Here is a 57,671-nt window from a genome sequence, read left to right as displayed (position 1 = left end):
CCGAAAGTCTGGCATAGTTCATCAACCGTTGCCGCAAGTGTATCTACAGCTAAAGCTTGCGATTTGCGCATGTCTTCTATCCCGGCGCATACCGCGGCCGGGTCCTCTTTTGAAGGTTCGGAAACGTCCGGTGCGGAGATGCGAACAGTCGCTCCGCTACCCGGTCACGTCAGGTCAAATGGGAAAGTGCCAATCGGCAGATCCGGGGCTTAAGCGCCCAGGGAGCAATATCGGCTTGGGCGAGATGCGCGATGCATCGATGCCGCCACAGCCGCTCCGCCAGAGAGGCGCATAATCACGAGAATGGATTTCATTGACGCCTCCTCTGATTTGAATTGCGAATGACGTGACGTTACACGAGACGCCGCAATCATCAAGTGCACAATTGCGAATTGCAGAAGGTCATGTGGAATTTGTTGCAGGCGGGCAACACAACAAGCGACGCTCTCTGTTTCACGGCGGGCCGGTCAAGTGACGGATTGTCCCTGCCGAGGGAGCGCGGCTGCGAAGCACGGTGCGCAAAACGCTCGACAATTGCAAGGTTAGTCCGGCCGGAACGTTTCCGCGCGCCCCAGCCGGTTAGGGTTGCGACGGTTCTTCCGACAGGTAGCGTCGTCCCTGAAAAGGTTGTGCCCCATAATCGCGATTGCGTCTATTAGTAGAATTACTGATCGCGGGGCACAACTGTGCGCATGATGCGGGGCAGCCGTCGTCGCACCACGAGGTGCGATGCACAGCGCCCAACGGCTACTACCCAAGGAAAATTTTATTAAACGCTAATGCAACCTCTCTGATTGGGGCTCCGGATGTGATACAATCGGGCCCAAGCACGGCGCCGGCGTGATGATGACAGGCCGGCCGATGTTTCGCCTTGGCGCAGAGTGGTTCTGCATGGGTGTTGAGAGAGCGTTTCCGCCATGCCGGAAGGAGTGAGCCCCTACGAGAAGGTGTTTGGATAACAGCTCGGATTGGGAGTCAAAAATGCTTCGCAAACTGTTTTTCACCTTGGCTGTCGCGACGTCGGTGCTCGCGCTCAACGGAACCGCATGGGCCGACATCACCATCCTCGTGCCGTCCGGCAGCGAGGGCGACGGGCTGAGGGCCGCGGCCGCCGATTACGCAAAGCTGAAGGGAACGAAGGTTGAGGCCGTTCAGGCGCCTTATGCCAATGTTTTCGAACAAGGCGCCAATGCGGGGTCCACCAAATCCGGTGTCTTCGATATCATACTGATGGACGACCCATGGATTCCATTCTTCGCCGAGAACGGCCACCTGGAGGACCTGACGTCCTTCTTCAAGAATGCCGGAATGGAGGGGCCAGACAGCGATTTCCTCTCGAAATCGTTGGCAATCTGCCGCAACCCCTATAATGCGGGCCCCTATGTGTGCCTGCCCTATGTGGGAAACGCACAGATGTTCTTCTATGACGCCGCCAAGTTCAAGGAAGCTGGCGTTGACGTGCCGAAGACCTGGGATGACGTGCTGAAGGCCGGCAAGGCGTTGACCGACGCTGGCGGCGGCCGCTATTTCGGCTACGTCTTCCGCGGCGGCCAGGGAAACCCTGTGGTTGCCGACTTCATGCCGATCTTCTGGTCCTATGGCGCGGATATGTTCAATGCCGACCGCACCAAGGTGACGATAGACACACCTGAAGGCGCCGCCGCCATGAAGACGTTCATGGCGCTGCGCGACATCTCTCCGAAGGGCGTGGAGAGCTACAACGCCAATGAGGTTGGCACCGCGCTCGCTGCCGGTACCGCAGCCTCGTCAATCAACTGGCCAAATTGGGTTGCGACCTTCGAGGATCCAAGCCAGTCGAAGATGGTCGGCAAGATCTCCTACAGCCCCATCCCCGCTGGAACGAAGCCGGGCAGCTCGGAAATCGGCCACTGGACAATGGGCATCATGTCGGCGTCGAAGAACAAGCAGGAAGCCTTTGATTTCATGGTCTGGGCAACCTCGCCCGAGCAGATCAAGATTTCCGCCGAGCGCGGCAATCCACCGGTCCGAGCCTCGGTCTTCACCGATCCGGAACTGACAAGCCAAGAGAAGTTCCGGCATTATCCGGTGCTGATGCAGGCGATCCAGGCCTCTACACCGCGTCCACGTCACCCGAAATGGCCGGAGATCGAGAATGCGTTCGGCATCGAACTTTCCAAGGCCGTTGCCGGCACGATCACGCCGGAAGAGGCCCTGAAAAACGCTCAGGACGCGGTCTCGCGCATTACGAATATTTACTAGGCGTTACGTTTCTAACCGGGTTTGAAACGGACGCGCCTGGCATCAAAGAGAGCGGCCTTTGCGTCCACCAGACGCGCGGTGCTCCAATAACCAACTGAAGCGGGATATCGCCCGAAGCCGCGCACGGTTCTCGCCATCCCGCTTCAGACAATGGCCACGCGAAGCGATTTTCAGGCGCATCGGAAGGGGCTTGGGGAGAGACGAATGGTGGGGTCCGCAAGCGGCATGTCGACCGCGCAGCTTCGACCGGGCGGCGCTGTGGAGCTGTGGGCGGAGCGGCATTTGCGTGTGCTCATGCTGGCACCAACGGTCCTCATCCTGCTGGGGCTGACGATTTTCCCCAGCATCTACATGTTCTACGCGGCGGTTCACAAAATCAGCCCCAATCCCAATGTGCCATGGGACTTCGTCGGTCCAGGCAACTTCGTGCGGCTGCTCTCCGACCAGCAATTCCATGTCGCGTTGCTGAACACCACGCTGTTTACCGTCGTCGCGGTGACGGTCGAGTTCCTTCTCGGCCTCGGCCTGGCCCTGTTGCTCGACAAATATCTCCGCCGGCTGACCTTTCTCAAGACGATGCTGATGATCCCGATGATGCTGCCGCCGATTGCGGTGGCGATCACCTGGAAGCTCATCTACGAGCCGCAATTCGGCGTTCTCAACGAGATCATGTACCGTCTCGGCCTTCCGCTGCAGGCCTGGGCGGGAGACGTGGATCTGGCGATGGTCTCGATCATCGTTGCCGACGTCTGGCAATGGACGCCGTTCATCTTCCTGCTGATGCTGGCGGGACTGGCCAGTCTTCCGGTCGAACCATACGAGGCCGCCGCACTCGACGGCGCCTCGTCCTGGCGGCAGTTCTGGGATCTGACGCTGCCCTTCCTCAAGCCGGTCATCGCCATTGCCTTGCTGCTGCGGGTCATGGATGCACTTCGCCTCTTCGATCTGGTCTTTATCCTGACGGGCGGAGGTCCGGCTGACCGGACGAAGGTCCTCAGCCTCTACATCTATCAGGTCGCCTACCGCTTCGCCGATCCCGGCTACGCGGCAGCGATATCGCTGTTCGTTCTGTTCGCAACGATCATCCTGAGCACCTGGTTCATGAAGCGCATGCGGCTGGCGGATTGATCATGGGGATTGTCTCTAAAATCCATGTCCGCAGCCGCTTCAGAGAGATGCTGGTTCGTCTGTCGGCCTATGTGACAATCGTCGTCGCGCTGGTCGCCACGCTTTTCCCGATCTATTGGATCGCGGCGAATTCGTTCAAGTTCGATATCGATATTTTCGCCGTACCGCCGGAATGGGTGCCCAGGAACCCGACGCTGAAGCACTATGACGAAGCCTTCATCCAGCGTCCTTTCCTGCGCTATGCGCTGAACAGCTTTCTCGTCGCCGTCGGAACGACCATCGTTTCCGTCTGCTTCGGCACGATGGCCGGCTATGCGCTGGCGCGGTTCAGCTATCCCTGGCAATGGCGCAGGCAGATTTCCTTCTGGATCCTGTCGACGCGCATGATGCCGCCGATCGTCAGCATCATTCCGCTCTACCTGTTCTTCAACTACTTCGACATGCTCAACACGAAATCGGCGCTGATCATCGCCTACACCGCCTTCAACCTGCCGTTTGCGACCTGGATGATGAAGAGCTATTTCCAGGACCTTCCGGTCGAACTGGAGGAGGCGGCGATGGTCGATGGCGACACGCGCTGGGGCGCGTTCCTGCACGTGGCTCTGCCGCTTGCCAGGCCCGGTCTTGCCGCTACCGCCATCTTCTGCCTGATCATCTCGTGGAACGAGTTCCTGCTGTCCCTCATCATCACGCTGACGGAGCAATCGCAGACTCTGCCGATCGGCATTGCCGGGCGGGTGACGCAGTACAACACCTATTGGGGCGAAATCAGCGCGGCCGGTTTCATGGCCTGCGTGCCGATCGTCGTCTTCGCCTTCATCGTGCAGAAGCATCTCGTCCGGGGATTGTCCCTGGGCGCAGTCAAGGGATGAGGCCTATGGCGTCCGTCACCTTCAAGAACGTCTGTAAGAAGTTCGGTGAATTCGTCGCGGTGAATAATTTCAACCTCGAAATCAGAGATAGGGAGTTCCTCGTCCTGCTCGGCCCTTCAGGCTGCGGCAAGACGACGACCATGCGCATGGTCGCGGGCCTGGAGGAGGCCACCTCGGGCGATATCTTCATCGACGCGGATCGGATCAACGGCGTCCTGCCCAAGTATCGCGACGTCGCGATGGTTTTCCAGTCTTACGCGCTTTATCCACACCTCACCGTCGAGGACAATATCGGCTATCCGCTGAAGATCCGCAAAGTGGAGCCTGCCGAACGCAAGCGGCGAATAGCCGAGGTGGCGCGGCGGGTCGAACTCGACACGATGTTGTCGCGCCTGCCGAGAGAACTCTCTGGCGGCCAGCGCCAGCGGGTCGCGCTCGCGCGCGCGATCGTTCGCACGCCGCGGGTCTTCCTGATGGACGAGCCGCTATCCAACCTCGACGCCAAGCTTCGCACCCAGATGCGGGCGGAACTGAAGCACCTTCAGCACGAACTGCAGGTCACGACGATCTATGTCACCCACGATCAGATAGAGGCGATGACGCTCGCCCACCGCGTGGCCGTGATGAACAAGGGTGTGATCGAGCAGCTCGGAACGCCGCGCGAAATCTACAACGATCCGCGCACGCTGTTCGTGGCCGGTTTCATCGGTTCGCCGCCGATGAACCTCATTCCCGGCGAGGTCAAGGAGGGCATCTTCAACAGCGCCGGTTTTCGGGTCGGCGGCTTCGCCCGGGCCAACATTTCCCGCGCCGTGCTCGGTGTGCGTCCGGAAGACGTCCATGCGGCGCTGGCCGAGGATGACGATGTCAATCTGGTTGCGCCGATCTACTCGGTTGAACTCACCGGCGAGAATACGCTCGTCAGTCTGCGGCTGGCCGGCCAACTGGTCACCCTTCGTGCCGACAAGAATTTTTCCGGTCAGATCGACCAGGAGATCGGCATAAAGGTCGCGAGGGATCGGGTGTTCCTGTTCAACGGAGAGACGCAAGCTCGTGTCGACATCTGACATCTGCGCCACGGCAATGCTGATGATGGTGGCATTCGACGCCGCCGCCGGCGATATCGGCCCCATTGCCGGAAATCCACTGATCGAAATTCCTGCCGGGCGGTTCGTCTTCGGCCGCGACGACGGTCCAACAAACGAACGGCCGCGCCGCGTGCTGGAGGGGCGGCCGTTCGCCATCAACCGCACCGAGATCACCAACCGGCAATATGGCCGCTTCGTCCAGGCGACCGGTCACCGCCCTTCCTTTTACGCCAATCACCCGCTGCTCGGATTGGACGACCGGCCGGTGGTCGGCGTGAGTTGGCGAGACGCCGATGCTTTTTGCCGTCACTACGGACTGGTCCTGCCGTCGGAGCAGCAGTACGAGCGGGCGGCGCGCGGAACAAGGGGTGCCGCGTTTCCATGGGGCGAGGCTGCGCCGGACGAGACCCGCGCAAATTCCGGCAGCGATGCCTGCTGTTCCGGCGACGCGCACGACGGCTATCCGATGACGGCGCCGGCGCAGTCCTTCCTCGGTGGCGCAAGCAGCGAGGGCATCCTCAATCTGATCGGCAATGTCTGGGAGTGGACCCGCGATCGCTACGCGCCTTATGACAGCGAGGCGGCGGCGGAGAGCGCCGTAGCGTTCCGCGTGCTTCGCGGCGGTTCATGGAACAGCGATCCGAGCCATCTGACAACGACCTATCGGCTCGCCTATGATCCGGAATTCCGCTTTTCAGCCAATGGAGGCTTCCGATGCGTGCGCCCCGTGCCTTGATGGCCGCCATCGGCATTCTATTGTTCGTGGCTGACGCCAGTGCCGATCCGACGGCTGCTGCAGGCTACAGGCTTGAGACGATCAGCAAGCCGGGCGCTGCTTTTTCAGGTCTGTCGCGGGACGGCGAGGATCTGCTCGTCACCGATCTCTCAAGTGGCCGGCTTTACCGGCGCGGCCCCGACGGCCGGTTTGTCGCATTCGGTCCGGTCTTTCCCCGTGGTGTCGACGTGATCGGCGATCCGACCGGGCCCTACCGCGTCGTCCGCGCCGGCGATGTGCTTGTCGTCGCCCAGGGCTGGACGCCGGTGAATGCCGACGAAGACCCGTTCGATCATGCGCTCGTGGCGCTTGGCCCGGCCGGCAAGGTTCGTGTCATCCGCAGCGATTTCTGGAACCCGTTCGACTTCGCCGTGGAGGGCGGCATCTACTATGTGGTGGATTCCGCGCGAAACAGTATCGAACGCGTGCTGGCGGACGGCCGGAAAGAGACCATCATGACATTCCGCCGGATGGAGGAGGCAACCGCGGCACTGCGAAACCTCTCGCCGACTGAATTTGCCGAAGGGGCGACCCTTGAAGTCGACGCCGTGCCGACCGGCATCGCGCTGCGCGGCGAGCGCCTTTACATAGCGTTGTTCGGCGGTTTTCCGTTTCTTGCAGGTGCCGGAAAAATCGTTTCGATCCCGAAAGGCGGCACAACGACAATGCCGACGCTCGAGGTCGAAGGACTGAACGCACCGGTAAGCCTTGCTGTCGGCGATCACGGGACCATGCTGGTCCTCGAACACGGTACCTACGATCAGAAGGAAGGATTCCGCAAAGGGAGCGGGCGGTTGCTTCGGCTGGACGAAACGAGCGGCAGTCGAACAGTCATTCTCGACGGCCTGACGCGACCGGTGTCCGTGCTTGTCCTGGACAAACGGCGTCTGGTCGTTTCCGAACTGGGCGGAAATCTGCATTTTCTAACACGGTAGGCGCACGCAACCGCTGTCGCTTCGCTGTTCACCGCCGCGCGTTTGACGACCAGTGGCTCGGCCGGCGATCGCGCTCTGCGCTGGACTCGAAATGCCTATATCAAACGATAGACGCGCCAATTGTCCCGCTTCGCTAAGCAGCATGCGTATCTCCGGCACAAGACCAACATGCCCGTTTAAGAGAGGATACACATGAAACGCTTCCCAGCCATTCTTGCTTTTTGCGGCGTAGCCGCCCTGCCACCATCCGTACTTGCCGCTACGAGCAGTGCTTCCTTCAATGTGCAGATCACCATCACCAGCGCCTGCTCGCTTTCGGCCAGCGATCTCGTATTTCCGACCACCGGTTTGCTTGCCTCGGATGTCGCGGGCTCCACGTCACTGGGCGTGACGTGTACGAATACCACTCCCTACAGCATCGGAATCGATAAGGGCGTGAACGGCGCAAGCGTCACCTCCCGCGAAATGATTGGCGGCCCTTCGAGCGAACTTGTCAGCTATCAGCTCTGCCAGGATTCGGCATGTGCTACGAATTGGGGCAACACGATCGGCTCCGACACAGTCAGCGGCACCGGCACAGGGGCGGCGCAGAGCGTCACTGTCTATGGTCTCGTGCCGGCGCAGACGACTCCGGCGCCCGGTGTTTATACCGACACCGTACAGGTGCAGCTTACCTACTGACGCCGATTCAGGATGCGAGCGATGAAGGGGTTTTTCGGTGGCCTTGCGGCTGCCATGGTTTGCTATTGCGCCACGACCGCCATGGCCGCGGCTGCTTCCTTGCAGGTCGCACCTGTACTTCTCGATGTCGCCGCCCCGGGTGCGGCGACATCGGCGACTGTGCGCAACCTGGGCAATAAGCCGATCAATGTTCAGGTCCGCGTCTTTCGTTGGGTCCAAAGGGACGGGGCGGAACGCCTGGAGCCGACCGATGCGGTCGTGGCTAGCCCGCCGTCCCTGCAGTTGCCGGCCGCCCAGGATTATCTCGTCCGAATTGTTCGCACTGCCAAGAGCCCCGTCCAAGGCGAAGAGGATTATCGCCTCGTCATCGATGAATTGCCGTCGGCGCCGCGCCGCGCCGGGACGGTTGCGGTCGTCGTGCGCCACGTCATACCGATGTTCTTTCATCAATCCGATCTTGGCCCCGCCGATGTCGAATGGAACCTGTTGCGCGGCCGTCGAGGCTATGTCCTGCAGGGCAAAAACCGCGGTGCATCCTATCTTCGGGTTGCGACGGTCAGTGTTGCGGACGGGGCAGGAACATCGATCTCCTTTGGCAAAGGGCTCTTGGGCTACATATTGCCGGGTTCGACAATGCAGTGGCCGGCTGCGGCTTCGACGCGGAATTTTGCTCCCGGCAAGACTGTAACCGTCCGAGGACAGTCACAGATCGGCGCCCTGGACGCTTCCGCATCTGTCAAAGTGCAACGTTGAGTGGCGGCGATCTCAGCCGGATCCTTCGCATGGCGCGCGGGCTGCTCCTGCTCCGCTTTGCATTCGCCTTGCTTGCGCCGGTCGGAGCACATGCCGCAGGCCGCGAGTTGCAGCTCGAGGTGTTTATCACAGGTCAGCCCACCAACCTCATTGGAGCCTTCCGCGAGGATGACCGCAGGCGGCTTAGTGCCACACGCCGGGAGTTGGAAGAGCTTGGTGTCAAAGTGCCGTCGGGCTATAAAGCCGAGGATCCGGTTTTCCTTTCGGATCTTGCTGGCGTGAGCTACCGTTTCGATGAACCGGCGCAGACGATAGACATCGATTTGCCGGAAAGCATGCGTTTGGCGAAAACCTATCCTGCCCGGCCCGTTCGTGACCGGATCGAGGTCAGCCAACCCGGCGTCGGAGCGTTGATAAACTACGACCTCTACGGATCGAGCGGCGGCGAATCCGTATCCGATTGGAACTTCCAGGGGCTGTCTGCAACTCTTGACGCGCGGATTTTCAGCCCGCTCGGCATCGCTTCGCAGACAGCTGTGATCACCTCGGACACATTCACGACGTCAGGGGACAAGGTTCTGCGGCTCGACACAATGTGGAGCTATTCGGATCCCGACCGTCAGCTCACCTATAATGCCGGCGATATGATTTCCAGCAGCTTGGCGTGGACGCGTCCCGTGCGCCTCGGCGGCTTTCAAGTGCAGCGCAATTTTGGCTTACGGCCGGATCTTATCGTCTTGCCATTGGCAAGCGTCAGCGGCAGCGCGGCGGTTCCTTCAACCGTCGATGTCTATGTCAACGGTGTGAAGAGCGTCTCTCAGGACGTGACCGGCGGCCCCTTCAGCATCACTGATCTTCCAGTCGCCAGCGGCCAGGGCGACGCCAGGGTCGTGGTTCGCGATGCCACCGGGCGGGAAACCGAGACGACGCAGCCCTTCTTTGTCTCCAGCAATCTGCTGCGGGAGGGGGTGCTCGATTTCTCTGTCGAAGCGGGCTTTCCGAGACTTTATTACGCAGCGCTGTCCAACACGTATTCCGGGGAACTTGCCGGCTCGGCCAGCCTTTCCTTCGGCGTGACTGACCGGTTCACCTTGCAAGCTCATGCCGAGGGGACGCCCAAGCTTGCCAATGGCGGACTTGGCGCCGTATTCAACCTCGCCGACAGGGTGCTCGTCAGTGGCGCCGGTGCAGTCAGCTATTATGCTGACGGATACGGCGGGCTTGCCTATGGCTCGATCGAGACCAAGATCGGCGATGTCTCCCTATCCGCCTCTACGATGCGGACGTTCGGAGAATACGAGGACATAGCGTCGGTCACGGCGCCGTCTGCCCGCCTGAGCTTGTCCGCTGATGATATTGAATACCTCAGCGCGAATACACGACCGGCGCGCGCTGTTGATCGCGTCTCGGTCGGGATGCCGCTGTCATTCGCGGAAGGCTCGCTGAATTTCAGCTACATCAGGAATTTGTCGGCAGATGGAGATTCAGACCATATCCTGACCGCCGGATATTCACGCCCGATACTTGGCAGCGCCGCCCTTTTCGTAAACGGCTGGGCGGACATGCGCGACAGCGAGAATTCGGGAATCCTGGTCGGCTTGAGCGTTCCTTTGGGTGGCGGCGTGTCGTCTTCATTTGACGGTGGCCGTGATGAAAGCGGCGCATACATGACCGCGGCGGTCGTCAAGCCTGTCGGCCAGGAACCCGGGAGCCTCGGGTGGCGATTGAGCGACACGGAAGGGGCAGAAAGGCACCGCTCCGCAAGCGTCGGTTATCGGGCCAATCACGGCGAGGTGGACGTTACGGCGGAGGAATATGGCGGCGATTATTACGCCCGTGGCGAGGTTCGAGGATCGCTCGTGGCGGCAGGAGGCGACGTATTCCTGACAAACCGGATTGACGATGCCTTTGCGGTGGTTGATGCAGGCGCCGCCGATGTGCCGGTGCTCTACGAAAACAAGCCGGTGGCGACCACGGGCTCCTCCGGCAAGGCTCTGGTCACACGGTTGCGCTCCTACGAGCACAACAAGATTGCAATCGATCCCGCCAGGCTGCCGATCAACACCACTGTTGGGAAGACCGAGGAGACAGTCGTTCCCGCCGATCGCAGCGGCGTCGTCGTCGATTTCGGCGTGGATACCAAGCCGCAGTCGGCGATCGTCCTTCTCGTCGCACCGACGGGCGAACCGTTGAGAGCGGGACTCACCGGGCAGACCGCCGCCGGCCAGACATTCGTGGTCGGCTATGATGGGCGCGCCTTCATGACGAAGCTGCAGGCAAACAACGAGGTGACGGTGGACCTGGCAGAAGGTGCCTGCCATGCGGCCTTCTCCTATGCGCCGAAAGGCGATCAGCAAGTATCGATCGGACCGGTGATATGCAAATGACGACAGTGACGCGAATCTCGCTTCTCCTCGCCGCGCTGTTCATTCTGAAACCCGGCGCAGCACGCGCAGCCTTAAGTTGCGCGACGAGCGCTGGAACGCTGGCGTTCGGCAGTGTGACCGTGACCACCGGCAGCTCAGCGACGGCAACCAATACGGTAACCCTCAGCTGCAGCGGGGTGACGTCAGCTACTACAGCTTATGTTTGTGTCGGCATTGCCGCAGACCCGAACGGCTTGGCGACAAGTGCCACAAACCGCTATCTCACCAGCGGTTCCAACAGGTTACAATACGGGACGTACACGGATGCGACCTACACGATGGGCTGGGGGTCCTGGAGTTGGGCCTCCGGTGGGACCGCCGGTAAAGTGTTCACCGTCGCAGTCCCCGCAAATGGAACGGGGACCGCAAGCGTCGCGATCTACGCCCGCTTGAGTAGCACTCAGACTTTCGCGGCGGGGTCCTACAGCGGCTTCATGCGGATCCAGACGTCGGTGCCCAGTACCACCGCGATCACGAACTGCGCCGGAAGCACGAGCGCGGGTACCGCCAATGCTCTTGCCTCTGCGACCGTGGCCGCGAGCTGCATGATCAGCGCAAGCGACCTGAATTTCGGTACCGTCGGTCTCCTGGCAAGCGAAGTCACCGGATCGACGAGCTTAGCGGTGACGTGCACGAACGGTACGGCTTACACGATTGGGCTCAATAACGGCCTGACCGGAACCGGACCCACGCAACGAAAGATGACCAACGGCACGGCATCCGTCACGTACGGTCTCTACCGAGACGCCTCCGAGACGCTTCCATTCGGCAACACGAGCGGCACCAACACCTATTCGGGCAGTGGATCGGGCGTTTCTCAAGCGGTAACGGTCTACGGTCGCGTTCCTGCACAAACCTCGCCGATACCGGGCACCTATTCCGACACGATCGTTGCAACCGTGACCTACTGATGCAAAAGTGCGGTAGACGACCAGATGGCGAGCCTCGCTGCGCGTTACGCCGTCAACGCCACCGAACTTCAGGTGAGCGCGTGGCTCACTTCGCGGTGGCGCGAACGTCGCGGCGGAAATCCGAGGGCGGCATGCCGGCGATCTGGCGGAACGCCTTGTTGAAGGCGCTCAACGAACCGAAACCGCTATCCAGCGCCACCTGCAGAATGCTGTCGTCACCATTCATCAGCATGGCTTGCGCCCGGGAAAGACGCAGCAGGGTCACGTATTTGATCAGCGTCATGCCCGTCGACCTGCGAAACAGGTTCATGGCGTATTTGGGATGCAGTCCCGCCGATGCGGCGATATCGATCGTATCGATCTCCTCGAGATAATTGCCGGCGATGAACTCGCACATGCGCTCGACGCCGAGCGATGGCGAAGCCGAGGCGTTCTCGGCCTTGCACTCCTTGCCCGACGAAACGATCGTGTAAGGCTCCATGAACATTCGCTCGACGCGCAGCAGCAGTTCTTCCACGGCATGCCTGGCCTTTGCCTCGTCTCCGGAACTGGCCCAATTGCGCCAGCGCGGGAAGTTCCGGTCGTCGGCGGAATCCGTCTCGGATGTCAGCATCGACGCACCGCCCATGAGCCTTGCCGAGACGGCCGGCGGCAGCCGCATGCGGAAGAAATGCACCAGCGGCAGATGGGCGCCGGCGTAGAGGGAATCGTCGGAGGATTCGACCATCCTGTGCGGCTGCCCGCCCCAGAACAGGCATATCTGCCCGGCGTGGAGCCTGAGATCATGGCCGGCCATGCGGTAAAGCACCGTGCCGCGCATCATGTAGTTGACTTCGACCTGCGCATGCCAATGCGCTCGCAGCATGATCGCGGGATGGGCGTGGAAGAAGTGCAGCCGGGTCGGCATGCCCTCGATGCTGGTGGCCCCCGGTTGGCAGATCGCTCCTTCGACCATCTTACTTTCCGCCAAATCGACATTCCCTTTGTACGAGACAGATTTTCGCCCGGTGATAACGTGCCCCTGTTCACCGAAGGACTACAATTGGAAATGGGAGGTTTTCAATGCGCTTCAACTATTTTATGGCCGGCCCGATCTCCAGGGCGGCCGCGCCAGCCAGTTCGTCGCGTCGCCGCCAACCTTCCGGCAGGCAGTGCGCAGTGAAGCCGACCGCTGCGTGTGGTTCCCCCGAAGCGTCCCTGCCTCTGCCACCGTTACGGTAAACTGCTGACCAACCGAGGTGGTGTTGCGCCCGTAATCCTGCGCGGCCGCCGCTGCTTTCCATCCTGTGCCGCAGGCAAGCGGCTGCGCTCCACTCAATTTCCGGATGAATCAATAAGGATATTCCATGAGCTTAGAACAACCGATCCGATGGGGCATCATCGGCCCCGGCACCATTGCCCGGACATTCGCAGAAGGCGTTGCCCACTCCGCGACGGGCCGGCTGGTGGCCATCGCCACCCGCAATCCGGACAGGCCCGGCCTCCGTGAGGGTTTCCCGGGAGCGCGCATCGTGAAGGGCTACGATACGCTTCTCGCAGATCCGGAGATCGAAGCGGTTTACATCGCCACGCCGCACACCAGCCATGCCGAGTGGGCGATCAAGGCGGTCCGGGCCGGCAAGCATGTGCTGGTCGAAAAGCCGATGGCGCTTTCCGCGTTTGATGCCCAATCGATCTTCCACGAGGCGACAAAGGCCCGCGTCTTCGCCGGCGAAGCCTATATGTACAGGTTTCATCCGCAAACGGCCCGCCTGGTCGAACTGGTGCGGGAGGGGACGATCGGCGACGTGCGGATTATCCGCTCGAGTTTCGGCTTCGACATGGGCGGCTATCGCCCCGAGCACCGTCTCTTTGCCAATGATCTTGCCGGCGGCGGCATTCTCGATGTCGGCGGCTACCCGGTGTCGATGGTGTGCATGCTCGCCGGTGCTGCCGAGAACAGGCCTTTCCTCGAACCGCTGACCGTATCCGGCGCTGCCCGTCTGGGGCCGTCCGGCGTCGACGAGTGGGCATCGGCCGTCCTCAAGTTCCCCAACGACATCATCGCGGAGGTGTCCTGCTCGATCATGGCACAGCAGGACAACGTGCTGCGCATCATCGGCTCGCAAGGCCGAATCGAGGTGAAGGACTTCTGGTTCGCCTCCGGCAAGCAAGGCGGGGTTGGGCGCATCGAAATCATCAGGGGCGATGAACAGCAATCAATCAAGGTCGAGGAGAAGCGCTACCTCTACTCGTTCGAGGTCGACGCGGCGGGCTATGCGATCCGTGCTGGCCGCACCGAGTTCACCTTCCCCGGCATGGGCGCCGAAGAGACGCAGGCCAATCTGCGCGTGCTCGATCGGTGGCGCGCGTCCGTTGGTCTCGAGTACGAGATCGAGACGGCCGCCAGGCGGACCCTCAACGTGGCGGGCGCCGCAGTTGTCGCCGGCGCAAGCGTGCCCAGACGGCACATCCCCGGCCTGACAAAGACGGCCTCCACGGTCGCGTTGGGCTTCGAGTTCTTCCCGAGCTTCGCCTCCGCCTCGCTGACGCTCGATGCCTTCTACGAGGCGGGTGGAAACCTGTTCGACACCGCATTCGTCTACGGCGCCGGCAAGACCGAAAGCATTTTCGGCGACTGGTCTACGAGCCGCGGTGTCAAGCGCGAGGACATCGTCCTGATCGGCAAGGGCGCCCACTCGCCACTCTGCTATCCGGACGTGATTGCCAGAGAGCTGGACCAGTCGCTGGAGCGGCTGAAAACGGATTATGTTGATGTCTACTTCATGCATCGCGACAATCCTGACATCCCGGTCGGCGAATTCGTCGATGCCATGGACGCCGAGGTCCGGCGCGGGCGCATCCGCGGTATCTTCGGGGGATCCAACTGGACGCGCGAACGCTTGGACGAGGCCACCGTCTATGCTCAGAAAAACGGCAAGACGGCCCCGGCGGCCCTGTCCAACAACTTCTCGTTGGCGCAGATGCTCGATCCCATCTGGCCCGGCTGTGTCGCAGCGTCAGACGACGGCTGGAAGGTCTGGCTGAAGGAGCGGCAAATCCCAAACTTCGCCTGGTCGAGCCAAGGGAGAGGCTTTTTCACCGACAAGGCAGGGCGAAACAAGCATGCCGACGCGGAAATCGTGCGGGTCTGGTATTCCGAACGCAATTTCGAACGCCGCGACCGCGCTATCGAACTCGCCAAGAGGCACGGCTGCAGCCCGATCCACATTGCCCTTGCCTACGTCATCGCGCAACCGTTTCCGATCATCCCGCTCATCGGCCCGCGAACCGTGGCGGAACTCGAAGACAGCCTCAAAGCGCTCGAGATCACGCTTACTCCGGAAGAGGTGCGCTGGCTGGAAGGCTGATCGACCGGGCTGAGTTCTTCCCGCGCAGTTGAGATTGCTGGTCGGCTGCGCCTCGTCGCTGTAGAGGCGTGACGCCTGGAAGCTAATGCTCAAACGGTTCGCCGAGCGACGCCACGCCATTCATCTTCAGGCGGCGACGATCCGCCGAAATGATGCCGAGGACGATGATGGTGACGAGATAGGGTAGGCTTGACAAGAGCTGCGAGGGAAGGTCGAGCCCTGTTGCCTGGGCAGCAAGGCTCATCAGCGACACCGCGCCGAAAAGGCACGCGCCGAGGAAGATGCGCCCTGTGAGCCAGGTGCCGAAGACGACCAGTGCGATGGCGATCCAGCCACGGCCGGCGATCATGCCGTCGGCCCAGAGCGGGGTGTAGATTACCGACGCATAAGCGCCGGCGAATCCCGCCATCATGCCGCCGAAGGCCACGGCGGCGACACGCACGCCGATCACCGGATAGCCGATCGCATGGGCCGCCTTCGGGTTTTCACCGACAGCACGGATGACAAGGCCCGTCTTGGTGAAGGCGAAAGTGGCCCATATGACGAGCGTCGCCAGAAGCGATAGCCAGACGACAATATCCTGGACGAAGAGGCCGCCGATGACCGGAATCTCGGACAAGCCCGGGATGGCGATCTTTGGCAGCCCCTTCACCGTCAGGCTCTCATAGGTCTTGCCGAAGAGCGCTGAAAGCCCCTGACCGAGGATTCCGATCGCAAGGCCGGTCGCGACCTGGTTTGCACGGAAGCCGAGCGCGATGAAGGCGAAGACCAGGGAGAGAAGCGCTGCGCTGATGCCCGCGGTTATGAAGCCGAGGAAATGGCCGCCGCCGTGATAGACGACGATGAAAGCGATTACGGCGCCGAGCGCCATCAAGCCTTCGACCCCCAGATTGAGCACGCCGGCGCGCTCGACCACCATTTCGCCGAGGGCGGCGAGCAGGAAGGGCGTCGCAGCCGCCAGCATGCCGGCAAGGATGAACTCGACGGCGTTCATGACGGGCTCCGATGGGCGGCGTGTGGCCATTCGAGGCGATAGCGCACGAATGCGACGGCGATGAGATAGGCAAGCAGCAGGCTGCCTTGAAAGACGCGCACGGCGGCGATCGGCAGGTTGGCCGAGACCATGGCGTTGTCGCCGCCAATATAGATCACCGCCATGACTACCGAGGAGATGACGATGCCGATCGGATGCAGGCCTCCGATATAAGCGACGATGATGGCGGCATAGCCGTATCCGGTAGAGATCGAGCGTTGCAGTTGGCCAAGAGGCCCCGCCACCTCCGCCGCGCCGGCAAGGCCCGCGGCAAACCCGCCGATCAGCAGCGAAAGCCAGATCGCCCAGCCTTCGTTGAATCCGGCATAGCCCGCGGCGCGCGGTGCCAGCCCGCCGACCTGCAGCTTGTAGCCGATGAAGCTCTTCTGCATGAAAACCCAGGCCGCAACCGACCAAGCCAGCGCGATCAGCAGCGAGACGTTGACCCGCGTGCCGGTGATCAGCGTCGGCACCATGGCGTCATACTGGAACATCACCGACTGGGGAAAGTTGAAGCCGTTGGGATCCTTCCAGGGTCCAAGCAGCAGGTAGTAGAGGAACTGCGCGGCCACGAGGCTCAGCATCAGCGAGACGAGGATTTCGTTGGCATTGAGCCGCACGCGCCAGAAAGCGGTGATCGACGCCCAGAGCGCCCCGCCGATCGCACCGAGCAGCAACATGGCTGGCCAGATCCAGCCGCCGGTTGCCTGCGGAAACCAGATCGGAATGGCCGAGGCAAAGATCGCGCCGAGGATGAACTGGCCTTCTGCGCCGATGTTGAAGACCTTGGCGCGAAAGCCGATCGCCAATCCTTGAGCGATCAAAAGCAGCGGGCCGGTCTTCAGCAGCACCTCGGAGAACGAAGCCCAGGAAAGGAAGGGCTCAAGTACCATCGCGTGGAGGACCGCAAGCGGATTGCGGCCCATGACCATATAGAGCCCGAGATTGAGAACGATAGCGACGAGAAGCGCCCCGAGCGGTGCAAGCAAGGTTGCCGCAAGCGAGGCGCGCTCGCGGCGCACGAGGCCGGGCAGGAAAGCAAAAACGGGTATGCTCATGCGGAAACACTCTCGGGCTGCGCACCGATCATGTAGCGGCCGATTTCCTCGGGCCTGGTGTCGCGGGTTACGAGCTGCTGGCTCAATGTGCCGTGGTGGAGGACCTGGATGCTGTCGCTGAGCTCGAACAACTCCTCCAGTTCCTCGGAAATGACGAGGATCGCCATGCCCTCGTTGCGCAGCGCGATGAGCTTCCGGCGAATGGCCGAAGCTGCGCCGATATCCACACCCCAGGTCGGCTGGGCGACGAAGAGCAGCTTCGGCGCCAGCATGATCTCGCGCCCGACGATGAATTTCTGCAGGTTGCCGCCGGAAAGCGAGCCTGCCTCGGCTTCAGGGCCGGAAGTGCGGACATCATATTGGCGGATGCATTCATTGGTGAAAGCGGTAGTCCGTGCCTTGTCGACGAGACCGCGCTTCAAAAGCTTCAGCGGATGAGCGGTCAACAGGCTGTTGAGCACCAGCGACATTTCCGGCACCGCGCCGCGGCCCAGGCGGTCTTCCGGAACAAAAGCCAAGCCGAGCGCGCGGCGGGCGGCCGGATCGAGCCCGCCGACGTCCTTGCCGGCAATGAAGATGCGGTCTTTCTGTTCGCGCCCAAGCACCGTCTCGCCGGAAATCAGTGCTGCAAGCTCGCTCTGCCCGTTGCCGGAGATACCGGCAATGCCGATGATTTCCCCAGCTCGCACGGTGAGGTTGATCTTGGAGAGCGGCACGGCGAAGGGATCGTCCGGCGTATAGTCGAGACCGACGATTTCGAGTTGCTTGTCGCCACGCGAAATCGGCAACGCCGGCATCGGCTCGGGCATCTCGCGGCCGATCATCATGCGGGCAAGATCATGGGTGTCATGCTTGCGTGGGTCGACATGGCCGGTCACGCAGCCACCGCGCAGGATGGTCGCCCGGTCGCAGATCGCCCGGATTTCTTCGAGCTTGTGGGAAATGAAGAGAATGGACACGCCGCTGTCGCGCAGGTGCCTCAGCGTGTCGAAAAGCTTGTCGACGAGCTGCGGCGGCAGGACCGAGGTTGGCTCGTCCAGGATCAAGAGCTTCGGATTGGTCATCAGGCAGCGGATGATCTCCACCCGCTGCCGCTCGCCCACGGAAAGCGCATGCACATGAGCGAGCGGATCGACATCGAGGCCGAAATCGCGACCTAGCGAGCGGATGCGCTCGGTCAGCTCGGCCTTGCGACCAGGCACAACCAGTTGGATGTTTTCGACCACCGTCAGGGTCTCGAACAGCGAGAAATGCTGGAAAACCATGCCGATACCCCTGCGCCTCGCTTCGGCCGGCGACGCAATATTCAGGGGTTCCCCGAGCCAGGCGGCGGTTCCGCCGTCCGGCTGCTCGACGCCGTAGATCAGTTTCATCAGCGTCGATTTGCCCGCCCCGTTTTCACCGAGGATTGCATGGATCGACTGCGGAGCCACGTCCAGATCAATTGCCTGATTGGCACGGATCTGGCCGTAGCTCTTCGAAATGCCGCGGAGTGACAGGAGCGGGATGGTCACGGTTTATTTCGGCAGCGGCGTGGCCACGCCCTTGACGTGCCAGTCCATCGCGACGATCTCGCCGTCGGGCATGGTAGCGCCAGAGGCTACGCCCTCGCTGCCGTCTGCCTTGGTGATCGGCCCCGTGAACGGCGAGAAGGTGCCATCGGCGATCTTGGCCTCAAGCTCCTTGATCTTCGTCATGGTGTCGGCCGGGATGTCCGGGTTCCAGTCAACGACTTTGACAACCTTGTCGGCAACACCGAGGAAGGTATTGGCTCCCTTGAAGGTGCCGGCGAAATGCGCATCGACCGAAGCCTTGAAGAACGGCGACCAATCGGTCGAAACGCACCCCAGATAGGTTTTCGGGGCGTATTTCTTCATCGACGAGTTGAGGTTGAACGCGTAGACGCCCGCTTCCTCGCAAGCGGAGATGACGGAGGGAGTATCCTGGGCGTTGGAGAAGATCACGTCGCATTGCTGCGCAATCAGGGCTTTGGCGGCTTCCTGCTCCTTGGCCGGATCGAACCACGAGTTCACCCAAACGACCGATACCTCGATATCCGGCTTGACCGCCTGGGCGCCGAGCGTGAAGGCGTTGATCGTGGTGATCAGTTCCGGGATCGCGAAGGCGGACACGGAACCGAGCTTGCCGGTTTTGCTAAGCGCTGCGGCAGCCATGCCGAGCAGATAGGAACCTTGGAAGTACTTGGCGGCGAACGGCGAGAAGTTCGGTGCGACCTGAAAACCGGATGCATGCAGCACCGTGACGCTCGGATCGCGGCGGGCGATTTGCAGCGCACCGTTCTGATAGCCGAACGAACCGGCAATCAGGAACTTGTTTCCGTCTGCGACGGTCTTGTTCATGATGCGGTCAGCGTCAGGACCCTCTGCGATGTTCTCGAGAATGGTGACCCTCACCTTGTCGCCATAAGCCGCCTTGACGGGGTCGAGGCCGGCGGAGAGGGCATGGCCCCAGCCGACATCGCCGATGGGTGAGGGGATCACGAGCGTGATGCCGAGCTGCTCGTCAGCGGCAACAGCGAAGCGGCTGCCGAGTGCGCCGGCGAGGCCGGTTGCGGCAGCGGCTTTCATCAGGTTTCTGCGGGTCAGGTGGGTCATGCTGTCAGTTCCCTCTTTTGGTTTTATTGGAATTCCACGGTGGAGAGTGCTGCCTCGGCGTCGGCAAAGAGCTTGGCTTCGTCGAGACCGGCGAACTCACCCTTTTGCCAGACGATGCGGCCGTTGATCATGGTCATGTCCGTCGCCATGCCGATGCCAACGCGCGGGATCAGGCTCAGCGGATCATGCCGCGTACCGACGTAATCCATACGGCGGGTATCAATGGCAAACAGATCGGCGGCCATGCCAGGCGCGAGCCTGCCAATGTCGGCCCGCCCGAGCAGGCTCGCCCCGCCCGTCGTGCCATAGCCGAGGAAATCGACTGCCGGTGGCACGGGATGGGCGCGGGCGGAAGACACCAGGCACTGCAGCATGTAGGCCGAGTGCAGGCAGTGCATCAGGTTGGAGTTGTCGTTTGAGGCGGCGCCGTCGCAGCCGAGGCCGATGCGCAGGCCGAAGGCGGCCATGGCGGGAATGTCGGTGACCTCGGCGCCGACCAGATAGACCGGTTCGGGGCAATGCGACACGCCGGTGCCGCTGGCCGCCATCGTTCTCAATTCGTCGTCGGTCAGTTCCCAACAATGGGCATAGAACGCGTCTGAGCCTGCAAAGCCGAGCTCTTCCAGGTAATCAACGGTGCGTCTGCCATGCCGCGCGTGAATGACCGGGCTTTCGCCCTCTCCGACATGGGTGTGCATCATGACGCCGCGATCACGCGCCAGTGCCACGGATTCTGCGAAGGTCTCGCGGTAGCAATTGACCGGCTGGCAGGGTGCGACCACGACCTGGCGCATGCTGAAGCGACTGGTGTCGTGGTAGGTGTCGATCAGACGGGCGCAATCGGCAATGAACTCGTCCGTTGTTTCCAACATCGCGTCGGGGATCGTGGAGCCTTCCGACTTCGGCAGGGTGTTGCCGCCACGACCGGCATGGAAGCGCATGCCGAAGAGATCGGCCGCCTCGAACTGCCGATCGATCAGCCGCTTTCCAGCATGCCGGGGAAAATTGTACTGGTGGTCAAAGGCCGTGGTGCAGCCATGCTTGATCATCTCGGCTATCGCCGTGACAGAGGAATGGTAGAAGCACTCCTCGTTAAGCTGCGAGAAAATCGGATAGATGCGGTCCAGCCACTCGATGACCGAGAGCTTCGTCCAATCGAGGTCGGCGCGGTTGCGCACGAAGCACTGGAAGAAATGATGGTGGGTGTTCACGAGGCCCGGATAAACGAACCAGCCGGTGGCGTCCTGGATGGTCGTGCCGGCGGGCAACGCGTCCGCCCCGAGATTTGCCCCGATGGCCTGGATCGCCGGACCGCTGGTCAGCAGATCGACATTGCGATGAACGACCGGGCCTTTGCCCTCATCGACGATCACGGCCGCGCAGTTCTTCAGAAGGTAGCCCGTCATCTCATGCATCGCCCGTTTCTACAGTTGGTTCGGGCTTCAGTTCATGCAGCCGATGAATGCCAGGCATTTCGATGAACCCTTCGAGCGCACGGACGGCGCGTGACCACAGGCGGATCGTGGGGTAGGGATCCAGCGAAACGCCACCGTCGGGCGCGAGTGCCACGTAAGGGAAGCAGGCAATATCGGCAACCGTCGGCCGGTCGGCAGCAAGGAAGCGCTTGCCGCGCTGCGCCTGTTCGAAAAGGCCGGCTTCAAGCTCGCGAAGAGCGGCGATCCCCTGGGCCTGCAGAGCCCCGATGTCGCCTGGCCGCAGCAGCATCTCATGCAGTCGTGCACCGCCAAGACTTGCCGTCAGCCGGCCGGAGAAGGACAGCCATTGCTGTACCCGCGCCGCTTCCTCCGGCTTGCTGCCAGCGAGCCATTCCGGGGCGGCTTGTGCCGCCAGATAGACGAGGATGGCCGAGGATTCAGTCAGCAGCAGATCGCCGTCCTCCAGAATCGGGATCGATCCGGCGGGATTGAGCGCCAGCAGTTCGGGACCCCGATGCTCGGCGCCCGGGTGGAAATCCACAGGGCGCAGTTCGAGCTTCACGCCGGTCAAGGCGGCCATAAGACGCACTTTGTAGCAGCTGGGCGAGAGGATGTAGTCGTAGAGCTTCATTGCGCCACCAGCTGTGCGCCATAGGTGTAGTTGTGGCGTTTCAGCCAACGGCGATAGGCGACGGAGGTGAGATCCGCCCGTGTCGGGATTTCCATGCCGGGATCGAGCGGCAAGAGCCGGGGAATCTGGTTTTCCAGGATCGAGCGGTCCTGCAGGAAGATCGTCTGCTGGAAGTGAATGAGATCGGTCATCGAGGTTACGTCGTCGAAAAGCGCCATCCACGGCCAGACGTCGCAGAGGTCTTCCGCCAGCGGCTGCACGAACAGCGTGATGACATCCCATTCGCTCGGGCGTGGCGGGCAGGTCTTGTAGAGCACCGAGCAGGTCGGGGCGGGCACTCGGTACATATACTCGGTGGTGATGCCGCCGCTGGCGGATTTCGCCGCCAGCGGTTGGTAGAACTTCACCTGCGTCGCCCAGACTTCATCGACGTCCTCGCGGATTTCAACCTTGTAGTTCTGCACTTCCGTATGGGGCTCGGCGCCGAGGATATCGGTGTGCACGAAAGGGAAATGGGCGATATCGAGAAAATTTTCGACGGCTCGCAGCGGCGAGCAGCGCACGCGCACGCAGCCGACATCGACGAACCGGCGGCCGGGCTGATCAGCCTCGGGGATTGGGAAAAGCTCCTTCCTCGGCTCCCCGAGGGAGGACCAGACATGGCCGTAACGCACCAGCACCGGCAGGGTGCGGCCGTTTCCGCTGGTGACCTTCGCATGGCCATCCGCGTCGCATGCCACAATGATCGGCTCTTCCATCAAAGTCGTCGTGCGGCCAGCCTGATCAAGCTGGCTGAAGAGGCCAACAGGATACCATTCGTCGATCATTGCCTGCATGGTCACTGAGCGATCCCCTTCTTCTGAAGATCCTCGGCCTTGCGACGCAGGCTTTCGGCTGCCCGCGAGGCGGCGATACGCGCGGCAGGGCCGGCTTCACCCCGCAGCAGCACATGGATCAGCGTCTCCCCGTTTTCCTGGGCGGACAAGAGCAGACAGATAGCCTCGGTGCCTTCGGCCGGTTCGACAAGACCTTCGGGGCCCGCCTTGGCGCCCGCCGCGGCCTCTATCGCCGCGATGCCGGCATGCGCGGTCAAGGAACGCAAGGCAAGGAGGCCTTCGAGCTTCATCGGAGACGAGGAAGGCTCGCCCATGGCAACCCAGATCACGCCGCCAGTCTCCTCGACCGCATAGGTCTTGACCCGGATCGCCTCCGGCGGAGTCAGTCCGGGATGGGCGGGGATGCGAAGACAGTTTCCAGCCTTGGCGTAGCTCCAGCCATGATAGACGCACGAAAGCGCTTCGCCGCGCACGAAGCCGTGCGAAAGGCTCATGCCGCGATGCGGACAGCGGTTGGCTGAAGCCGTCGGGCACCCGCTCTCACTGCGCCAGAGGGCGATCGGTCCGGCAGGAATACGTGCCGGAATGACGGTTCCCGCCGGCAGGTCACGGGAAAGGGCGACTGGCGTCCAAGAGCCGGTCGTATCGGAGCGCATGGGCGGGCTTTCTGAACGATCTCAATAGGTTGCCGAGCATAAGCAAGGCGTCTCCGTCTCTGGGCCTCCGCTCAGCGGTTGTTACGTTTGCATAAACATTTCGCAATGGCAACAATGATTAAATAAAGTGCATAGGCTCAATGGCGACAATCGCTGTGTGTCTTGCCTAGCGGTTTTCAGCAGCGACCGGTCTTCGCTCTATGATCTCTACCCAAACGTTTATGGGACCGAGCGTACAGCCTATTTCCATCATATCTATCAGTTCCTCGGGCCCGTCGAGTTCGATCTCGATCCGATCGGCGCTGGCATAGGAAATCGTCTCGGAAAGGCCAAGCTTTGCCGCGTAGCGCTGGATCCAAGGAACAAATGAGGTGACCTCAAGATCACCAAGGATCGTCATGCGCTCCCGGAGATAGCCTTGATGTTGTTGTGTCAAGGACGGCCTCAGACTCAGTTTACTCGCGCAGAGCATAGCGAATGAATGAACTTACGGAAGCACCATAGAGCACGTGTCGACCGAAAGAGGCTCGAATCTCAACGGGCGTCACGAGAATTTCCGTTGCTGCTGCCGAGGTAAGCGGCGCCCGCTTGTGCATGAATCATCGTCGCCGGTGTTTGGGTCTTCGTACCTCTTTCAAAGAGTGTCGTATAGCGGTGCTGCGTGCCGATGGCGGACGCGCGGGCTGCCAGTCCCTCGCCAACCAGGCGAAGCAGATGTCCACGCAATCTTTTCATGGTTTCCGCTTCCTCCGTTACACGGTTGCGCTCGCATTTTTCGCACGGACATAGGCTCGCCATCCGCCGAGTGCGGTCACTTCCTCGGCGCCGGTGACGGCATGGGCTTCACAGAGAAAACCTGAGACGCTGCTGCCATCTTCAAGGGTTACTTTTCCGATGCCGAGCGGCCCAGGAATTTTCTGAACGAAGTTGCCGAAGGCGGCGGGTGGAAGCGCCCAGACTTCGACCTCGAGGCCATTGCCGTCGAAACCGGGTTCGCGGATGAGGCCGGGTTTCGGCGGCACGGTGTTCGGCAGCACGAAAAGCCTGTAGTCAGCCGCTGTCCGGCAGGTTTTCAGGCGATATCCACCGGGTCCGGTGAGTTCATGATTGAGTGGCATGCCGGTCAGATGGGCGCCGACGACGACGATCGGAACAAAACCGTCGTCAAGCGGTGCAACCCGGCTTGCTTCCGGCAGCGGTGCAGTCTTGTCTTTGCCCATGCCGGCCCGAAGAGCCCGGTGCATGGCGTCGGCAAACGGGGCGAGCGCATCATCCGTGAACGTCGGGCCGATCAGCGTCACGCCGCCGGGCAGACCATTGCGCCCGAACCCCGCCGGAATGGCGATTGCGGCATAGTCGTAGAGATTGACGAAATTCGTGTAACGGCCGAAATGGCCGTTCTTCACGATCGGATCGGCCAGCATCTCTTCGACCGTGTACGTGGTGGGCGCCGTCGGCAGCAACAGGATGTCCACCTTCTTCCACTCGGTCTTCGTCTTCTGCCGCAGCGCTTCGAGTTTGTATTTGCCCTCGAAGGCAGCGACGGCGTCATAGGCCTTCGCGCCTTCGATGATGGTACGAACCGTCGGGTCGAAATCATCTGCGTTGCTGGTCAGGAAGTCCTTGACCGCCGCCAGCCGTTCGGCGACCCAGGGGCCATTGTAGAGCAACTCGGCCGCCTGGCGGAACGGTGCATAGTCGAAGGGCACAATGGTTGCGCCGAGCGATTTGGCCCGCTCGATTGCTGCGTCATAAAGTGTTTCGACATCCCTGTTTCCGAAGAATTCGCGCTCGGTGCTCTCCAGCACGCCGATCCGCAAGCCGGCGGCGGGGAGGGTTGCGGGCACGGCTTGACGCGAGAATGGATCGGCAGCGTCGTAGCCTTCCATCACCTTTCGGATCGCAACACCATCGCCAACCGTGGTGGCAAAGACGGTGACCACGTCGACGCTGCGGCAGGCTGGAACGACGCCGACGTTCGGCACCAGCCCAGGGGTCGGCTTGATGCCGACAAGGTTGTTGAAGGCGGCGGGTACGCGACCGGAACCGGCCGTGTCCGTACCGAGAGCGAAGGTCGCAAGGCCGGAGGCGACGGCCACCGCCGAACCTGAGCTTGATCCGCCCGATACATAGGCAGGGTCGAAAACCGAACGCGGCGCGCCATAGGGAGATCGTGTGCCGTTGAGCCCGGTCGCGAACTGGTCGAGATTGGTCTTACCGATGACGAGGGCGCCGGCAGCCTTGAGCCGTGCGACGACAGTCGAATCCACCGTCGGATCATAGGCGAAGGCGGGGCAGGCGGCAGTGGTTGGCAGGCCAGCGGCATCTATATTGTCCTTCACCGCGAAGGGGATACCCCAAAGGGGTAAGCTGTTTGGCTCGGGCGCGCGCGCCATCAGGTCGCGGGCTTGAGAGCGCAGATCCTCCTCCGGCGTGGCGGCAATGAAGATCGCCGGGTCTTTGGAAGCGGCGCGGCGCGCGATTACCTCCTCAATGAGATCGAGCGGCGTCAGGCCAGATTTATAGGCGGCGCGAAGACTTGAGAGATCGAGAATCGTCGGCAGCATGTCAGCAGTTCTCCAGAACGGCGATGATATCGCCAGCTTTGATATTTCGACCGGGCCCGGCACGCAGATCGCGGACGCGTCCGGCGTTGTGGGCAGTGACGTTGATTTCCATTTTCATGGATTCGATGATGGCGATCGTCTCGCCGGCAGCAACAGATACTCCCGGCTTCACCATGAGTTTCCAGATATTGCCCGGCACGCTGCTGGCAACACCGAAGCAGCCAGCGGGAATGTCGCCGTCGAGGCTTTCTCCGGTCCCTTCCTCGCTGACGAAACTGTCGAGGCCGGCGTCCTTCCAGCTTTGCCGCTCGGCGTCGAAAGCCGCCTGCTGGGTGGCCTTGAAGCGGTTGATCGACACAGCGTTCGCCTGCAGTTCATTTTCATACGCAGCATAGGAGAATTCCGTCTCCTCTATCCTCACGGGATAGCCGCCATGCGGGAAAGCAGCCCGTGCCTCTGTCAGTTCGTCATGGCTCACGGGGAAGAAACGGATCTGATCGAAGAAATTGAGCAGCCACGGCTTGCCCCTGGCGAATTCTGGCGTCTGCCGCCATGTATTCCAGACCTGGATGGTGCGGCCGAACAGCTGGTAGCCGCCAGGTCCCTCCATGCCATAGATGCACATATAGGCTCCACCGATGCCGACGGCATTTTCCGGGGTCCAGGTGCGGGCCGGATTGTACTTTGTGGTGACGAGCCGGTGACGTGGATCGACGGGTGTTGCGACCGGCGCCCCGAGATAGACGTCGCCGAGACCGAGAACCAGATAGCTGGCGTCAAAAACGATGTCCTTCACCGCCTGCTCGTCGGCAAGCCCATTGATGCGGCGAATGAACTCGATGTTCGAGGGGCACCAGGGCGCGTTCGGGCGGACCAACTCCTGATACTTGCGCATGGCAAGCTCGGCATCCGGATCGCTCCATGACAATGGCAGATGCACGATGCGGCTCGGCACTGTCACCGCATGTGCGGGCGGCAGACTGGTCTCTATATCCGCCAACAGTCCGAGCAGGCGCTTTCTTGTCAACGTTGTTCCATCATAATGGATCTGCAGCGACCGGATGCCGGGCGTCAGATCGAGGAGACCTGGCAGGCGGGCTTCCGCGATGGCCTGCATCAGCAGGTGAACGCGCAGCCTGAGCGCGATATCGAGCGCCATCGGGCCATATTCGACGAGGAGATTGTCGTCTCCCTGGCGGCGGTAGACGACGGAGACGGGCCCGGTGTTGTGCGTCCCGACGATAGGCGAGCCGATATCCGGCGCAGACGCATGGACGGCAGGACCGGCGACAGGGTCTTCGCTGCGCACAACGGCATGAAAGCGGATTTGGTCGCCGGGCTTGAACTGGCCCATCTTCCATTGCTCGTCGCGGGCGATTACCGCCGGGCAGACGAAGCCGCCGAGGCTCGGTCCGTCGGGGCCGAGAATAATTGGCATGTCGCCGGTGAAATCGATGGCGCCGACCGCATAGGCGTTGTCATGCAGGTTGGAAGGATGCAACCCCGCTTCGCCACCATCGCTGCGCGCCCATCGCGGCGCCGGGCCAATGAGGCGGACGCCGGTGCGGGCGCTGTTGAAATGCACTTCGTAGGAGGTCAAAAACAGCGTGTCGATGTCGCCCTGCTGAAAGAAATCCGGTGCGCCATGGGGGCCGTAGAGAACGCCGACGTCCCATTCGCGAGTGAGATCGGCGGGCTCGTTCGCGGCCAGCGGTGGTTTTACCGGTGTCTGCCGCGCAAGATGCAGCACATGGCCCGTCTTCAGCGCGCCGGTGGCGTTGCCGCCAAACTGGCCGAGGCCGAAGGTCGCGCGGGAGCCTAGCACGACCGGCGCGGTGAAACCGCCGGCGACTGCGAGATAAGCGCGCTGGCCTGGGCCGTCGATCGCACCAATCGACAGGACTTGCCCCGCACGAATTGTCACAGCCGTGTTGTGCGGCAACTCATTCCCGTCACAGGTCATCGACATCTGCGCTCCCCCGAGCGCAATCACCGCATCGGTGTAGAACCTGAGTGTCGGGCCGGACACGGTCAGCTCCAGGGCAGCGGTCGTATCATCGTTGCCAACAAGACGATTGGCATGACGGAAAGAGCGCTCGTCCATCGGCCCGCTTGGCGGGACGCCCACATGCCAGAGGCCAAGACGGCCGGGCAGTTCCTGGAGACTGGATTGCGCACCGGGTGACAGGACCTCGATGACATCCGGTACGAACATGAAATCGCGCAGCGCTGTCGTTGCCACCCTGCCGCTTGCGAGGAGATCGGATGCAGCAATCTCACGAAGATAGTCGAGATTGGTCTCGATCCCGGTGATCGACGTCGTGGCAAGGGCTGCCTGAAGCTTTGCGATCGCCGCCGGCCGGTCGTCGGCCGCGACGATGATTTTGGCAAGCATCGGATCGTAGAACGGCGTCACCTCCGTGCCTGTCTCGATCCAGCTGTCGACGCGAACGTCCTGTGGGAATACGACTTCCGTCAGCAGACCGGCGCTCGGGCGGAAATCGGCATGCGGCATCTCGGCATAGACGCGCACCTCGATTGCCGCACCCTTCGGGTTCAAGAGTTCTGCGGCCGAAAGCACATCCTCGCCCGCTGCCTGCCGGATCATCCATTCGACCAGATCGATACCGAAGACGGCTTCGGTAACGGGGTGTTCGACCTGCAGCCGGGTGTTGACCTCGAGGAAGTAGAATTCCTCTCGCACAGGATCGTAGATGAATTCGACCGTGCCGGCTGAGGCGTAGGAAACCGAGCTACCCAGATCGACCGCCGCCTGATGCAGGCGGGTGCGCGTGGCAGCGGCAAGGCCGGGTGCCGGGGTTTCCTCGACGACCTTCTGGTTGCGGCGCTGTAGAGAGCAATCCCGTTCACCGAGCGCCACGACCTTGCCCTTGCCGTCGCCAAAAATCTGCACCTCGACGTGGCGGGCATCGGCGACGAAGCGTTCGATATAGACGCGGGCATCGCCGAAGCTGGCGCGTGCCGTGCGTTGCACGCTTTCGAAGGCAGCATGCAGCGCGGCGGCATCCGCGCACAACTGCATGCCGATGCCGCCGCCGCCGGCCGTTGATTTCAGCATCACCGGATAGCCGACAATTTCGGCAGCTGTGAGCGCTTCTTCGGCGCTTTCCAGCAGGCTGCTGCCCGGCAGAAGCGGGACGCCGCTGGATCTGGCCAGGTCGCGAGCCGTGTGTTTGAGCCCAAATGCCGAAAGATGTTCCGGTCGCGGGCCGATGAAGGCAATGCCCTCGGCAGCCAGCCGTTCTGCAAAGACGATGTTTTCCGAAAGAAAGCCGTAGCCGGGGTGCACGGCGTCTGCGCCCGTGGCCTTGCAGGCGGCAATGACGGCGTCGACGTCGAGATAGCTTTCGGTGGCGGGCGACGGGCCAAGGCGTATCGCTTCGTCAGCCAGGCGCGTTGCCGTGGCAAAGCGGTCGGCGTCGGAATAGACGGCGACCGAGGCGATGCCCATTGTTTTCAATGTCCGGATGACCCGGACGGCGATTTCGCCCCTGTTGGCGATGAGGACCTTGTTGAACATGCTCATGCCTCGGCGTCCGATGCGGCGTCCCAGATCAGCACGCGAATCGGCGTCGGATCGAAGCCGTTGCAGGGATTGTTGATCTGCGGGCAGTTGGAGATGACGCAGAGCACGTCCATCTCGGCCACCAGCTCGACGAAGTCGCCAGGCGCTGAGATGCCGTCGACGATGGTCATCTTGCCATCGGGGCTGATCGGCACGTTCATGAAGAAGTTGATATTCGGCACGATGTCGCGCTTGTTCATCCCGTGTTTCGTAACCTCGATCACGAAGTTGTCGCGGCAGGCGTGCAGGTACTTGGTGCCGTGGCCGAAGCGCACGGTGTTGCTCTCGCAGGAGCAGGCGCCAGCCGAGGTGTCGTGGCGGCCACAGCTGTCGGCCGTCATCGTCAGCATCGTGCGGCCTTCGTTGGAGACGATCCGTGTGCCGGTGCCGACATAGGCTGCGCCCTGTTCCCGCATCGTGTCCTGATTGGAATAGCGCTCGGAAAAATCGTCAGCCTTGTAGAAGAGCGTGTCCACCGCCTGCTGGCCATAGCTGTCTTCGATACGGATGGTCTGTCCCTTGCGCACGATACCTGACCATGGCGCTTCGGCCGGAATGAAATGATCCTGCGCTGCATTTTCTAGGGTGCGTGCCGGGGAAGTCTGAATGAAATCGGTCATGGTTCGCCGTCCTCAAGCCTGCATCATGGCGTTGTTCTCGAAGCCGCGCGCGGCCTCTGCGGTTGCCGTGCGGGCAAGATCGCCTGCGGCCGGAGCGGCGGCGCGGAACCGGGTAACGCTCACCGGTGCGGGTGCATAGACGGGATTGGGATCGAGCGGGTGCGGGCACGTGGAAAGGCAGACGAGCATGTCCATCTCGGCGCGCATGTCGACATAGCCGCCACTGTTGGACATCTCGCCTTGCCAGCGGAAACCACCGGCATCGTCGATGCGGACTGGCGCAAAGAGATTGAGCACGGCCGGAATGTCGCGGCGATCCAGGCCGATCTTGCCGGCCGCCAGGATGAAGTTGTCCCGCGTGTTGCGGGTCTTGGCGCCCGGATATTTGGCGGCGTTCGAAGCTGCCGTCGATCCGCCCATCAGGCAGTCATGCGCGCCGGAGCTATCCTCGATCATCGAAAACATCACGCGGCCCATGTCCGAGAAGATCACCCGGCCCTTGCCGAGCGCCGTCGTCCACTGAACCTTGACGGTATCCACCAGATTGAGCCTCTCGCTGGTGTCATTGGCGTTCCAGGCGATCAGCGCAACGGTCGAGGCGCCGTCCTGCTGCTCTATGCGAAGGGCTTCGCCGCGATTCACACGGGTCGACCAGTACCAGCCGCCGGGGATCGTTTCCCGATGGATGATCGCTGTTGGCTCGATCGCTGGCGCGGGAAGGGAGCTCGGTGACGGAAGTGCCTTGGGAGCGAACTCCAATCCTTTCTTCTGATGTTCTTCGTAACGCTGCCGGTTGGCTGCAATTTCCTCTGCGGAACGTCTAACATGCATGGCTATCTAACTCCTGACGGGCTGGAAGACGGGTCGTCCCGGCGAGGCCCCTGCAAGACGACCGGGCCGTCCCGGTCAGGGCTGAAGTGGGAAAGCTCGCCCGCGCGGCGGGGCGGCCAGATGGAAATGTCCCGTGTGATCGTGGCGCCGTAGCGCTCCTTCTCTTCCGGCCGGTCGCGCGGCCGCTCGAAGGCGACGACACGGGTGGCCAGCGTGAAGGCCTCCCGCATGTCGTGCGTGACCATGACGACGGTCATCCGGGTTTCGTTCCATAGCCGTTTCATCAGCGTGTGGATCTCGGCGCGGATGCCGGGATCGAGCGCCCCGAACGGCTCGTCGAGGAGCAGCACCTTGGGTTTCATGATCAGCGCCTGTGCCAGCGCCAGTCGTTGCTGCATGCCGCCGGAAAGCTGTGCCGGGTATTTGGTTTCTGCGCCGGAAAGGCCAACTTCAGTGATAAGTTGCCGAGCTTCGTCGATCGCCGACCGCCGCGCCTGGCCGAAAAGCCTTGCCTTGAATTTCGAGGCCATCAGTTCCTTGCCGAGCAGGACATTGCCGAGCACCGTCAGATGCGGAAAGACCGAATAGCGCTGGAACACGACGCCGCGATCCGGACCCGGTTCAGCCGGCAGCGGCTCGCCATCCAAGAGGATCGTGCCCCTGGTGGGCCGCTCCTGGCCAAGAAGCATGCGCAGGAAGGTCGACTTGCCGCAGCCGGAGGGGCCGACGAGCGCGACGAAGGCGCGCGAAGCGACTGTCAGCGACACGTTCTCCAGCACGATCTGATCGCCATATTCCTTCCAGACGCTGTCGATGATCAGTTCGCTCATCACTGCTTCTCCAGTTCGGACCAGGGAAAGACGGCGATGCGGATCCGGTCGAGGACGAAGTTGGTCAGAACGGCAAGCAGGGTGATCCAGACGACGTAGGGAAAGATCACGTCCATGGACAGGTAACGGCGGACAAGGAAGATGCGGTAGCCGAGCCCGGAATCTGACGAAATGGCCTCCGCTGCAATGAGGAACAGCCAGGCTGGACCGAGCTGCAGCCGCACGCAAGTGACCAGCCGCGGCAGGATCTGCGGCAGCACGACGCGAAGGGCGATCTGCCACGAGGAGCCGCCCAGCGTTTCCGCCTTGACGATCTGCTCGCGTGGCAGTTCCAACGCCTTCAACGCCAGGTCGCGGATCATCGTCGGCGCGACGCCGATGGTGATCAGTGCGATTTTTGAGGCTTCGCCAAGCCCCATGACGATGAACAGAATGGGCAAGAGCGCAAGCGGCGGCACCATGGAAACGGCGGCGACGAAGGGGGCGAGCAGCGCCCGAAGATAGGGCAGCATGCCGATTGCCATGCCGATCAGCAGCGCCGTCACGGTCGAAATGCCGAGACCTGCGAAAAGCCGGATCAAGCTTGCGGCCGTATCGGACCAGAGCAGATAGTCGCCTGTGCGCGCATCCGGCAGGAACGCCAGCCGGTTGACGGCGTCGGCAAAACCCGTGAGGCCGGGCAGCAGCTTGTCATTGGCATTTTCCGCCAGCCGCGCCGCCGATCCCGCCGCATAGGCGGCAACCAGCAGGACGAAGGGCAGAAGCATGAGGGCAAGTTGTGCGCCTCGGTTCGGCCTGGTGTTGATCCAGCGCATGACATGGCTCCGCTGATGAAGGGAAGAGGGCGGCGCGGTAAACCCGCACCGCCGATCGGCGCAACGCTCAGAGCGAGCCGTCGGCCGCGGCCTTCATGTAGGTATCGGTGAAGCGCAGCTTGACGTTACCGCTATCGCCGAGAACCTTGCCATCGGGCATTTCGATGCCAATGACATCCGCCGAGGCCGCTCCGCTGCCGAGCAATCCCTTTTCGAACAGGAAGTTGCGCACGAGGTCCATCGTCTTCGGCAGGCTCGGCGACGCCGTAAAGGCAACCGCGTCGGCGGGCTTGTCGAACAGCTTGGTGGCGGCGAGCTGGGCTTCGAAGCCCTTCAGATCGGTTCCGGATGCAGAGCCCATCGCTTCGCGCGCCGCCTTGCCCTCGTCGGTATCTGCCGTCATCAGCGCTGCGGTTTCATACCAGATGCCGGCGAGCGCCTTGCCGAAGTTCGGATTGTCCTTCAGCACGTCGGTATTGGCGACCATCAGGTCGATGATTTCGCCGGGGATTTGCGAGCTGTCGAAAACCTTTTTGGCCGTCGGATCTTCGAGAATGGTCGCAACGAGCGGGTTCCAGGTGACGACTGCCGAAACATCCTTCGTCTTGTAGGCGCTGACCATGTCGGCGTCAGAGGTGTTGATCACCTTCACGTCCTTTTCACTCAGCTTGAGGCTTTCAAGCGCCCGGGCGAGCAGATAGTGCGAGACGGAAAATTCGACGAGATTGACGTTCTGGCCCTTCACATCTGCAAGGCTCGCCTTGTCCTTGAGAATGACTGCGTCGTTGCCGTTGGAGAAGTCGCCGACGATGACGGCCGTCGTATCGACCCCACCGGCTGCCGGAATCGAGAGACCGTCCATGTTGGTGAGCGTGACGGCATCGAAGGCGCCGGCGGTGTACTGGTTCATCGATTCCACGTAATCGTTGAACTGGGTGACTTCGATCGTGAGGCCGTATTTGTCGGCCCATTTTTTTACGATCCCATTGTCTGACGCGTAACCCCACGGCATCCAACCGACATAGATCGACCAGGCGACCTTGAAATCGGTCTTTGGTGCAGCGACGGCGTTGGACGTCATACCGACCGCCAGCGAAGCGACAAGCGCGGTGATCGAGAGCATTTTCGAAAAAATCTGCATTGCATTTCCCCTTTTTGCTTTTCTTCAAAAAAGGGATCGGCATGGACCATCGCGCCGCCAATCCCTTGGCTAACGAGGTCTCCCGGGCTTTTGTCCCGCCGTGCACCCGGCGGGATGTCTCCCCAACCGGTGGCAGCTCTCGGACCAGCACGCTTTTGAAAAGCGCCGGAACCCTAGCCACCAACTCGACGACTATACACGCAAGCTGCGTGCCAATCGTTAAGCCTATGATTTCATGGGAGTGTATCCGAGGGGCAAACTTTCCCTGGCGTAAAGTGCATGCACTTGCACATTCGTTGGGCGCCTCCTGCCTCTAAAGTTACCAGCGGCTCGGTGTCACATCGGGAGCATGGGGATTTTGTGACCTTTCGACAGTGGCTATCTGGGCATGGCCAACGCCAAAACCGGCATAGTTGAAGCGCTGGCAGATCAACGGTAAACAACCCACCCTCCGACGGATTTTGATCGGGGGGCTTAAAAAACGAGCATTTCGTGCAAAAAAGTAACGTTCCATGCGCCCAGTGCATAGGTGGTGCGAGGGATTGTCACTGTTTTAAACCGATTGAGCCATCTATGTTCCAATCATCCAAACGACGCCGGACCAAGCAAGATTGGTGACGTCAGACAGCCCTCAGGAAAGGGGATCATCATGAACGTAGCACGCTCCTTCAACAATTGGCGCAAGTTCCGTCAGACAGTCAACGAACTCAGCCGCATGTCCAGCCGTGAACTGCAGGACCTCGGCATCGACCGCGCCGATATCCGCAGCGTGGCGCGCGCATCGGTCGCGCGCTAACCGCACAGTATTTGATCTTCAGACTGCTCGACGCCCGCTAATGACGCGGGCGTTTTTGCGTCGATTTCCATGCCTTGGGTCGATCAGATCGGCGTTTTCTTCCGGGCCTTTCCGACATGCAATTCGTGCATAGCTGCAGTGCGGCAGAAGACATTGGCACACTGCAGGGTCGGTGTATCAAACCATCGAAGCGATGCACCTCCTCCCGCAAAGCTTCGGGTTTTAGACGGCCCACTTCCTCCTCCCAGTCGCTGTTCGGTTCTTTTCGGAAAGCCTGCCGCACCTCCTCCCGCGGCAGGCATTTTGATTTTCGGAGCCTTGTTGGGCGAGGTGACCGGCGACCCAGGTGATGCACGCCCCTGCGCAGCGCGCAGAGGATACCCTATGGTCATGGCCGCGGCCGCCGCGCTGGCATCAGCTGGTCAACACGCGGTCGCGCCGCCCGCGCATCGGTCTCATTGGATCTTCGGCACGTAGTCTCGGCCGCCATCGATGCTCTTCGGGCGGCCGTCGAGGAAGAGTTCGCCTATCCGGGGCGCCGTACGAGCGATCACCTTGCCGCCCTTGATGACCGCAAGCCGGTTCGGCTTCAGCCGGAGCGCCTCCATCGGATCGGCGGCCTGGAGGATAACGATGTCGGCCTTGCAGCCTTTCTCCAAACCATAGCCCTGGAGGCCGAGCGTTTTTGCAGAATTGACGGTGAGTGCATCAAAGATCTGCCTCTTGTCTTCAATGCCTGCCATCTGGGCAACATGGATCGCCATATGGCCAACCTCAAGCATGTCGCCCGAGCCCATCGAATACCACGGATCCATCACGCAATCATGCCCGAAAGAAACGTTGAGCCCGGCCACCATCATCTCGCGTACGCGGGTCATGCCCCGGCGTTTGGGATAGGTATCGTGCCGGCCCTGCAGCATGATGTTGATCAGCGGATTGGGAATTACGTTGATCTGGGCCTCCGCCATCAGCGGGATGAGCTTCGAGACGTAGTAGTTGTCCATGGAATGCATGGACGTGAGGTGCGAGCCGGCGACGCGACCCTGCAGGCCGTGGCGGATTGTCTCGGCGGCCAGCGTTTCGATATGGCGCGACATCGGATCGTCGGTCTCATCGCAATGCATGTCGACGGGCAGGCCTCGGTCGGCGGCCAGTCGGCAGAGCGCCTCCACCGATAGCCGGCCATCCTCCATGGTGCGCTCGAAATGCGGAATGCCGCCGACAATGTCGACGCCCATGTCGAGTGCGCGGTTGAGTGCGGTAACACCGTCCTTCGCGCGATAATAACCGTCCTGCGGAAAGGCCACGAGCTGCAGCTCGATATAAGGCTTGATGCGATCCTTGACTTCCAGCAGCGCTTCGACCGTGACGAGCTTGGGATCGGACGTATCAACATGGCTGCGGATGAAGAGAAGGCCTTGCGTGACTGCGAGGTCGCAATACCGCAGCGCCCGCTCGACCAGTTCCTCCTTGGTGACGATCGGTCGCAGCTCACCCCAAAGCGCGATGCCTTCGAGCAACGTACCGGACACGTTCATGCGAGGAATGCCGAGAGACAACGTTGCATCCATGTGGAAATGCGGGTCGATGAAAGGCGGGCTCACCAGTCGGTCGGTCGCATCTATCTCCTCGCCGGCACTGGCCGCGATCCCCTTTTCGATTGCGGCGATCTTGCCTCGGGCGATTGCGATGTCGATCCCGCTACGTCCATCGGGAAGGTTCGCGTTTCGGACAATGAGATCAAACATGCCGGGACCTTTCAAGTTATCGTTCGCCGCGGCGGTAGGGCTGCATCAGCGCCTGCGGTACGCGGGCTCGTCGCGCCATGAGGGCGAGTGCGAAGATGGAGAGGATGTAGGGCGTCATCAGGAAGATCTGGTAAGGCACGCCTTCGACGACTGTCTGCAGCCTGAGCTGGAAGGCATCGAAAAAGGCGAAGAGCAGTGCCCCGAACAGTGCCCGCCCCGGTCGCCAGGAGGCGAACACCACGAGCGCGATGCAGATCCAGCCGCGTCCCTGTACCATGGTCGGGAAGAAGGAGTTGAACGCCGAAAGTGTGAGGAAAGCGCCGCCGACAGCCATAAGCGCACTGCCGACGATCACCGTGCCGTAGCGTACCTTCATCGGGTTCACGCCTTGAGCTTCGGCGGCATGCGGATTCTCCCCCGTCATCCGGATTGCAAGCCCGACAGGCGTGTGGAAGATGATATAGGCCATGATCAGCGCGACGACGATGGCGAGATAGGTCGGAGCCGTCTGGGTGAAGAAAGCCGGGCCGATGAAGGGAAGCGACGAAAGCGCCGGAATGTCGATCGGCTGGAACGGCATGACCGTTGGCGGTGTGCCCGCCACGGGGACAACCAGCCGGAAGACGTAGTAGCTGAAGCTCGAGGCAAAGAGCGTCACGCCCAACCCCGAGACGTGTTGCGAGAGCCCGAGGGTAACCGTCAGCAGCGAATGCAGCACGCCGAAAAGTGCACCGGAGATCGCGGCCACCAGCACGCCTGTCCACAGATCCGCGCCGTGAAACACGGCAAGCCAGCCGATCATCGCGCCGAAGGTCATGATACCCTCGATGCCGAGGTTGAGGACGCCTGCCCGCTCGCAGAGCAGCGCGCCAAGCGTGCCGAAGATCAGCGGTGTGGCAATGCGCAGGATCGCTGCCCAGAGACCGGCAGAGGCCAGTATGTCGAACACGACGCTCATCGGCGGATCCTATACTGGGTGAAGAAAAGGGCGACCAGCATGGTGAGCAGCGCTAGCGCCACGGTAACATCGGCGATGTAGGTGGGGATTCCAAGGCTGCGGCTCATGCCATCGGCGCCCACGAACATGATGGCGGTGAACAGGGCTGCGAAGACGACGCCGATCGGATTGAGGTTGGCGAGCATGGCGACAACGATGCCGGCATAGCCGAAGCCCGGGGACAGGTCGGTCGTGACATAACCTTTGACCCCCATGACTTCAATCGCGCCGGCCAGACCCGCAAGCCCACCGGAGAGACAGGCAACCTTGACCAGCGTGCGCCCGAGCGGCACGCCCGCGAAGAGGGCCCCTTGCGGATTGAGCCCCGCCGCGCGCGACTGCATGCCGAACACGGTACGCGACTGGACGAGGTAAACCAAGACAGCCAAAACCATTGCAATCACAAGGCCGATATGAAGCCGCGACCGCGCGATGAGCTTCGGAAGCGTTGCATGATCGGCCACCGCCTGGGACTGTGGCCAGCCAAAGGCGAGGGGATCCTTAAGCACGCCATCGATGAGCATCGAGACGAAGAGAACGGCGATGAAGTTCATGAGCAGGCTGCTCACGACCTCGTCGACCGAGAAGCGCAATCTCAGCCAGAGCGGCACGAGGATCAGCGCCATGCCCGCGATCGCGCCGACGACCAGCAGCAACGGAATGAGGATCGGCCCCGGCAGCTCCGCCAGCAGCCTGGAACCGAACGCGGCGACAGCGATCGCACCGAGATAGAACTGTCCCTCGGCGCCGATATTCCAGAGCCGGGCACGGAAGGCGACGGCGGCGGCGAGTCCTGTCAGGATCAATGGCGTGGCCCGGGTCAATGTCTCGGTCGCCGAAAGCCGGGAGCCAAAGGCGCCGACCAGGATCCGCCTGTAGGCATCAAGCACCGGTGCGCCGGCAATGGCGATCAGGATGCCCGAGAGGGCGAGTGCTGCGACGATCGCCGCGATCGGCGCACCGATCAGCAGCAGCAGCGGACGGTGTTCGCGACGTTCAAGGCGCATGGGTAGCCTCCGCCGCGTGGCTCCAGTCGCCGGACATCATAAGTCCAAGCCGCCGCGCATCGATCCTCCCCGCGTCGAGGGGCGGCGAGAGCCTGCCAGCGACGATCGCCTGGATCCGGTCGGCCAGGGAGATAACCTCGTCGAGGTCCTCGGAGATCAACAGCACTGCTGTGCCCGCCTTCCGCGCCTCGAGAATCCGGGCGTGGACGGCCGCGACTGCGCCCTCGTCGAGCCCGCGTGCAGGTTGCGCAGCAATCAGGATGCGCGGCCTGTGCGACAGGTTGCGGCCGAGGATGAGTTTCTGCATGTTGCCGCCCGAAAGAAGCCGGGTGCCGCTCGCGGGCGTTCCGCCGCGCACGTCGAAAGCATCGATGATGGATTTGGCGAAGGCCATCCCGGCCTTGCGATCGACGAGACCGTTGTGCGAGTAGGCCGGCAGCCTTTCCAGCACTGCATTCTCCCAGATCGACATTTCCCCGATCACGCCTTCGCCATTGCGGTCTTCGGGGACGCGACCGATACCGGCATCGACCACATCGCCCACACTGAGATGCCCCACTGGCTCGCCATAGAGCAGGATTTCGCCGGATGTGCGCGCGAGCGTGCCCGAAAGCACGCGGGCGAGCGGCACCTGGCCATTGCCGGACACGCCGATGATGCCCAGCACCTCCCCCTCGCGGAGCGCGAAGTCGACGTCCTTCAGCCGCTCGACGCCACCGATCCGAACGCCGAGGTCACGCACTTCCAACACCACGGCGCCCGGCGTTGAGGGTTCGCGCACCGGCCGCGTTACGCGGCGACCCACCATGAGTTCTGCGAGCTCGGCCTTGCTGGTTTCCGACGCCTTGCGTCCAGCCACCACCTTTCCACCGCGCAGTACGACGATACGGTGGGCGGCCGCCATCACTTCATCGAGCTTGTGTGATATGAAGATCAGTGACAGGCCCTGCCGCGCCATGTCCTTGAGGGTCGCAAACAGCCGCTCTGCCTCGATATTGGTCAGCACCGCGGTGGGCTCGTCGAGGATCAGGATACGGGCGTCATTGTAGAGCGCCTTCAATATTTCCACCCGCTGCTGCTCGCCAACGGAGAGGTCTCCGAGCCGGGCATCAGGATCGATCTTGAGTCCGAAACGCTCAGCGATGCTGACAAGCTTCTTGCGCGCCGCCTGTGTCGCCGACCACAGCTTCCAAAGCCGCTCGGTCCCGGTCATAACATTCTCAAGCACCGTGAGATTGGACGCCAGGGAGAAGTGCTGGTGCACCATGCCGACCCCGGCGCTGATGGCGGCGCGTGGTTTGCCAGGAGGCAGTTCTTCGCCATCGATCCGGATTTGGCCGTCGTCTGGCACATAGTGGCCGAAGAGAATGCTCATCAGGGTCGTCTTGCCTGCGCCATTCTCGCCAAGCAACGCCACGATCTCGCCCTTGCCGAGCGACATGGAAATTCCGTCGTTTGCGAGGGTGTCGCCAAAGCGCTTGCTGACGCCGATAATCTCGAGGACTGGTGTCGTCATTCTGCGAGCCCCGCGACTGGAAATCTGTGTTGCCAGCGGTCCTCGGACTCGAGCCGGGCTGCGAGCGCAAGAAGCAGCGGCTCATGACCGAACGGGGCCATCAGTTGAACCGGAAGCGGCAGGCCTCCCGCATCCGCGCCGAACGGCAGCGTGATCGCGGGAAAGCCCGAAACATTGGCGAGAGATGCAAGCGGCGCGAATGTGGCCATGCGGTCGAGCTGGAGCTCGGCGTCCTGATGATAGGTCGGGAAAGAACCTATCGGCAAGGGCGCGCTGGCCAACATCGGCGTCACGATGACATCGACGCGTTGGAAGACCCCCCAAAGGTCGCGGCTCACGAGTACGCCCTCGTTCAGGATGTCCCAGAGCGAGGTGCCAGACATCGCGCGACCACGGGCCACAAACGCCTGGGTCAGTGGTTCCGCACCCTCGAGCGCGATGGCCGACGACTGCACCATGGCCGCGAGGTTGACCGCAACGATGCCGCCAAACGTCCTGCCGCTCGCCGCAACCATGGCCTCAAATTCCACCCAGTCGAGCGGAATGAGTGTGTGTCCCTGCGCCTCGAGGCTCAGAGCCGCGGCCTCGACGGCTGCGCTTCGCTCGGCTGATGTGGGCTGCGCGGCGCCCGTGTCCGTGAGGACGCCAACCCGCAGCGCAATCGGCTCGAAGAGTACCGGCGCGCTGTCCGCGAAAGGTCCGCGCGCCTGTCCCCCGAGGGCTTCGAAAGCAGACGCCGCATCACGCACCGAACGCGCCACGACCAGCTCGCTTGTGATGCCGCCGAGATGATTGCCGAAAGAAGGTCCTGCCGGGACGGCGCCGCGTCCCGGTTTCAACCCCACGAGACCGCAGCATGCCGCCGGCACGCGGATCGAGCCGCCGGCATCGGTCGCATGCGCGATCGCGACGATTCCGGCTGCGACCGCCGCGGCGGCGCCGCCCGAGGACCCTCCCGGTGTCAGCGACCGATCAAGCGGATTGCGGCAAATCGGCCCAATCGCAGGCTCGCTCGCAAACGAGAGGCCGAATTCCGGACTCGTCGTCACGCCGAAAGGACAGAAGCCGGCATGGCGAAACCGCTTCGCCAGATCTGAATCCGAATGGGATGGCTCGCGCTTGAACAGCCGTGAACCGGCAGTGACCGGCAGTCCTGCGAAAGGCCCGCCGAGATCCTTGGCGAGCGTAGGCACGCCCGCGAACGGGCGCTCCTGAAACATAAGGGTTGCGCTATCGCGTTCGCGATCCATGCCGCGCGCGGCGCTTTCGCCCAACTCCCGATTGAGATAGACGATCGCACCGAGCGCCTCAAGGTCATGAGCGGCCTGGAGAGAAGCCTGCATCGCATCGAATGCGCTCAGGCGTCCGACCTTGATAGCCTCAGCCAGCGTGGTGGCGTCTGCGGTCATGACGGACCCGAATTACTTCGGCTCCTCCATGTTCCTCGGAACCTCGAAGGCACCTGACTTGATGTCTGCCCGCACCTTCTCCATGGCCACTTCCGCGTCAGCTGGTGCCACGCCCTTGACGTATACAATGTCACTGCCGCCCTCCTTCATCAGGCCGAAGGCGGTATAGTTCTTCCCGACCGGCTTGCCTGCCTGCACGTCGGCGATCGCGGCGTCGAGTATCGGACGGAAGCCCCAGAGCGCGTTGGCAAAGACAGTGTCGGGATAGCGCGGGGTATAGTCAATCAGCGAGCCGACGGCCTTGATGCCGCGCTCCTTGGCAGCGTCTGCCGTGCCGATACGCTCGCCGAACAGGATGTCGGCGCCAGCATCGATCTGGGCGAGGCCGGCTTCGCGCGCCTTCGGCGGATCGAAGAAGGTGCCGATGAAGGAGACGAGGTGCTTGGCATTAGGGTTCACGGCCTTCACGCCTTCTGCGAAGGCGTTGATCAGCATGTTGACCTCGGGAATCGGGATTGCGCCGACGGAACCGATGACATTCGACTTGGTCATCTTTCCTGCCAGCATACCGGCGAGATAGGCGCCGTCATGATTCCATGTGCCGAAGACGCCAAAATTCGAGCCTTCCTCGTTGCCGCTCGAACCGAGCACGAAGGCTGTGTCAGGGTAATCGGCAGCCACTTGGCGCGCCTCCTTCTCGACGGCGTAGGATTCACCAATGATCAGCTTGTTACCCTGCTCTGCATATTCGCGCATGGCGCGGGGATAGTCAGTGCCTGAAACTCCTTCGGAGAATACATATTCGATCACGCCTTGCTTGGCGGCGGCCTGAAGCGCGGCATGAAGACACGAATTCCAGGCATTCTCGACAGGCGAGGCATGGATGCCGGCGACCTTGAGCGGCGCGGCGGCACGGGCGATCGGCGCCAGCGTCGAAAGGCCAAGAGCAATGCCCGATGCGATCACGCCGCGGCGTGAAATCAGTATGTCTTTCGTCATGATCGTTCCCCTTTTTTACCATTTGGTTCAAAAACCATATGGAGGGGTAGAAGGGGTGTCAAGCAAGGGTGAGGCGCAAAGGAAAGGCCGTTTTTCCTTGCAGCCGATCGGTTGGACCCATGCTACCGAAGGGCTTCGACAGTGCGCCGGCTCCGAGGGGAATGACATGACGCGTCCCGGGAGGGAGCCATTCAGCTACCCATTGTAGTCTCAAGGGCACGGGTGCGCTCGCACAGGCTCGTTCACCTGAAAGGATGCCGCCTGTAGTCGAAATGGGTAGGATATGCGGCGTTATTCTTCGACTATAATTTTGGCGGAACGATCCTCAGATATTTGTCTTTGCCAATTTCACGAGAGGGGCTTGCAATGCACCGCAAAGCTCGCCGGTGGGCTTCCCGCTCACTACTAGTGGATTCCTGGGTTCCCCAGTGGCTGACCGTGGGCGGAAGGGGGAGGTCGCGCAAGTCTACCAGTACGCGCGAGGTTTCTGTTCAATCTGCGACATCCGTGCAAGCTGCGGATGCGAACAAATATCAGGCTCTTGTCGTCGGTACCGTCGCCAGCTCTACTCTCAATGAGCATGACATTGGGCAGGGAGTGAGCGTGATCCCCGCCACGGACGGTCAGGCCAATATCACACCGCCGGCCTTGCCCCAGACGTTCGCAACGATTAGCGAAACGGCGGTTCCAAGCGACGCTGTTACCTCGCCTCTGCAGTCCGCCAATGCGTCGAGTTTTGCACCTTTCGAGCAGAACGCGAACGCAGTTACAGTCGAACCCGCATCGTCCCCCAATGACGCTGACGCTGGCGGAGCGATGCTTCAACAGGACGTTCAGTTGTCGACGACAAGGCTGAGCGCTGATGCGGATACTGGGCCGAGCGGTGAGGGCACCTTCGATACTTCGACCAGTGATCCGTCACTCGCCCTGAGCGTGGCCCCGTTGGCGATCGGAAGCCGGGAGACCGGCGACGCGACGACGCCGACGCCGATCAGCACGTCGCCCCGCTCGGTCACTATGGAGGCGGTTGCCCCCAGCAGCTCTGAAATTGTCTTCGCGGCGGCGGCGACCAATCCGATCGTTCTGGAGAACCAGAAGCCTGGCAACCCGGAGAGTGAGTGGGGGATTGATGGCGCCGGCAGCTCGAATATCGAGGGCTTCGCCACCGATATCAGCATCAATCGCGGGCAGACCGTCAGCTTCAAGATCAATACGAATTCCAGCAACTATCGCATCGACATCTATCGCCTCGGTTATTACGGCGGCATGGGAGCGCGCAAGGTTGCCACCATTCAGCATACGGGCGTCCAGAACCAGCCGACGCCTCTGCGTGACAACGCCACCGGCTTGGTCGACGCCGGCAACTGGTCAGTTTCGGCGTCCTGGGCAATTCCGGCCGACGCAGTGTCGGGAATCTACTTCGCCAAGCTCGTGCGCCAGGACGGAACCGCTGGCCAGAACCATATTCCGTTCATCGTACGTGACGACAGCAGCAACAGCGATGTCCTCTTCCAAACCTCGGACGAGACCTGGCAGGCCTACAACCCCTGGGGCGGCGCCAATCTGTACCAAGGCAACGGGCCGGGGGGCGACTCCGCCCCAGGGCGCGCATATGCGGTTAGCTACAACCGCCCGATCACCACCAGGGGCGGCGGCCTCGCGTCGGGGCCGCAGGATTACATCTTCAGTGTCGAGTACCCGGCCATCCGGTGGCTGGAGAAGAACGGCTATGACGTTGCCTATATGGCCGGAGTGGACTCCGATCGCCTCGGCAGCCTGATCCAGAACCACAAGATGTTCCTGAGCGTCGGCCACGACGAGTATTGGTCGGGACAACAGCGCACCAATGTCGAGGCCGCGCGGGATGCGGGCGTGAACCTTTGCTTTTGGAGCGGCAACGAGGTCTACTGGGAGACGCGCTTTGCTCCCAGCATCAGTTCTGGCGCACAAGCGTATCGCACCCTGGTGTGCTACAAGGAGACCAGAGCCGGCCCCATTGACCCGAACAACCAATGGACGGGAACCTACCGGGATCCGCGGTTCGTCTCTCCGACCGCGGTAGGAGGAGGGCGGCCGGAAAATGCGCTAACCGGCACCATGTTCCAGGTCGACTCGTACCGAAGCGATGCGATCACGATCCCGTATGACGACGCCAATCTGCGCTTCTGGCGCGATACCAGCGTGGCAAACCTGCAGCCGGGGCAGACGGCCACCCTTGAGCGGAACTATCTGGGATATGAATGGGATGAGTCCCCCGACAATGGTTTTCGTCCCGCTGGACTGATCGCGCTATCGTCCACAACCTTGCCCGTAAACCAATATTTGCTGGACTACGGCACCACGACCGGGTCGGCCACCGCCACCCACAATCTGACGCTTTACCGTGCTCCGAGCGGCGCCCTGGTGTTCGGCGCCGGGACAGTTTACTGGGCGTGGGGACTCGACGACAACCATGATCTCGAGGCCACCCCGGTCGACCCGCGGGTCAAGCAGGCTATGGTCAACCTGCTGGCCGACATGGGTATCCAGCCTGGCACTTTGGAAGCCGGACTGACATCAGCAGTCCAGTCGACGGATAGCACAAAACCCGTATCATCGATCACCGCGCCGAATAACGGGACCGCCCTGAAGGTGGGCAACGCCGTCACCATCAGCGGAACCGCTTCCGATATTGGCGGCGTCATCGCCGCGGTAGAGGTCTCGACCGACGGCGGCACTACGTGGCACCGGGCGGTGGGAGACGAGACCTGGACATACAGCTGGGTCGCGCCGAGAGCCGGCACGTTCACCATCAAGACTCGCGCGGTCGACGACAGCGTCAATCTGGAGACCCCTGGTAGCGGCCGCACCGTAACGGTGACCGGCAACAACTTCTTTCCCGCTTCGGCCATACCGCCCACCGTGCCGGACGTCGATTCCAACCCGATCGAAGTGGGAATGAAGTTCCAATCGTCAGTGGCCGGCACCGCAACGGGCGTGCGATACTACAAGAGCGACTTGAACATCGGGACACATACGGGGTCCCTGTGGTCGAGCACTGGAACCAGGCTGGCGACCGTCACCTTCACCAACGAGTCAGGAGTGGGCTGGCAGGCAGCGAGCTTTTCCAACCCCGTCGCGATCGCCGCCGGCACGACCTATGTGGTCTCGTATCACACGAACTACGGACACTATACGGCAACCGGAAACTATTTCGCGTCGCCTGTGACGAATGGACCCCTTACGGCGCCGACGAATGCGGGTGTCTACAGCTACAATTCGGCCAGCGTCTTCCCGAGCAGCACCTTCAACGGCGAGAACTACTGGGTCGATGTCCTGTTCAACCCGACGACCTCGAGCAACACGGCGCCGACGGCGGTTGCCGACACGGGGGACGCCACCGAGAAGGGCGGGGTGGCCAACGGCTCGGGCGGCTCGCCCGCCAGCGGCAATGTGCTCACCAACGACACCGACCCGGATGCCGGCGATACCAAGACCGTCACCGCCGTCAGCTTCGGCGCGACAGCCGGGACGCTCGGCACGCCGCTTGCCGGTGCCCGTGGCAGCCTCGTGCTCAATGCCTCGGGCGCCTTCACCTATACCGTCAACGAGACCAATGCCGGCGTGCAGGCCCTGCGGCAGTCGACCAATACGCTGACCGATGCGTTCAGCTACACCATGCGCGATGCGGCCGGCGCCACCTCGACGGCGACGCTGACCGTCACCATCCACGGCGCCAACGATGCGCCGGTGCTCGCCACCCAGACCGCCAACCAGACCGCCACCGTCGGCTCGGCCTTCTCCCTGGTGCTGCCGGCCAACACCTTCACCGATGTCGACAGCGGCGATACGCTCACCTACACGGCGGTCAATGCGGCCAATGGCGCGCCGCTGCCCGCCTGGCTGAGCTTCAATGCCGCGACGCGGACCTTCAGCGGCACGCCGGCGGCCGGCGATGTCGGCACGCTCGGCGTCCGGGTCACTGGCACCGATCTCGGCAGTCTTGCCGCCAACGAGACCTTCAACATCACGGTGTCGACGACACCGAACGCGCCGCCAACGGCGGTTGCCGACACAGGCGACGCCACCGAGAGGGGCGGGGTGGCCAACGGCTCGGGCGGCTCGCCCGCCACCGGCAACGTGCTCACCAACGACACCGATCCGGATGCCGGCGACACCAAGACCGTCACGGCCGTCAGCTTCGGCGCGACGGCCGGCACGCTCGGCTCGGCGCTGAACGGCACCTATGGCAGTCTCGTGCTCAATGCCTCGGGCACCTATACCTATGCCGTCAACGAGACCAATGCCGCCGTGCAGGCGCTGCGGCAGTCGACCAACACGCTGAGCGATGCCTTCAGCTACACCATGCGTGATGCGGCTGGCGCCACCGCCACGGCAACGCTGACCGTCACCATCCATGGCGCCAACGATGCGCCGGTGCTCGCCGCCCAGACCGCCAACCAGAACGCCACCGTCGGCTCGGCCTTCTCCCTGGTGCTGCCGGCCAACACCTTCACCGATGTCGACAGCGGCGAAACCTTGACCTATGCGGCAACCGCAGCCGACGGCTCCGCACTTCCCGCCTGGCTGAGCTTCAACGCCGCGACGCGGACCTTCAGCGGCACGCCGACGACAGCCGGCACCTACGGCGTCAGGGTAACGGCGACCGACCTCGGCGGTCTCGCCGCCAACGAGACCTTCAACATCACCGCGTCGACGGCCCAGACGACCTATAGCCTGTTCAGTGCCTCCAACACGCCGGCCCAGACGAACCTCAACGATGGCCAGCAGCTCGAAGTCGGCGTCAAGTTCCAGTCGAATGTCGCCGGTGATATTACCGGTATCAAGTTCTATCGCAGTGCCAGCGACACCGGCCAGAACGTCGTCGACCTGTGGACCACCGCAGGCACCAGGCTCGCCACCGCCACCTTCACCAACACCGCGGCGAGTGGCTGGCAGACGGTGAACTTTGCCTCGCCCGTCACCATCGCCGCCAACACCACCTATGTTGCCTCCTACCATACGACCGGCTTTTACGTGGCGACCAACAATTTCTATACCAGCGCCGTCACCAACGGCCCGCTGACGGCCTTGTCAAGTGCCGCCGCCGGAGGCAACGGCGTCTACCGCTATGGCGGGTCCGCCACTACGGGCATTTTCCCGAATGCCACCTACAACGCTGCCAACTATTGGGCCGATGTGGTCTTCCGCCCGACGACCTCGAGCAACACGGCGCCGACGGCGGTTGCCGACACGGGGGACGCCACCGAGAAGGGCGGGGTGGCCAACGGCTCGGGCGGCTCGCCCGCCAGCGGCAATGTGCTCACCAACGACACCGACCCGGATGCCGGCGATACCAAGACCGTCACCGCCGTCAGCTTCGGCGCGACAGCCGGGACGCTCGGCACGCCGCTTGCCGGTGCCCGTGGCAGCCTCGTGCTCAATGCCTCGGGCGCCTTCACCTATACCGTCAACGAGACCAATGCCGGCGTGCAGGCCCTGCGGCAGTCGACCAATACGCTGACCGATGCGTTCAGCTACACCATGCGCGATGCGGCCGGCGCCACCTCGACGGCGACGCTGACCGTCACCATCCACGGCGCCAACGATGCGCCGGTGCTCGCCACCCAGACCGCCAACCAGACCGCCACCGTCGGCTCGGCCTTCTCCCTGGTGCTGCCGGCCAACACCTTCACCGATGTCGACAGCGGCGATACGCTCACCTACACGGCGGTCAATGCGGCCAATGGCGCGCCGCTGCCCGCCTGGCTGAGCTTCAATGCCGCGACGCGGACCTTCAGCGGCACGCCGGCGGCCGGCGATGTCGGCACGCTCGGCGTCCGGGTCACTGGCACCGATCTCGGCAGTCTTGCCGCCAACGAGACCTTCAACATCACGGTGTCGACGACACCGAACGCGCCGCCAACGGCGGTTGCCGACACAGGCGACGCCACCGAGAGGGGCGGGGTGGCCAACGGCTCGGGCGGCTCGCCCGCCACCGGCAACGTGCTCACCAACGACACCGATCCGGATGCCGGCGACACCAAGACCGTCACGGCCGTCAGCTTCGGCGCGACGGCCGGCACGCTCGGCTCGGCGCTGAACGGCACCTATGGCAGTCTCGTGCTCAATGCCTCGGGCACCTATACCTATGCCGTCAACGAGACCAATGCCGCCGTGCAGGCGCTGCGGCAGTCGACCAACACGCTGAGCGATGCCTTCAGCTACACCATGCGTGATGCGGCTGGCGCCACCGCCACGGCAACGCTGACCGTCACCATCCATGGCGCCAACGATGCGCCGGTGCTCGCCGCCCAGACCGCCAACCAGAACGCCACCGTCGGCTCGGCCTTCTCCCTGGTGCTGCCGGCCAACACCTTCACCGATGTCGACAGCGGCGAAACCTTGACCTATGCGGCAACCGCAGCCGACGGCTCCGCACTTCCCGCCTGGCTGAGCTTCAACGCCGCGACGCGGACCTTCAGCGGCACGCCGACGACAGCCGGCACCTACGGCGTCAGGGTAACGGCGACCGACCTCGGCGGTCTCGCCGCCAACGAGACCTTCAACATCACCGCGTCGACGGCCCAGACGACCTATAGCCTGTTCAGTGCCTCCAACACGCCGGCCCAGACGAACCTCAACGATGGCCAGCAGCTCGAAGTCGGCGTCAAGTTCCAGTCGAATGTCGCCGGTGATATTACCGGTATCAAGTTCTATCGCAGTGCCAGCGACACCGGCCAGAACGTCGTCGACCTGTGGACCACCGCAGGCACCAGGCTCGCCACCGCCACCTTCACCAACACCGCGGCGAGTGGCTGGCAGACGGTGAACTTTGCCTCGCCCGTCACCATCGCCGCCAACACCACCTATGTTGCGTCGTATCACACCACAGGCTTCTACGTGGCGACCGACGGCTTCTTCACAAGCGCCGTCACCAACGGCCCGCTGACGGCCTTGTCCAGCGCCGCCGCCGGTGGCAACGGCGTCTACGCGTACGGCGGATCCGCCACTACAGGCCTCTTCCCGACCAACACCTACGATTCGGCGAACTACTGGGCCGACGTGGTCTTCCGCCCGCAGCTCGCCGGGTGAAGCGTCAGATAGATCGCCTTCCCTCGAAGACGCATATCGCGACCAACCCGTTTGCGTCGATCATCCGATCAGGAATATGAAGCCTTCGGGTTCGGCCTTGCCGGCGCCATCGTCCCAAAGGGATGGGCTGCAAGTCTCCATGCGACAACCCGCCGACCACCTCGGCTGCGCGCCTTAAAGGCGCCGTCACACCATCACGGTCAGACAACTGACGTTCTTCAACAGCTCGGGATGCCGTCGGATCCAGCCGAGGTGCCTTCCGATTGGTAAGGTAAACCCCGACAGCAACTATTACCGTGCCAACGATCAGTGGACGGGTAAGAGGCTCGCCGAATGCGATGAGAGCCTGGACCGCTACCGTCGGCGGGCAGCGATAGATTAGGGACGCAGCGCGCGAAACCTGGCCCCCCGGCGGATCAAACAGAGCAAACCTATCGTCCACCGCTGGAATGGCCCCAGCCGTCGGCGCTTATCAAGCCTCTGAACACGAACGCTCAGCAACGTAGTTGGGATATGCGCTTTTCCATTGCCTCTCCCGAGACCGCTTTCAAACTCATGGAGATCTTTGCCCTGTTGCCGGCGCAGATATCTGGCACTGTGCCTGAGACGCCGGCAAGATTGGCGGCCGAGCTCAGTTAATCCAATGTGCGGAAAGAGGATGAACCCGATTAAATGCATAGCGACAATCGGTGTCAAAGCTCTTAAATGGCTGGCGCGCATAGACGCTTCGATGTCGTGCTCGACGCCGGAGAAAGCCGCGCCGTTAACAGCCGCCTCTCACTTGATGCCGTTCGCCTCGGCGACGAAATCCGACAGCATCGGCACGTATTCCTCGCCGCGACCAGCTGCGACCGCCTGGGCGAAGGAATTCCTGACTGCGGCCCCGATCGGGTTCGCGACGCCGCTCGCATTGGCGAAGCCGGCGAGGTAGCTCATGTCCTTGAAGCCGTTGCGGATTGCGAACTTGTGGGCGTTCGGGTCACGCTCCAGTACCCAGCGGAAGAACGTCTGATAGAAGGGGCAATCCATGCGGCCCCCTCGGATGACGCTGTCGAAGACTTCCGGGGTGAGCCCCGCCTTGCGTCCGAGCATCAGCGCTTCGGAATAGAGCGCCGCATAGCCCATCGAGAGAAAGTTGTTGAGCAGCTTCATCGTGTGGCCGGTGCCGGTTGGGCCTGTGTGGACGATTCTGCCGGCGAAGCATTCGAGCACGGGCAGGACACGGCGCACGTCCTCGTCCGCGCCGCCGACCATCACATCGAGCGTACCGGCGGCGGCGTCCGCCGGGGTACGGCTGAGCGGCGCATCGATGAGGGTAATAGCCTTGCTGGCGAGGTTCGCAGCGAGTTTTGTGGTGACGGAGGGATCGGAGGTCGAACAATCGACGATGGTGAGCGGCTTGCCGGCGGAAGCGATGCCGTCCGGACCTTCAATCACCGAGAGGACTTCCGGCGAGCCGGTTACGCAGAGGATGATGATGTCGCAACGCTCGGCCATATCGCGCGGTGTTGCTGCCTCCGTCGCGCCCTCGGCGACCAGCGCGTCGACCGGCGCGCGATTGCGATGCGCCATCACGCAAAGCGGCGAGCCCTTCTTCCGGATATTCGCCGCCATGCCCTGACCCATCAGCCCGAGCCCGATGAAGCCCACATTTGATTTCGTCATTTGTTCCGCCTCCACTTCAATCTGGCTGGAAAACAGCAAGCGGCATGACGGCGTTCTGGCTTCGTTCTGCCTTGGCGTTGCTTAGCGGGAAACCAACGCTACGCCCTCACTTAGCTCGTGGCTTCAGTCGTTTGATATTGCCAAGAGCTCGCATCGGGATCAAATTGCGCGATTGCTAATAATATAGAGGTGGAGCAAACAATGCGAGAAGCTTCGCGGCGGGGGGTGGTGTAATCACATGAATTTTAGCTCTAGGGGGACGTTTTTCCTGGTGATAGTCGCGGCGCTGTTGGCGTGCATGCCGCAACGTGCAACGCCGACGGACTTGGACAGCGAAACGCTAAGACTGTTGTTATGGCAGGCGCCGAGCACACTTAACCCTCATCTGGCCCCCGGCATCAAGGATCAGACCGCTAGCCGAATAGTCTATGAGCCGCTGGCGAGTTTTGACAGGGAAGGCAACCTGGTCCCCTTTTTGGCTGCCGAGATTCCATCCCTCGAGAACGGTCAGGTCGCCGCCGACGGCAGATCGGTTACGTGGAAGCTCAAACCGAACATCAAATGGTCCGACGGCGTTCCCTTCACAGCGAAGGATGTCTTGTTCACTTATGCCTACATCACCAACGGGGACGTAGGTTCGTCGAGCACCGGGTCGTATAAATCGGTCGAGAGAGTTGAGGCACTCGACGACCTGACCGTGAAGGTCGCGTTCAAAAACGTCAATCCTGCGTGGTCGCTGCCCTTTGTCGGCGTGCAGGGGATGATCATTCCAGAACATGTGTTTGCCGGATACAACAACAAGAATGCCACCAATGCTCCGGCCAATTTGGCGGCGATCGGAACCGGCCCCTACCGCCTCAAGGAATTCCGTACCCAAGATGTGCTTCTAATCGGCGAAGACGTCGTCAACACGGTCAAGATCATTTTCGAGCCGAATCCCGAGTATCGCGATCGTCCCAGCTTAAAATTCAAGGAGGTGACACTCGAGGGCGGCGGCGATGCCAGTACTGCAGCGAACGCGGTGTTGAACGAGGGCATCGTCGATTATGCCTGGAACCTCCAAGTGGGCGAGGCTGAACTCCGCCGGCTCGAGGCCAAGGGAATCGGCAGGGTCGATCTTTACTGGGGCTCCTATGTCGAACGCGTCATGCTTAACTTCAGCGATTCCAGACGCGAGACGGCCGACGGCGAACGCTCAAGCACGCAATTTCCGCATCCGATTTTGACCGACAAGCGCGTTCGACAGGCGCTGGCCGTCGCGATTGACCGAGGGAAGATCGCCGAGCTTTACGGTAGGAGCGGCCGTGCCACGGCCAATCTTCTGGTCGCACCGGCTTCCTTCGCATCGCAAAGTACAAGTTGGGAGTTCAATCTCGACAAGGCTCGCGCGCTGCTCGAGGAGGCGGGCTGGCGCGACACCGATGGCGACACCTTTCGGGATAAGGACGGTGTTCCACTCACGTTGGTTTTCCAGACGTCATTCAACTCGATGCGAGAGACAACCCAGGACATCATCGAGGCGGATTTGGCCTCGATCGGAGTCCGGATAGAAAACAAGCTGATCGATTCCAGCATCTTCCTGGGAGCAACGTCAGACAGCACCAACACGAGACGGCACTTTTATTCGGATTTGGAGGAATTTGCCTATGGAAACAAAGGCCCCGATCCCGGCAGTTACATGATTGGCTGGACCTGCGCCGAAGCCGCGCAGAAGGCGAATAACTGGTCGGGATCGAATTGGGCCCGCTACTGCAGTGATGATTACGACGCGCTGTTCCGAGCCTCGGCAACGGAAATCGATCCGGAGAAACGGCGCAGACTTTTCGTGGCGATGAATGATCTTTTGATCAGCGACGTCGCTGTCATTCCGCTCGTCGAGTGGGGCTACGTCTCGGGTCTTCGCAACGACATTGCCGGCTATGATCCAACGCCCTGGGATTCCGAAACCTGGAACATCGCGAGCTGGCACCGCAAGAAGTGATTTGCTGAGTGGGAACGGAGGCATGGTGTCAGAAGAGCTGAGTATCAAGAAAACCCGCCCGCAACTCACTCTCTGGCCGATGCTCACGCAAGCGGTCGCGCCGGCTTTGAGAAGGCTCAATATCGGCGGCAAGCTGACGATCGGCTTTGGCGTTTTGGTGGCCCTATTGCTGCTTGTCGTCGGGTTGAATTATCTGGGCAGCATTGAAGCCGTTCGCAATATCAACAGAACCACCAATCTGAGTGCGCCAAGCGCAGTTGTGTCGGCGCAGGCGCAGGCGAATCTGCTGCGTATGCTGGGCGAAGTCAGGGGCTATCTAGCCCTGGGTGATGAAACCTATCGGGACGGCTACCGGCTGGCAAACGAGGCATTCCGAGCGGACATGCGTAGGCTGGAAGCTCTCTTGCGTGCGAGAGGCGAGTCAAGAGTGAGCGCCGAGGGCGGCGATGTAGAGCAGGCGATGCGGGAATTCAGCGATAAGCTTGTGGCGTGGCAACCATTGCCTGATCAACTGTTCGAACTGAGAAACGATCAATTGCGTAGGGAGCCGGCACTTAAAATTCTCATAACCGACGCCAATCCGCTCATTGCATCGATCGTCGGATCGGCCAAGGCCATGATGCTAACCCAGCAAAACCGGGAAGCAACGCCGGCCAACACAGCGCTACTCGTAGAGATTTCGTCGTTTCAAAGCTCGTTTTACGCAATGGTTGCGGGACTACGCGGTTATGTGACAACCGGGAGGGACAGTTTCAAATACGAGTACCAGACGAACCTGACCGTCAACGAAACTGCGTGGTCACATGTAGCCAAGAGCAATGCATTGGCGCCCAATCAGATCACCTTGGTGGAAAAAATTTCGAAAAGCCGCACCGCTTTCCTGGATCTTCCGCCCAGAATGTTCGAGGCGGTGGAAGGCGAGCATGCCCGTGAGGATCTTTTTCTTTTCCGCACGCAGGCCGTTCCGCCTGCGGAACGGATGCTTGAGCTTTTGGACAGCATTGCCAAGCAGGAGCAACAACGCTTGCAAGTCGATCTGGGCAGCGGCAGGGATCAGCTCGTAAGAGCGCAACGGTTAATAATCTCGGTTGGAGCATCGGCTATCCTGCTGGGGCTGCTCCTCGGCATGATATTTCGAGAGAACATTGCCGGCCCAGTTCAGCGACTGACCAGCGTAGCCGATCGGGTACGCAGAGGCGACCTTGCGGCGCGTGCCAACGTCGAATCCCGAGACGAGATTGGAAAATTAGCGGCGACCTTTAACAGCATGACCGCGCAGCTCGGCGCAAACCTTGAGGATCTGGAGTGCCGCCGCAAAGAGCAAGAGACCGTGGCAAGACGTTTTCGCCGCCAGAGCGAGTATCTGGGTGCCCTGCACGATACCTCCCTCGGCCTGATTGCCCGCCTGGACCTTACCGAGCTTCTGTCAGATCTTACCGCTCGCTCAGCGCAATTGCTCGGAACCGAACATGGCTATGTCTATCTCGTGGACAAGTCGGGCGAGGCACTCGAGCGCATGGTTGGGGTCGGGGTCTATACCACGCACATTGGCCAGAGGTTGTCCAGAGGCGAGGGCGTGGCCGGGACGGTCTGGGACACCGGCGACCCGCTCGTGATCAACGATTACCAGAACTGGTCGGGGCGCGCTGCGGCCGCAGCTCAGATGGATGTTACCATTCGGGCGATCATGGGGGTGCCGCTCAAATCAGGCGAGATGATCGTTGGTGTGCTCGGCATCGCGTATGACGACGCCTCCGCGCTCGAGTTCGGCGATGAAGAGGTGGAACTGCTGAAGCGCTTTGGTCAGCTCGCCTCGATCGCCCTTGAGAATGCGCGGCTGCATACAGCGACCGAAAGCGCCAGGCATCAAGCCGAGGAAGCGAGCAAACGCGTGGGTGAGCAGAATCGCATGCTCGAATCCTTGTCCAGCAAGTTATCCAAGTACCTTTCCCCGCAGGTCTATGCGTCGATCTTCTCGGGCAAACAAAATGTTGAGATCTCCTCAATTCGAAAAAAGCTCACCGTATTTTTCTCCGACATCGCTGATTTCACAGCGACGACCGACAAGCTCGAATCCGAGGAATTGACCGAGTTGCTCAATCATTACCTCACTGAGATGGCTAGGATCGCACTGGAACACGGCGCAACGATCGATAAGTATGTTGGCGATGCCATCTTGGCGTTTTTCGGCGACCCGGAATCAAAGGGTATTAAGCAGGATGCGCTCGCATGTGTCAGGATGGCGATAGCAATGCAGAAGCGGATGCAGGGGCTGCAGGCGGAATGGGCCAACGCCGGTTTCAAACTGCCGTTCCATCTGCGCATCGGTATCAATACTGGCTATTGCACCGTCGGCAATTTCGGCAGCGAGGATCGAATGGACTATACGATCATCGGCGGCGAAGTGAATCTTGCCTCGCGCCTTCAGGCGCATGCCGACCTGGAAGGCATCCTGCTGGCGCACGAGACCTATGCGCTCGTCAAGGACGAGATAGAGACTGAAGAGCTGCCCCCGCTGACGATGAAAGGCTTTTCGCACCCTATTCCGTCGTATCGGGTTCTTGGCATTCGGGACGATCAACAAGTTCCCGCCGGAATGGTTTGCCACATCCAGGAGGGATTGCGGCTTGAGATCGACGTCGCAGCACTAAGAGGTGCTGGCCGCGCCGAAGCTATCAAGGTGCTCGAGAAATATATGCGAGAGCTGCGTAGCTAACTTCTGGCCGCTGAAGGGCAGCTTCGGGTCGAAACGCGTCGATCGCAGCTTCCGAGGTAAGGTCTGCAAGTGGCACAAACCTGCCGCACCGGCGGCATCTATGCATGTCCGCCTCTGGGATACCACGGTGCTCTGCTCAGTGTCCGACTTGAAGGCGCAGTGCTGCCGTTGACAGACTTAAGCTCGGACGTCGCCTTCGGGTCGGACAGAATAGTGCTCCCACGTGCCCTGCACGGCTAGTTGCTGTGATGTGAGACCGGTAACTTCTCAGGGGTTGAGCACGGATTGTTAGTCCCGAGTGGTTCATGACCATCGCTTTGCTCAAGGAGGAGGCGACGGTGGCGGTGGAATGGGACGATCACGATCCAGGGGAAGAACGAAGCGAACTTCGCGATCGTTTGAGAACACGGTTCGGACAGCCAGAACCGAACATGCCTTCGATTTAGCGCAAGCCACCACTCGCGGATCTGAAGCTTCCTCGGTGGAATGGAAAGTTCACGCGAACGGAACAACTCCCAACTCCGGTCGCTGCCGATGGGGCTGCATCAATCCCCGTGATAATTCCTTATTTTGGCGGAATGTGAGAGGTTTTTCACTGAGCTCGTCCTCACCATTGACATAAATATGTATCTGCTTTAAACAAATACAAATAGCGCGACAGGAGGTCTCGCTGAACGTGCCGCAAGGGAGATGCCGCACGTCTTTCCAAGGGAGGATTGCATGTCGAAACTTTCGAAAATTCTTGCCGGCGCCGTTGCGGCCGCTGCTTTAATGGCCGGCGTGGCTGCGGCCCAGGATGCCGTCGGGGTAAGCTGGCGCTATTTCCAGGACGAGCGCTGGAAAATTGACGAGGCCGCGATGAAGGCCGTTTTCGACGGCGCTGACGTCGAATATGTCGGCATCGACGCGCAGGGTGACCCGCAGAAGCAGGCTGCCGATGTCGAAAGTCTCATCGCCCGCGGCGTGAAGGTGCTGATTATCGTCGCCCAGGATGCGAAGGCGATTATCCCCGTCATCGAGTCGGCGAAACGCGAAAACATCACCGTCATAGCGTATGACGCCCCGATCGACACGGGCGACGTGCTCTACACCAGCTTCGACAACGTCGCCGTCGGCCGAGTGATGGGTGAGGCGCTTCTGAACGCTGTGCCGAAGGGCAACTGGGTTGCCATGGATGGCGATCCGGCGCAAACGATCATGCAGGTCTTCAAGAGTGGCCAGATGCAGGCTGTGCAAGGCGCAGTCGACAAGGGTGATATCAAGTTCGTCGCACAGCAGAACGTGGAGCAGTGGAAGCCCGACGTCGCCCAGGCTCTCATGGAACAGGTGCTGACTGCCAACGACAACAAGGTCGACGCCGTCCTCGCCATGAACGACAGCATCGCCAACGGCGTCGCCGCAGCGCTGGCAAGTCAAAATCTTCTCGGAAAGGTCGCCATCTCCGGACAGGACGGCGACAAGAACGTGCTGAACCGGATCGCCAAGGGGCAGCAAACCATGACCGTCTGGAAAGACGCCAATGCCCTGGGAACTGTGGCAGCGAAGGCGGCTGTCGAGATTATCAAGGGCACCAAGATCGACTCGGTCACCGGCGTGTCGCCGGGCACTACCGACTCCGGAGCATCGCAACCCGCCATTATCCTCGATCCGATCGCCATCACGCGAGACAACCTCGACCTCGTCGTACAGTCCGGCTGGATTTCGAAGGATGCGCTGTGCAACGGCGTGACCGAAAATCCGCCGAAGGCGTGCGAATAGGCCGCGACATCCAGGAGTTTTGCAATGACAACGGTGTCCCAGCCCGTGTCCAGTTCAAGTAAGGTCCTCCCCCGCTTGCTACGCGCGATCGGGGGAGGGCACGCCGATACGCGCCTGATGGCGATGGTCGGCGTGCTCGCCTTGATCTGGCTCTGTGCCAACATTCTCACCGGCGGAGTTTTTCTGTCGC

Annotated in this window: 43 protein-coding genes, 1 pseudogene and 1 riboswitch (2 of these 45 cut by a window edge); of the genes and pseudogenes, 17 read left to right on the top strand and 27 right to left on the bottom strand. The window is 61.8% G+C overall.

From position 1 onward, the window contains the following. On the bottom strand, window positions 1-71 hold the 5' portion of the coding sequence (locus JNB71_RS14160) for a DUF1127 domain-containing protein (protein WP_220372452.1). The gene continues 160 nt to the left of window position 1, outside the view; the window shows 71 of its 231 coding nt (coding positions 1-71); its start codon is at window positions 69-71; its stop codon lies off the left edge, out of view. A gap of 910 nt (window positions 72-981) precedes the next feature. Between JNB71_RS14160 and JNB71_RS14155 the strand changes: the two genes are divergently transcribed. From JNB71_RS14155 to JNB71_RS14110, 10 genes are all read left to right on the top strand, one after another. Continuing rightward, a complete protein-coding gene (locus JNB71_RS14155; protein ID WP_220372451.1) occupies window positions 982-2,241 on the top strand; it encodes an ABC transporter substrate-binding protein in 1,260 nt (419 codons plus the stop codon). A gap of 204 nt (window positions 2,242-2,445) precedes the next feature. Next, window positions 2,446-3,369: a carbohydrate ABC transporter permease gene (locus tag JNB71_RS14150; RefSeq protein WP_220372450.1), complete on the top strand. Its 924-nt coding sequence runs from the start codon at window positions 2,446-2,448 to the stop codon at window positions 3,367-3,369. 2 nt (window positions 3,370-3,371) lie between these two features. Next, on the top strand, window positions 3,372-4,241 hold the full coding sequence (locus JNB71_RS14145) for a carbohydrate ABC transporter permease (RefSeq protein WP_220372449.1): 870 nt from the start codon (window positions 3,372-3,374) through the stop codon (window positions 4,239-4,241). Window positions 4,242-4,246: 5 nt separating this feature from the next. Next, entirely contained in the window at window positions 4,247-5,308 is a 1,062-nt protein-coding gene (locus JNB71_RS14140) for an ABC transporter ATP-binding protein (RefSeq protein WP_220372448.1), read from the top strand. Next, window positions 5,295-6,065 (top strand): formylglycine-generating enzyme family protein, encoded by a 771-nt coding sequence (locus JNB71_RS14135; RefSeq protein ID WP_431028902.1) that lies wholly within the window; start codon window positions 5,295-5,297, stop codon window positions 6,063-6,065. Before JNB71_RS14140 ends, JNB71_RS14135 begins: the two co-directional genes overlap by 14 nt. After that, entirely contained in the window at window positions 6,044-7,039 is a 996-nt protein-coding gene (locus JNB71_RS14130; protein ID WP_220372447.1) for a ScyD/ScyE family protein, read from the top strand. The genes JNB71_RS14135 and JNB71_RS14130 overlap by 22 nt, the downstream gene beginning before the upstream one ends. A 192-nt stretch (window positions 7,040-7,231) precedes the next feature. Next, window positions 7,232-7,720, top strand: a complete 489-nt coding sequence (locus JNB71_RS14125; protein ID WP_220372446.1) for a Csu type fimbrial protein — start codon at window positions 7,232-7,234, stop codon at window positions 7,718-7,720. A 21-nt stretch (window positions 7,721-7,741) separates the two neighbouring features. Continuing rightward, window positions 7,742-8,473, top strand: a complete 732-nt coding sequence (locus tag JNB71_RS14120) for a fimbrial biogenesis chaperone (protein WP_220372445.1) — start codon at window positions 7,742-7,744, stop codon at window positions 8,471-8,473. A 29-nt stretch (window positions 8,474-8,502) separates the two neighbouring features. Then, window positions 8,503-10,860 (top strand): fimbria/pilus outer membrane usher protein, encoded by a 2,358-nt coding sequence (locus JNB71_RS14115; protein ID WP_220372444.1) that lies wholly within the window; start codon window positions 8,503-8,505, stop codon window positions 10,858-10,860. Then, window positions 10,857-11,810, top strand: coding sequence for a Csu type fimbrial protein (locus tag JNB71_RS14110; protein WP_220372443.1), 954 nt, complete (start codon window positions 10,857-10,859; stop codon window positions 11,808-11,810). The genes JNB71_RS14115 and JNB71_RS14110 overlap by 4 nt, the downstream gene beginning before the upstream one ends. An 85-nt stretch (window positions 11,811-11,895) precedes the next feature. Here the strand turns inward: JNB71_RS14110 and JNB71_RS14105 are convergent, their stop codons facing one another. Continuing rightward, complete coding sequence (locus tag JNB71_RS14105; protein WP_223215853.1) at window positions 11,896-12,765, bottom strand: helix-turn-helix domain-containing protein; 870 nt, start codon at window positions 12,763-12,765, stop codon at window positions 11,896-11,898. Window positions 12,766-13,156: 391 nt separating this feature from the next. Between JNB71_RS14105 and JNB71_RS14100 the strand changes: the two genes are divergently transcribed. Next, complete coding sequence (locus tag JNB71_RS14100) at window positions 13,157-15,160, top strand: aldo/keto reductase (protein ID WP_220372441.1); 2,004 nt, start codon at window positions 13,157-13,159, stop codon at window positions 15,158-15,160. Window positions 15,161-15,242: 82 nt separating this feature from the next. Here JNB71_RS14100 and JNB71_RS14095 read toward each other — a convergent pair whose 3' ends face one another. From JNB71_RS14095 to JNB71_RS14015, 17 genes are all read right to left on the bottom strand, one after another. After that, window positions 15,243-16,154 carry an ABC transporter permease gene (locus JNB71_RS14095; RefSeq protein ID WP_220372440.1) on the bottom strand — a complete coding sequence of 304 codons (912 nt, stop codon included), beginning with the start codon at window positions 16,152-16,154 and terminating at the stop codon, window positions 15,243-15,245. Beyond that, complete coding sequence (locus JNB71_RS14090) at window positions 16,151-17,251, bottom strand: ABC transporter permease (RefSeq protein ID WP_220372439.1); 1,101 nt, start codon at window positions 17,249-17,251, stop codon at window positions 16,151-16,153. The genes JNB71_RS14095 and JNB71_RS14090 overlap by 4 nt, the downstream gene beginning before the upstream one ends. Beyond that, window positions 17,248-18,765 (bottom strand): ABC transporter ATP-binding protein, encoded by a 1,518-nt coding sequence (locus JNB71_RS14085; protein ID WP_220372438.1) that lies wholly within the window; start codon window positions 18,763-18,765, stop codon window positions 17,248-17,250. Before JNB71_RS14085 ends, JNB71_RS14090 begins: the two co-directional genes overlap by 4 nt. Before the next feature lie 3 nt (window positions 18,766-18,768). Further along, entirely contained in the window at window positions 18,769-19,866 is a 1,098-nt protein-coding gene (locus JNB71_RS14080; RefSeq protein WP_220372437.1) for a BMP family ABC transporter substrate-binding protein, read from the bottom strand. 23 nt (window positions 19,867-19,889) lie between these two features. Next, window positions 19,890-21,272, bottom strand: coding sequence for an amidohydrolase (locus JNB71_RS14075; protein WP_220372436.1), 1,383 nt, complete (start codon window positions 21,270-21,272; stop codon window positions 19,890-19,892). A 1-nt stretch (window position 21,273) separates the two neighbouring features. After that, on the bottom strand, window positions 21,274-21,933 hold the full coding sequence (locus JNB71_RS14070; protein WP_220372435.1) for a glutathione S-transferase family protein: 660 nt from the start codon (window positions 21,931-21,933) through the stop codon (window positions 21,274-21,276). Continuing rightward, window positions 21,930-22,775, bottom strand: coding sequence for an aromatic ring-hydroxylating dioxygenase subunit alpha (locus JNB71_RS14065; RefSeq protein ID WP_220372434.1), 846 nt, complete (start codon window positions 22,773-22,775; stop codon window positions 21,930-21,932). The genes JNB71_RS14070 and JNB71_RS14065 overlap by 4 nt, the downstream gene beginning before the upstream one ends. Beyond that, window positions 22,772-23,425 carry a Rieske (2Fe-2S) protein gene (locus JNB71_RS14060; RefSeq protein WP_220372433.1) on the bottom strand — a complete coding sequence of 218 codons (654 nt, stop codon included), beginning with the start codon at window positions 23,423-23,425 and terminating at the stop codon, window positions 22,772-22,774. Before JNB71_RS14060 ends, JNB71_RS14065 begins: the two co-directional genes overlap by 4 nt. A 166-nt stretch (window positions 23,426-23,591) precedes the next feature. Then, window positions 23,592-23,825, bottom strand: coding sequence for an acylphosphatase (locus JNB71_RS14055; protein WP_220372928.1), 234 nt, complete (start codon window positions 23,823-23,825; stop codon window positions 23,592-23,594). 134 nt (window positions 23,826-23,959) lie between these two features. After that, window positions 23,960-24,160 carry a hypothetical protein gene (locus JNB71_RS14050; protein WP_220372432.1) on the bottom strand — a complete coding sequence of 67 codons (201 nt, stop codon included), beginning with the start codon at window positions 24,158-24,160 and terminating at the stop codon, window positions 23,960-23,962. 17 nt (window positions 24,161-24,177) lie between these two features. Further along, the gene (gene atzF, locus JNB71_RS14045; RefSeq protein ID WP_220372431.1) at window positions 24,178-25,992 is read right to left on the bottom strand and encodes an allophanate hydrolase; all 1,815 of its coding nucleotides are present in this window, start codon (window positions 25,990-25,992) and stop codon (window positions 24,178-24,180) included. 1 nt (window position 25,993) lies between these two features. After that, window positions 25,994-29,533, bottom strand: coding sequence for an urea carboxylase (uca, locus tag JNB71_RS14040; RefSeq protein ID WP_220372927.1), 3,540 nt, complete (start codon window positions 29,531-29,533; stop codon window positions 25,994-25,996). A gap of 2 nt (window positions 29,534-29,535) precedes the next feature. After that, a complete protein-coding gene (locus JNB71_RS14035) occupies window positions 29,536-30,198 on the bottom strand; it encodes an urea amidolyase associated protein UAAP2 (protein WP_220372430.1) in 663 nt (220 codons plus the stop codon). A gap of 12 nt (window positions 30,199-30,210) precedes the next feature. Then, complete coding sequence (locus JNB71_RS14030; RefSeq protein ID WP_220372429.1) at window positions 30,211-31,029, bottom strand: urea amidolyase associated protein UAAP1; 819 nt, start codon at window positions 31,027-31,029, stop codon at window positions 30,211-30,213. 2 nt (window positions 31,030-31,031) lie between these two features. Next, complete coding sequence (locus JNB71_RS14025) at window positions 31,032-31,859, bottom strand: ABC transporter ATP-binding protein (protein ID WP_220372428.1); 828 nt, start codon at window positions 31,857-31,859, stop codon at window positions 31,032-31,034. Beyond that, window positions 31,859-32,674: an ABC transporter permease gene (locus JNB71_RS14020; protein ID WP_220372427.1), complete on the bottom strand. Its 816-nt coding sequence runs from the start codon at window positions 32,672-32,674 to the stop codon at window positions 31,859-31,861. The genes JNB71_RS14025 and JNB71_RS14020 overlap by 1 nt, the downstream gene beginning before the upstream one ends. A 67-nt stretch (window positions 32,675-32,741) precedes the next feature. After that, on the bottom strand, window positions 32,742-33,815 hold the full coding sequence (locus JNB71_RS14015) for a putative urea ABC transporter substrate-binding protein (protein WP_220372426.1): 1,074 nt from the start codon (window positions 33,813-33,815) through the stop codon (window positions 32,742-32,744). Between the two features lie 77 nt (window positions 33,816-33,892). Further along, window positions 33,893-34,003: riboswitch (guanidine-I (ykkC/yxkD leader) on the bottom strand. Window positions 34,004-34,464: 461 nt separating this feature from the next. Here JNB71_RS14015 and JNB71_RS14010 point away from each other — a divergent pair. Beyond that, window positions 34,465-34,611, top strand: coding sequence for a DUF1127 domain-containing protein (locus tag JNB71_RS14010; RefSeq protein WP_220372425.1), 147 nt, complete (start codon window positions 34,465-34,467; stop codon window positions 34,609-34,611). Between the two features lie 455 nt (window positions 34,612-35,066). Here JNB71_RS14010 and JNB71_RS14005 read toward each other — a convergent pair whose 3' ends face one another. The 6 genes from JNB71_RS14005 to JNB71_RS13980 are packed head-to-tail and all read right to left on the bottom strand — an operon-like array spanning window position 35,067 to window position 42,287. Next, on the bottom strand, window positions 35,067-36,359 hold the full coding sequence (locus JNB71_RS14005) for an amidohydrolase family protein (RefSeq protein WP_220372424.1): 1,293 nt from the start codon (window positions 36,357-36,359) through the stop codon (window positions 35,067-35,069). 16 nt (window positions 36,360-36,375) lie between these two features. After that, entirely contained in the window at window positions 36,376-37,317 is a 942-nt protein-coding gene (locus JNB71_RS14000; protein ID WP_220372423.1) for an ABC transporter permease, read from the bottom strand. Further along, on the bottom strand, window positions 37,314-38,363 hold the full coding sequence (locus JNB71_RS13995; RefSeq protein ID WP_220372422.1) for an ABC transporter permease: 1,050 nt from the start codon (window positions 38,361-38,363) through the stop codon (window positions 37,314-37,316). The genes JNB71_RS14000 and JNB71_RS13995 overlap by 4 nt, the downstream gene beginning before the upstream one ends. Next, on the bottom strand, window positions 38,353-39,879 hold the full coding sequence (locus JNB71_RS13990) for an ABC transporter ATP-binding protein (RefSeq protein WP_220372421.1): 1,527 nt from the start codon (window positions 39,877-39,879) through the stop codon (window positions 38,353-38,355). The genes JNB71_RS13995 and JNB71_RS13990 overlap by 11 nt, the downstream gene beginning before the upstream one ends. Beyond that, window positions 39,876-41,288, bottom strand: a complete 1,413-nt coding sequence (locus tag JNB71_RS13985) for an amidase (RefSeq protein WP_220372420.1) — start codon at window positions 41,286-41,288, stop codon at window positions 39,876-39,878. Before JNB71_RS13985 ends, JNB71_RS13990 begins: the two co-directional genes overlap by 4 nt. A gap of 12 nt (window positions 41,289-41,300) precedes the next feature. Then, window positions 41,301-42,287 (bottom strand): BMP family protein, encoded by a 987-nt coding sequence (locus JNB71_RS13980; protein ID WP_220372419.1) that lies wholly within the window; start codon window positions 42,285-42,287, stop codon window positions 41,301-41,303. 1,017 nt (window positions 42,288-43,304) lie between these two features. Here JNB71_RS13980 and JNB71_RS13975 point away from each other — a divergent pair. Next, window positions 43,305-49,361 (top strand): DUF4082 domain-containing protein, encoded by a 6,057-nt coding sequence (locus JNB71_RS13975; RefSeq protein ID WP_431029108.1) that lies wholly within the window; start codon window positions 43,305-43,307, stop codon window positions 49,359-49,361. Window positions 49,362-49,614: 253 nt separating this feature from the next. Here JNB71_RS13975 and JNB71_RS24440 read toward each other — a convergent pair. Together JNB71_RS24440 and JNB71_RS13970 are read right to left on the bottom strand one after the other, a co-directional pair. Beyond that, window positions 49,615-49,790: pseudogene (locus JNB71_RS24440) on the bottom strand (EamA/RhaT family transporter); the annotation flags it as partial. A gap of 348 nt (window positions 49,791-50,138) precedes the next feature. After that, a complete protein-coding gene (locus JNB71_RS13970) occupies window positions 50,139-51,041 on the bottom strand; it encodes an NAD(P)-dependent oxidoreductase (protein WP_346657270.1) in 903 nt (300 codons plus the stop codon). A 223-nt stretch (window positions 51,042-51,264) separates the two neighbouring features. On the opposite strand from JNB71_RS13970, the gene JNB71_RS13965 reads away from it, so the two are divergent. The 4 genes from JNB71_RS13965 to JNB71_RS13950 all read left to right on the top strand — a co-directional run. Beyond that, window positions 51,265-53,007, top strand: a complete 1,743-nt coding sequence (locus JNB71_RS13965; protein ID WP_220372416.1) for a peptide ABC transporter substrate-binding protein — start codon at window positions 51,265-51,267, stop codon at window positions 53,005-53,007. Between the two features lie 22 nt (window positions 53,008-53,029). After that, window positions 53,030-55,723 (top strand): adenylate/guanylate cyclase domain-containing protein, encoded by a 2,694-nt coding sequence (locus JNB71_RS13960; protein ID WP_220372415.1) that lies wholly within the window; start codon window positions 53,030-53,032, stop codon window positions 55,721-55,723. 720 nt (window positions 55,724-56,443) lie between these two features. Continuing rightward, complete coding sequence (locus tag JNB71_RS13955; RefSeq protein ID WP_220372414.1) at window positions 56,444-57,481, top strand: substrate-binding domain-containing protein; 1,038 nt, start codon at window positions 56,444-56,446, stop codon at window positions 57,479-57,481. A 24-nt stretch (window positions 57,482-57,505) separates the two neighbouring features. Beyond that, a protein-coding gene (locus tag JNB71_RS13950) for a sugar ABC transporter permease (protein ID WP_220372413.1) crosses the window boundary here: on the top strand, window positions 57,506-57,671 show its 5' portion. Its footprint extends 1,073 nt past the window's final position; the window shows 166 of its 1,239 coding nt (coding positions 1-166); it begins with the start codon at window positions 57,506-57,508; its stop codon lies beyond the right edge, outside the window.

This window comes from Rhizobium herbae, from assembly GCF_019511375.1.
Classification (GTDB): domain Bacteria; phylum Pseudomonadota; class Alphaproteobacteria; order Rhizobiales; family Rhizobiaceae; genus Pararhizobium; species Pararhizobium herbae_A.
Note: the sequence above shows the minus strand (reverse complement) of the source record. Positions and strands in the feature narration are given on the sequence as shown.

What these genes read in the sequence shown, in the direction of transcription:
- JNB71_RS14155 (WP_220372451.1), top strand. Translation starts at nt 982, where the DNA reads ATGCTTCGCAAACTGTTTTTCACCTTGGCTGTCGCGACGTCGGTGCTC.
- JNB71_RS14150 (WP_220372450.1), top strand. Translation starts at nt 2,446, where the DNA reads ATGGTGGGGTCCGCAAGCGGCATGTCGACCGCGCAGCTTCGACCGGGC.
- JNB71_RS14145 (WP_220372449.1), top strand. Translation starts at nt 3,372, where the DNA reads ATGGGGATTGTCTCTAAAATCCATGTCCGCAGCCGCTTCAGAGAGATG.
- JNB71_RS14140 (WP_220372448.1), top strand. Translation starts at nt 4,247, where the DNA reads ATGGCGTCCGTCACCTTCAAGAACGTCTGTAAGAAGTTCGGTGAATTC.
- JNB71_RS14130 (WP_220372447.1), top strand. Translation starts at nt 6,044, where the DNA reads ATGCGTGCGCCCCGTGCCTTGATGGCCGCCATCGGCATTCTATTGTTC.
- JNB71_RS14125 (WP_220372446.1), top strand. Translation starts at nt 7,232, where the DNA reads ATGAAACGCTTCCCAGCCATTCTTGCTTTTTGCGGCGTAGCCGCCCTG.
- JNB71_RS14120 (WP_220372445.1), top strand. Translation starts at nt 7,742, where the DNA reads ATGAAGGGGTTTTTCGGTGGCCTTGCGGCTGCCATGGTTTGCTATTGC.
- JNB71_RS14115 (WP_220372444.1), top strand. Translation starts at nt 8,503, where the DNA reads ATGGCGCGCGGGCTGCTCCTGCTCCGCTTTGCATTCGCCTTGCTTGCG.
- JNB71_RS14110 (WP_220372443.1), top strand. Translation starts at nt 10,857, where the DNA reads ATGACGACAGTGACGCGAATCTCGCTTCTCCTCGCCGCGCTGTTCATT.
- JNB71_RS14105 (WP_223215853.1), bottom strand. Translation starts at nt 12,765, where the DNA reads ATGGTCGAAGGAGCGATCTGCCAACCGGGGGCCACCAGCATCGAGGGC.
- JNB71_RS14100 (WP_220372441.1), top strand. Translation starts at nt 13,157, where the DNA reads ATGAGCTTAGAACAACCGATCCGATGGGGCATCATCGGCCCCGGCACC.
- JNB71_RS14095 (WP_220372440.1), bottom strand. Translation starts at nt 16,154, where the DNA reads ATGAACGCCGTCGAGTTCATCCTTGCCGGCATGCTGGCGGCTGCGACG.
- JNB71_RS14090 (WP_220372439.1), bottom strand. Translation starts at nt 17,251, where the DNA reads ATGAGCATACCCGTTTTTGCTTTCCTGCCCGGCCTCGTGCGCCGCGAG.
- JNB71_RS14080 (WP_220372437.1), bottom strand. Translation starts at nt 19,866, where the DNA reads ATGACCCACCTGACCCGCAGAAACCTGATGAAAGCCGCTGCCGCAACC.
- JNB71_RS14075 (WP_220372436.1), bottom strand. Translation starts at nt 21,272, where the DNA reads ATGACGGGCTACCTTCTGAAGAACTGCGCGGCCGTGATCGTCGATGAG.
- JNB71_RS14070 (WP_220372435.1), bottom strand. Translation starts at nt 21,933, where the DNA reads ATGAAGCTCTACGACTACATCCTCTCGCCCAGCTGCTACAAAGTGCGT.
- JNB71_RS14060 (WP_220372433.1), bottom strand. Translation starts at nt 23,425, where the DNA reads ATGCGCTCCGATACGACCGGCTCTTGGACGCCAGTCGCCCTTTCCCGT.
- JNB71_RS14055 (WP_220372928.1), bottom strand. Translation starts at nt 23,825, where the DNA reads ATGACGATCCTTGGTGATCTTGAGGTCACCTCATTTGTTCCTTGGATC.
- JNB71_RS14050 (WP_220372432.1), bottom strand. Translation starts at nt 24,160, where the DNA reads ATGAAAAGATTGCGTGGACATCTGCTTCGCCTGGTTGGCGAGGGACTG.
- atzF (WP_220372431.1), bottom strand. Translation starts at nt 25,992, where the DNA reads ATGCTGCCGACGATTCTCGATCTCTCAAGTCTTCGCGCCGCCTATAAA.
- uca (WP_220372927.1), bottom strand. Translation starts at nt 29,533, where the DNA reads ATGTTCAACAAGGTCCTCATCGCCAACAGGGGCGAAATCGCCGTCCGG.
- JNB71_RS14035 (WP_220372430.1), bottom strand. Translation starts at nt 30,198, where the DNA reads ATGACCGATTTCATTCAGACTTCCCCGGCACGCACCCTAGAAAATGCA.
- JNB71_RS14030 (WP_220372429.1), bottom strand. Translation starts at nt 31,029, where the DNA reads ATGCATGTTAGACGTTCCGCAGAGGAAATTGCAGCCAACCGGCAGCGT.
- JNB71_RS14025 (WP_220372428.1), bottom strand. Translation starts at nt 31,859, where the DNA reads ATGAGCGAACTGATCATCGACAGCGTCTGGAAGGAATATGGCGATCAG.
- JNB71_RS14020 (WP_220372427.1), bottom strand. Translation starts at nt 32,674, where the DNA reads ATGCGCTGGATCAACACCAGGCCGAACCGAGGCGCACAACTTGCCCTC.
- JNB71_RS14015 (WP_220372426.1), bottom strand. Translation starts at nt 33,815, where the DNA reads ATGCAGATTTTTTCGAAAATGCTCTCGATCACCGCGCTTGTCGCTTCG.
- JNB71_RS14010 (WP_220372425.1), top strand. Translation starts at nt 34,465, where the DNA reads ATGAACGTAGCACGCTCCTTCAACAATTGGCGCAAGTTCCGTCAGACA.
- JNB71_RS14005 (WP_220372424.1), bottom strand. Translation starts at nt 36,359, where the DNA reads ATGTTTGATCTCATTGTCCGAAACGCGAACCTTCCCGATGGACGTAGC.
- JNB71_RS14000 (WP_220372423.1), bottom strand. Translation starts at nt 37,317, where the DNA reads ATGAGCGTCGTGTTCGACATACTGGCCTCTGCCGGTCTCTGGGCAGCG.
- JNB71_RS13995 (WP_220372422.1), bottom strand. Translation starts at nt 38,363, where the DNA reads ATGCGCCTTGAACGTCGCGAACACCGTCCGCTGCTGCTGCTGATCGGT.
- JNB71_RS13990 (WP_220372421.1), bottom strand. Translation starts at nt 39,879, where the DNA reads ATGACGACACCAGTCCTCGAGATTATCGGCGTCAGCAAGCGCTTTGGC.
- JNB71_RS13985 (WP_220372420.1), bottom strand. Translation starts at nt 41,288, where the DNA reads ATGACCGCAGACGCCACCACGCTGGCTGAGGCTATCAAGGTCGGACGC.
- JNB71_RS13980 (WP_220372419.1), bottom strand. Translation starts at nt 42,287, where the DNA reads ATGACGAAAGACATACTGATTTCACGCCGCGGCGTGATCGCATCGGGC.
- JNB71_RS13975 (WP_431029108.1), top strand. Translation starts at nt 43,305, where the DNA reads ATGGAGGCGGTTGCCCCCAGCAGCTCTGAAATTGTCTTCGCGGCGGCG.
- JNB71_RS13965 (WP_220372416.1), top strand. Translation starts at nt 51,265, where the DNA reads ATGAATTTTAGCTCTAGGGGGACGTTTTTCCTGGTGATAGTCGCGGCG.
- JNB71_RS13960 (WP_220372415.1), top strand. Translation starts at nt 53,030, where the DNA reads ATGGTGTCAGAAGAGCTGAGTATCAAGAAAACCCGCCCGCAACTCACT.
- JNB71_RS13955 (WP_220372414.1), top strand. Translation starts at nt 56,444, where the DNA reads ATGTCGAAACTTTCGAAAATTCTTGCCGGCGCCGTTGCGGCCGCTGCT.